Origin of the sequence: uncultured Cedecea sp., from assembly GCF_947498825.1 — a bacterium.
Lineage (GTDB): Bacteria > Pseudomonadota > Gammaproteobacteria > Enterobacterales > Enterobacteriaceae > JGM124.
Genome location: NZ_CANMLV010000009.1, coordinates 57672 through 115342, shown reverse-complemented (window position 1 = coordinate 115342; position 57671 = coordinate 57672). Strand labels below are relative to the sequence as shown.

The 57671-nt window shown below is 45.2% G+C and carries 56 protein-coding genes and 1 pseudogene (2 of these 57 cut by a window edge); 31 read left to right on the top strand and 26 right to left on the bottom strand.

Going from position 1 to position 57671, the window contains the following annotated elements; translation table 11 throughout:
- The 5 genes from mdtN to Q1A40_RS11935 all read right to left on the bottom strand — a co-directional run.
- A protein-coding gene (gene mdtN, locus Q1A40_RS11955; protein WP_300000353.1) for a multidrug transporter subunit MdtN crosses the window boundary here: on the bottom strand, window positions 1-18 show its 5' portion. 1032 nt of this gene lie to the left of the window's left edge; only the first 18 of its 1050 coding nucleotides appear in the window; its start codon is at window positions 16-18; the stop codon falls past the left edge of the window.
- A 3-nt stretch (window positions 19-21) separates the two neighbouring features.
- Complete coding sequence (locus Q1A40_RS11950) at window positions 22-339, bottom strand: YtcA family lipoprotein (protein ID WP_300000351.1); 318 nt, start codon at window positions 337-339, stop codon at window positions 22-24.
- Window positions 340-525: 186 nt separating this feature from the next.
- On the bottom strand, window positions 526-1977 hold the full coding sequence (locus Q1A40_RS11945; protein ID WP_300000349.1) for an amidohydrolase family protein: 1452 nt from the start codon (window positions 1975-1977) through the stop codon (window positions 526-528).
- 281 nt (window positions 1978-2258) lie between these two features.
- Window positions 2259-2747 carry a hypothetical protein gene (locus tag Q1A40_RS11940; RefSeq protein WP_300000347.1) on the bottom strand — a complete coding sequence of 163 codons (489 nt, stop codon included), beginning with the start codon at window positions 2745-2747 and terminating at the stop codon, window positions 2259-2261.
- Window positions 2731-3528 carry a winged helix-turn-helix domain-containing protein gene (locus tag Q1A40_RS11935; RefSeq protein WP_300000346.1) on the bottom strand — a complete coding sequence of 266 codons (798 nt, stop codon included), beginning with the start codon at window positions 3526-3528 and terminating at the stop codon, window positions 2731-2733. The genes Q1A40_RS11940 and Q1A40_RS11935 overlap by 17 nt, the downstream gene beginning before the upstream one ends.
- 456 nt (window positions 3529-3984) lie before the next feature.
- On the opposite strand from Q1A40_RS11935, the gene Q1A40_RS11930 reads away from it, so the two are divergent.
- The 3 genes from Q1A40_RS11930 to Q1A40_RS11920 all read left to right on the top strand — a co-directional run bounded on the left by Q1A40_RS11930 (window position 3985) and on the right by Q1A40_RS11920 (window position 6994).
- Window positions 3985-4467: a helix-turn-helix transcriptional regulator gene (locus Q1A40_RS11930; RefSeq protein ID WP_300000344.1), complete on the top strand. Its 483-nt coding sequence runs from the start codon at window positions 3985-3987 to the stop codon at window positions 4465-4467.
- 645 nt (window positions 4468-5112) lie between these two features.
- On the top strand, window positions 5113-5877 hold the full coding sequence (idnO, locus tag Q1A40_RS11925) for a gluconate 5-dehydrogenase (protein WP_300000342.1): 765 nt from the start codon (window positions 5113-5115) through the stop codon (window positions 5875-5877).
- A gap of 121 nt (window positions 5878-5998) precedes the next feature.
- Window positions 5999-6994: a LacI family DNA-binding transcriptional regulator gene (locus Q1A40_RS11920; RefSeq protein ID WP_300000421.1), complete on the top strand. Its 996-nt coding sequence runs from the start codon at window positions 5999-6001 to the stop codon at window positions 6992-6994.
- Window positions 6995-7068: 74 nt separating this feature from the next.
- On the opposite strand, the gene Q1A40_RS11915 is transcribed toward Q1A40_RS11920, so the two are convergent.
- Both Q1A40_RS11915 and cbpA read right to left on the bottom strand, forming a co-directional pair.
- Complete coding sequence (locus Q1A40_RS11915) at window positions 7069-7383, bottom strand: chaperone modulator CbpM (protein ID WP_300000340.1); 315 nt, start codon at window positions 7381-7383, stop codon at window positions 7069-7071.
- Window positions 7383-8300 carry a curved DNA-binding protein gene (gene cbpA / locus Q1A40_RS11910; protein WP_300000338.1) on the bottom strand — a complete coding sequence of 306 codons (918 nt, stop codon included), beginning with the start codon at window positions 8298-8300 and terminating at the stop codon, window positions 7383-7385. Before cbpA ends, Q1A40_RS11915 begins: the two co-directional genes overlap by 1 nt.
- A 420-nt stretch (window positions 8301-8720) precedes the next feature.
- Between cbpA and gss the strand changes: the two genes are divergently transcribed.
- On the top strand, window positions 8721-10604 hold the full coding sequence (gene gss / locus Q1A40_RS11905) for a bifunctional glutathionylspermidine amidase/synthase (protein WP_300000336.1): 1884 nt from the start codon (window positions 8721-8723) through the stop codon (window positions 10602-10604).
- A gap of 290 nt (window positions 10605-10894) precedes the next feature.
- Here gss and Q1A40_RS11900 read toward each other — a convergent pair whose 3' ends face one another.
- Together Q1A40_RS11900 and Q1A40_RS11895 are read right to left on the bottom strand one after the other, a co-directional pair.
- On the bottom strand, window positions 10895-11842 hold the full coding sequence (locus tag Q1A40_RS11900) for a hypothetical protein (RefSeq protein ID WP_300000334.1): 948 nt from the start codon (window positions 11840-11842) through the stop codon (window positions 10895-10897).
- A gap of 240 nt (window positions 11843-12082) precedes the next feature.
- Window positions 12083-12982: a LysR family transcriptional regulator gene (locus tag Q1A40_RS11895; RefSeq protein WP_300000332.1), complete on the bottom strand. Its 900-nt coding sequence runs from the start codon at window positions 12980-12982 to the stop codon at window positions 12083-12085.
- Window positions 12983-13121: 139 nt separating this feature from the next.
- Between Q1A40_RS11895 and Q1A40_RS11890 the strand changes: the two genes are divergently transcribed.
- The 3 genes from Q1A40_RS11890 (at window position 13122) to Q1A40_RS11880 (ending at window position 15614) form a co-directional block, all read left to right on the top strand.
- Window positions 13122-14276, top strand: a complete 1155-nt coding sequence (locus Q1A40_RS11890; RefSeq protein WP_300000331.1) for an MFS transporter — start codon at window positions 13122-13124, stop codon at window positions 14274-14276.
- A 374-nt stretch (window positions 14277-14650) separates the two neighbouring features.
- Window positions 14651-15313, top strand: coding sequence for a fructose-6-phosphate aldolase (fsa, locus tag Q1A40_RS11885; RefSeq protein ID WP_300000330.1), 663 nt, complete (start codon window positions 14651-14653; stop codon window positions 15311-15313).
- Between the two features lie 148 nt (window positions 15314-15461).
- The gene (locus Q1A40_RS11880; RefSeq protein ID WP_300000329.1) at window positions 15462-15614 is read left to right on the top strand and encodes a LacI family DNA-binding transcriptional regulator; all 153 of its coding nucleotides are present in this window, start codon (window positions 15462-15464) and stop codon (window positions 15612-15614) included.
- Here Q1A40_RS11880 and Q1A40_RS11875 read toward each other — a convergent pair.
- Window positions 15611-16120 carry an ATP-binding protein gene (locus Q1A40_RS11875; RefSeq protein ID WP_300000328.1) on the bottom strand — a complete coding sequence of 170 codons (510 nt, stop codon included), beginning with the start codon at window positions 16118-16120 and terminating at the stop codon, window positions 15611-15613. The two genes, Q1A40_RS11880 and Q1A40_RS11875, sit on opposite strands and share 4 nt — an antisense overlap.
- Window positions 16121-16514: 394 nt before the next feature.
- On the opposite strand from Q1A40_RS11875, the gene Q1A40_RS11870 reads away from it, so the two are divergent.
- The 8 genes from Q1A40_RS11870 to Q1A40_RS11835 all read left to right on the top strand — a co-directional run bounded on the left by Q1A40_RS11870 (window position 16515) and on the right by Q1A40_RS11835 (window position 22108).
- Window positions 16515-17495: a 6-phosphofructokinase gene (locus Q1A40_RS11870; RefSeq protein ID WP_300000326.1), complete on the top strand. Its 981-nt coding sequence runs from the start codon at window positions 16515-16517 to the stop codon at window positions 17493-17495.
- 9 nt (window positions 17496-17504) lie between these two features.
- Window positions 17505-17795 (top strand): PTS sugar transporter subunit IIB, encoded by a 291-nt coding sequence (locus Q1A40_RS11865; RefSeq protein WP_300000325.1) that lies wholly within the window; start codon window positions 17505-17507, stop codon window positions 17793-17795.
- 15 nt (window positions 17796-17810) lie between these two features.
- Entirely contained in the window at window positions 17811-19148 is a 1338-nt protein-coding gene (locus Q1A40_RS11860; RefSeq protein WP_300000324.1) for a PTS sugar transporter subunit IIC, read from the top strand.
- 10 nt (window positions 19149-19158) lie between these two features.
- Window positions 19159-19431 carry a hypothetical protein gene (locus tag Q1A40_RS11855; RefSeq protein ID WP_300000322.1) on the top strand — a complete coding sequence of 91 codons (273 nt, stop codon included), beginning with the start codon at window positions 19159-19161 and terminating at the stop codon, window positions 19429-19431.
- 6 nt (window positions 19432-19437) lie between these two features.
- Window positions 19438-19875 (top strand): PTS sugar transporter subunit IIA, encoded by a 438-nt coding sequence (locus Q1A40_RS11850; RefSeq protein WP_300000320.1) that lies wholly within the window; start codon window positions 19438-19440, stop codon window positions 19873-19875.
- Entirely contained in the window at window positions 19872-20411 is a 540-nt protein-coding gene (locus tag Q1A40_RS11845) for an AAA family ATPase (protein WP_300000318.1), read from the top strand. The genes Q1A40_RS11850 and Q1A40_RS11845 overlap by 4 nt, the downstream gene beginning before the upstream one ends.
- Before the next feature lie 34 nt (window positions 20412-20445).
- The gene (locus Q1A40_RS11840) at window positions 20446-21357 is read left to right on the top strand and encodes a tagatose-bisphosphate aldolase (protein ID WP_300000317.1); all 912 of its coding nucleotides are present in this window, start codon (window positions 20446-20448) and stop codon (window positions 21355-21357) included.
- Between the two features lie 70 nt (window positions 21358-21427).
- Window positions 21428-22108 carry an HAD family phosphatase gene (locus Q1A40_RS11835; protein WP_300000316.1) on the top strand — a complete coding sequence of 227 codons (681 nt, stop codon included), beginning with the start codon at window positions 21428-21430 and terminating at the stop codon, window positions 22106-22108.
- A 27-nt stretch (window positions 22109-22135) separates the two neighbouring features.
- Here the strand turns inward: Q1A40_RS11835 and Q1A40_RS11830 are convergent, their stop codons facing one another.
- Window positions 22136-22918, bottom strand: a complete 783-nt coding sequence (locus tag Q1A40_RS11830; RefSeq protein WP_300000315.1) for an energy transducer TonB — start codon at window positions 22916-22918, stop codon at window positions 22136-22138.
- A gap of 295 nt (window positions 22919-23213) precedes the next feature.
- Between Q1A40_RS11830 and Q1A40_RS11825 the strand changes: the two genes are divergently transcribed.
- The 5 genes from Q1A40_RS11825 to Q1A40_RS11805 all read left to right on the top strand — a co-directional run bounded on the left by Q1A40_RS11825 (window position 23214) and on the right by Q1A40_RS11805 (window position 32227).
- A complete protein-coding gene (locus tag Q1A40_RS11825; protein WP_300000313.1) occupies window positions 23214-23753 on the top strand; it encodes an RNA polymerase sigma factor in 540 nt (179 codons plus the stop codon).
- The gene (locus Q1A40_RS11820; protein WP_300000311.1) at window positions 23750-24736 is read left to right on the top strand and encodes a FecR domain-containing protein; all 987 of its coding nucleotides are present in this window, start codon (window positions 23750-23752) and stop codon (window positions 24734-24736) included. The genes Q1A40_RS11825 and Q1A40_RS11820 overlap by 4 nt, the downstream gene beginning before the upstream one ends.
- A 118-nt stretch (window positions 24737-24854) precedes the next feature.
- Entirely contained in the window at window positions 24855-27614 is a 2760-nt protein-coding gene (locus Q1A40_RS11815) for a TonB-dependent receptor (RefSeq protein WP_300000309.1), read from the top strand.
- A 121-nt stretch (window positions 27615-27735) separates the two neighbouring features.
- Window positions 27736-29442 carry an ABC transporter ATP-binding protein/permease gene (locus Q1A40_RS11810; protein ID WP_300000308.1) on the top strand — a complete coding sequence of 569 codons (1707 nt, stop codon included), beginning with the start codon at window positions 27736-27738 and terminating at the stop codon, window positions 29440-29442.
- Window positions 29432-32227, top strand: coding sequence for a pitrilysin family protein (locus tag Q1A40_RS11805; protein WP_300000307.1), 2796 nt, complete (start codon window positions 29432-29434; stop codon window positions 32225-32227). The genes Q1A40_RS11810 and Q1A40_RS11805 overlap by 11 nt, the downstream gene beginning before the upstream one ends.
- A 230-nt stretch (window positions 32228-32457) precedes the next feature.
- Here Q1A40_RS11805 and Q1A40_RS11800 read toward each other — a convergent pair whose 3' ends face one another.
- Together Q1A40_RS11800 and Q1A40_RS11795 are read right to left on the bottom strand one after the other, a co-directional pair.
- Entirely contained in the window at window positions 32458-32790 is a 333-nt protein-coding gene (locus Q1A40_RS11800; protein ID WP_300000306.1) for an SMR family transporter, read from the bottom strand.
- A gap of 616 nt (window positions 32791-33406) precedes the next feature.
- Entirely contained in the window at window positions 33407-34039 is a 633-nt protein-coding gene (locus Q1A40_RS11795) for an NAD(P)-binding domain-containing protein (RefSeq protein WP_300000419.1), read from the bottom strand.
- A 105-nt stretch (window positions 34040-34144) separates the two neighbouring features.
- On the opposite strand from Q1A40_RS11795, the gene Q1A40_RS11790 reads away from it, so the two are divergent.
- Window positions 34145-35032, top strand: a complete 888-nt coding sequence (locus tag Q1A40_RS11790) for a LysR family transcriptional regulator (protein ID WP_300000305.1) — start codon at window positions 34145-34147, stop codon at window positions 35030-35032.
- 98 nt (window positions 35033-35130) lie between these two features.
- Window positions 35131-35583 (top strand): DUF1198 family protein, encoded by a 453-nt coding sequence (locus tag Q1A40_RS11785; protein ID WP_300000304.1) that lies wholly within the window; start codon window positions 35131-35133, stop codon window positions 35581-35583.
- 11 nt (window positions 35584-35594) lie between these two features.
- Here the strand turns inward: Q1A40_RS11785 and Q1A40_RS11780 are convergent, their stop codons facing one another.
- Window positions 35595-36536, bottom strand: a complete 942-nt coding sequence (locus Q1A40_RS11780) for a LysR substrate-binding domain-containing protein (RefSeq protein WP_300000302.1) — start codon at window positions 36534-36536, stop codon at window positions 35595-35597.
- A 130-nt stretch (window positions 36537-36666) separates the two neighbouring features.
- Here Q1A40_RS11780 and Q1A40_RS11775 point away from each other — a divergent pair, with 130 nt between their 5' ends.
- Window positions 36667-38031 (top strand): MFS transporter, encoded by a 1365-nt coding sequence (locus Q1A40_RS11775; protein WP_300000300.1) that lies wholly within the window; start codon window positions 36667-36669, stop codon window positions 38029-38031.
- A 97-nt stretch (window positions 38032-38128) separates the two neighbouring features.
- On the opposite strand, the gene Q1A40_RS11770 is transcribed toward Q1A40_RS11775, so the two are convergent.
- Together Q1A40_RS11770 and Q1A40_RS11765 are read right to left on the bottom strand one after the other, a co-directional pair.
- The gene (locus tag Q1A40_RS11770) at window positions 38129-39673 is read right to left on the bottom strand and encodes a methyl-accepting chemotaxis protein (protein WP_300000298.1); all 1545 of its coding nucleotides are present in this window, start codon (window positions 39671-39673) and stop codon (window positions 38129-38131) included.
- A gap of 391 nt (window positions 39674-40064) precedes the next feature.
- Window positions 40065-41183 carry a methyl-accepting chemotaxis protein gene (locus Q1A40_RS11765; RefSeq protein WP_300000296.1) on the bottom strand — a complete coding sequence of 373 codons (1119 nt, stop codon included), beginning with the start codon at window positions 41181-41183 and terminating at the stop codon, window positions 40065-40067.
- A gap of 261 nt (window positions 41184-41444) precedes the next feature.
- Between Q1A40_RS11765 and Q1A40_RS11760 the strand changes: the two genes are divergently transcribed.
- Both Q1A40_RS11760 and fabF read left to right on the top strand, forming a co-directional pair.
- On the top strand, window positions 41445-42011 hold the full coding sequence (locus Q1A40_RS11760) for a helix-turn-helix domain-containing protein (protein WP_300000294.1): 567 nt from the start codon (window positions 41445-41447) through the stop codon (window positions 42009-42011).
- Window positions 42008-43285, top strand: a complete 1278-nt coding sequence (gene fabF, locus Q1A40_RS11755; protein ID WP_300000292.1) for a beta-ketoacyl-ACP synthase II — start codon at window positions 42008-42010, stop codon at window positions 43283-43285. Before Q1A40_RS11760 ends, fabF begins: the two co-directional genes overlap by 4 nt.
- 101 nt (window positions 43286-43386) lie before the next feature.
- Here the strand turns inward: fabF and Q1A40_RS11750 are convergent.
- The 6 genes and pseudogenes from Q1A40_RS11750 to Q1A40_RS11725 all read right to left on the bottom strand — a co-directional run.
- Window positions 43387-43566 (bottom strand): annotated as a pseudogene (locus Q1A40_RS11750) (LLM class flavin-dependent oxidoreductase); the annotation flags it as partial.
- A 49-nt stretch (window positions 43567-43615) separates the two neighbouring features.
- Window positions 43616-44515: an ABC transporter substrate-binding protein gene (locus Q1A40_RS11745; protein ID WP_300000417.1), complete on the bottom strand. Its 900-nt coding sequence runs from the start codon at window positions 44513-44515 to the stop codon at window positions 43616-43618.
- A gap of 46 nt (window positions 44516-44561) precedes the next feature.
- Window positions 44562-45230 carry an ABC transporter permease gene (locus Q1A40_RS11740; RefSeq protein WP_300000290.1) on the bottom strand — a complete coding sequence of 223 codons (669 nt, stop codon included), beginning with the start codon at window positions 45228-45230 and terminating at the stop codon, window positions 44562-44564.
- Window positions 45230-45859: an ABC transporter permease gene (locus tag Q1A40_RS11735; RefSeq protein ID WP_300000288.1), complete on the bottom strand. Its 630-nt coding sequence runs from the start codon at window positions 45857-45859 to the stop codon at window positions 45230-45232. Before Q1A40_RS11735 ends, Q1A40_RS11740 begins: the two co-directional genes overlap by 1 nt.
- Window positions 45852-46931: an ABC transporter ATP-binding protein gene (locus Q1A40_RS11730; protein WP_300000415.1), complete on the bottom strand. Its 1080-nt coding sequence runs from the start codon at window positions 46929-46931 to the stop codon at window positions 45852-45854. Before Q1A40_RS11730 ends, Q1A40_RS11735 begins: the two co-directional genes overlap by 8 nt.
- Before the next feature lie 457 nt (window positions 46932-47388).
- On the bottom strand, window positions 47389-48309 hold the full coding sequence (locus Q1A40_RS11725) for a LysR family transcriptional regulator (protein ID WP_300000286.1): 921 nt from the start codon (window positions 48307-48309) through the stop codon (window positions 47389-47391).
- Window positions 48310-48502: 193 nt separating this feature from the next.
- On the opposite strand from Q1A40_RS11725, the gene Q1A40_RS11720 reads away from it, so the two are divergent.
- Both Q1A40_RS11720 and Q1A40_RS11715 read left to right on the top strand, forming a co-directional pair.
- Window positions 48503-49117, top strand: a complete 615-nt coding sequence (locus Q1A40_RS11720; RefSeq protein ID WP_300000284.1) for a LysE family transporter — start codon at window positions 48503-48505, stop codon at window positions 49115-49117.
- Window positions 49118-49205: 88 nt separating this feature from the next.
- The gene (locus tag Q1A40_RS11715) at window positions 49206-49634 is read left to right on the top strand and encodes a hypothetical protein (RefSeq protein WP_300000282.1); all 429 of its coding nucleotides are present in this window, start codon (window positions 49206-49208) and stop codon (window positions 49632-49634) included.
- A gap of 18 nt (window positions 49635-49652) precedes the next feature.
- Here Q1A40_RS11715 and Q1A40_RS11710 read toward each other — a convergent pair whose 3' ends face one another.
- The 4 genes from Q1A40_RS11710 to rhaS (Q1A40_RS11695) all read right to left on the bottom strand — a co-directional run bounded on the left by Q1A40_RS11710 (window position 49653) and on the right by rhaS (Q1A40_RS11695) (window position 52802).
- A complete protein-coding gene (locus Q1A40_RS11710; RefSeq protein WP_300000281.1) occupies window positions 49653-50117 on the bottom strand; it encodes a hypothetical protein in 465 nt (154 codons plus the stop codon).
- Between the two features lie 119 nt (window positions 50118-50236).
- The gene (locus Q1A40_RS11705; protein ID WP_300000280.1) at window positions 50237-50425 is read right to left on the bottom strand and encodes a hypothetical protein; all 189 of its coding nucleotides are present in this window, start codon (window positions 50423-50425) and stop codon (window positions 50237-50239) included.
- Window positions 50426-51033: 608 nt separating this feature from the next.
- Window positions 51034-51894 (bottom strand): HTH-type transcriptional activator RhaR, encoded by an 861-nt coding sequence (rhaR, locus tag Q1A40_RS11700; RefSeq protein WP_300000279.1) that lies wholly within the window; start codon window positions 51892-51894, stop codon window positions 51034-51036.
- An 80-nt stretch (window positions 51895-51974) separates the two neighbouring features.
- Window positions 51975-52802: an HTH-type transcriptional activator RhaS gene (rhaS, locus tag Q1A40_RS11695; RefSeq protein ID WP_300000278.1), complete on the bottom strand. Its 828-nt coding sequence runs from the start codon at window positions 52800-52802 to the stop codon at window positions 51975-51977.
- A gap of 301 nt (window positions 52803-53103) precedes the next feature.
- Between rhaS (Q1A40_RS11695) and rhaB the strand changes: the two genes are divergently transcribed.
- The 4 genes from rhaB to rhaS (Q1A40_RS11675) form a co-directional block, all read left to right on the top strand.
- Complete coding sequence (gene rhaB / locus Q1A40_RS11690; RefSeq protein WP_300000277.1) at window positions 53104-54573, top strand: rhamnulokinase; 1470 nt, start codon at window positions 53104-53106, stop codon at window positions 54571-54573.
- Window positions 54570-55829: an L-rhamnose isomerase gene (locus Q1A40_RS11685; RefSeq protein ID WP_300000276.1), complete on the top strand. Its 1260-nt coding sequence runs from the start codon at window positions 54570-54572 to the stop codon at window positions 55827-55829. Before rhaB ends, Q1A40_RS11685 begins: the two co-directional genes overlap by 4 nt.
- Window positions 55830-55894: 65 nt before the next feature.
- Window positions 55895-56725 carry a rhamnulose-1-phosphate aldolase gene (rhaD, locus tag Q1A40_RS11680; RefSeq protein ID WP_300000275.1) on the top strand — a complete coding sequence of 277 codons (831 nt, stop codon included), beginning with the start codon at window positions 55895-55897 and terminating at the stop codon, window positions 56723-56725.
- Window positions 56726-56806: 81 nt separating this feature from the next.
- Window positions 56807-57671 carry the 5' portion of a rhamnose ABC transporter substrate-binding protein gene (rhaS, locus tag Q1A40_RS11675; protein WP_300000274.1) on the top strand. 122 nt of this gene lie beyond the right edge of the window, so only the first 865 of its 987 coding nucleotides appear in the window; its start codon is at window positions 56807-56809; its stop codon lies beyond the right edge, outside the window.

Sequence of the window (57671 nt, the reverse complement as noted above, 5' to 3'; positions counted from 1 at the left end):
TGAATGAGTATTGTCCATTTTTTAGCCCATAAAGAAGAGCAAAGCCGAGATGAATGACACCGTAAGCATCAGACAAAGATAAACCAGCAAACGCAGAGGCATGACATCGTCAATACCGGTTTTAATAAATATGATCCGTACGATGATAGCAACCACCAAGCCTACTGCCGCACAGACCATCCAGTAAGGAATAAAGGATCCAAGGAGCGTAAAGGCCGGAGCCCCGACCTGCACACATCCTGTCAGCACTAAGGTACTGATAGTCACCAGGATTAACGGGTGATGACGCAGTGAGTTTCTGAGCAGTGCTGAAAAACACGGCCTCAGAAACTCCATCATCTTATGTTCCATTATTTCAACTCCCTGAATAACATCTGTAATTTTTAGCCTGCGACTGAGTATATCCGTCATAGCTCAAGTTGCATTTGTGTTGACGGCATTTGCGCACCCAAATCACTGACTCTCGTGGGTTCGTCAGGCACCCTTCTCTGCCGCCTTACTGCAACTTGAATTATTTTGGCTATATCACAGGGTATATTTAAAAATAGCCCCTTCTTTCATAATCAGTTTGAAAGATTCTTCTGGTTGGGAAATTAAATCTATATTTTCTAAAGGATCGCCTGCGACAATAATCATATCAGCAAATGCGCCCTCCGCAATCACTCCCAGCTGCCCTGGATAAGGATTACGCGGACCCGACATTGCACAAAGTTCAGCGTTCGTACTGGTCGCCATTTTCAGGATTTCCAACGGCGAGTACCAACGTTTAAGTTTCGCTAACTGTGCTCCCTGTCGTGTCGCCAGATGCTCATTGAACAGAGTATCGGTTCCCCAGGCGGTTTTAATTTTATGTTTTTTCGCCAACTGATAAGCATTGTCAGTACCTTCTGACATGACTCGCTGCTTTGCCTGCGAAGCGGGAGTCGCTGTTGGTACCGCATCTTCATCATTCAAAAACGGCTGCAAGCTCCACCACAACGACTTATCAGCAATAATTTTAACCGTTTCTTCATCGAGCATTTGTCCATGCTCAATGCATTTTACACCGCCTTCAATAGCCATTTGTACTGCACGCGGCGTGTAAGCATGAACAGTCACATAAGTGCCAAAATTTTCCGCAGCGCTAACCGCAGCACGGATCTCTGCAACAGACCCCTCGGTCACATCTATTCCATCATACAGCGATGAGACGCCCCCCCCGGCCATATATTTGATTTGCGAGGCCCCTCTCATCAACTGCTCGCGGGCTTTCAGTAAGACATTGTCTGCCCCATCTGCCAGAGCGGTCATGCCAATCTGTTCGATATAGCTGAGTGTCCCCGCAACACGTGGAACTTCATGCAGAAGACGAAAATCGCCATGCCCACCCGTTTGTGAAATAAAAGCGCCTGAAGGATAAATTCTTGGCCCGACGGCTACCTGCTCATCAATCGCACGCTTCAAACCAAATACCGGCCCCCCCATATCCCTGACGGTAGTAAAGCCGCGCAGTAATGTTGCCTGTGCCTCGGCGATAGCCAGTGCCTGAATATAGTTAAAATCGGCGGTCATCGCCGTCATCATTGACGGACGAGCCATAATGGCATGCCAGTGGGCATCAATCAGCCCGGGCATTAATACTCCTCCCTGACCATCAATAACCTCAGCATTTTCAGGTAATGCTGTTTCGGCAGGTAATAGCGCACTGATTTTATTGCCTTCAACAATGACTTGTAAGCCATCTCTGAGTTTGTCAGAAACGCCATCAAATACCCGCACATTGATAAAGACTTTCACGGACCCTGTTGCTTCGGTGTTCTGACCCTTTGCTGATATCGCACCGGGAATAGCCATTTTAACCGCTGCAGAACTGATTGGCGGCGCCTTAATCGCTTCCCTAGTCAGGACGGTATTAATACGCTGAAATGCCTTGCTATGGCACAAACAAGGTTCATCATGCTCGTGGCTGTGGAGGTGATTCGCAGCAGTATTTGACATCAGGCTGAACTCCTTATGGCATTGATTTTAAAATTATCGTTCACTTGATAATAGCCCACTGGTACAACCCATGATTATCTTACTCTGGCACATAATGCCATTACTACTATAGAAGCTGTCGGGATGATGTCTACCAATAGAGAACAGACATTCTGACATATAGAGGGTAGAAAAATTTTAATTTTATGGTGGCAGACCTGGAACAATATTCAGGTAACAGCTAATTTATCCTGGCGTATTGTTACAGAAAAAACCATGTGCAATCCGTCATTTTTCTGAATTCAACTAACGATACAGACAAAGACAGGGGAATGAAGATTATCAATAATATAGCTATTTTCCATTTTAGTCATTCGCAAATAACGTCCCTCTTTCTGCGTGGCACTAAAAAACAAGCTGTTCATTAATGTTTCATCAACACTCTCATAATTACGCCGTGAAGTTTTTATATCTGTGAGATGATAGACTGTTCCCCCTTCCCTTTGATGGATAAAATGATAAGTCCTTGCCACATCGAATGTTTCACCTTGAGAATAGACCTTCCCTGAAATATCAAAAATCCCTCGACCATCTCTCTGCAACTGTAAAAAAATATTTAATTTCGCGATAAATTCGGGTTTGTTATATTTCATTTGAAATGATGTCGCACAGTGAAAATAAACGTCCCCCTCCATTTGTTTTTTAGATGCAGAGAACAAAAAAATCAATAAAGCGATCACTACGAAGCCAACCAATAGAAATATTTTTTTATCATTAATCATTCGTATCATAGTCAGCACCATAAAAATTAATGCAAGATGTTATCAATCCCATTTTTGGGTCTTTCATCGCACAGTCAGCTAAAAAGACACGCCCCCGCTGGTGATAAATGACATCCTCTGAAAAGTAAATATAATACTGAATTTCATTTCCACAAGACCTGCCACGCATAGCTAAAATATGCTTAGTAATTTCTATACTTCTTGCTTTAAGATTATCTGCAACGGGCTTTAGAGATACAACAGGACATGTATCAATCATTCCCACAGGATAGCTTTTTTGAGTAGTGGTATAAATATCCTCATCGCTGTCCTTAGGGTGAAAAATATAAAACAGTAGCCCGGATAAAAATAAAACCACAATAAATAAAAAAACATACTGGTAAGTTCGCAGCCCATCACGGCGCTCTTCCAAAGGCGTTGCTGACACAATAGGAACAATCTCAGATTCCATTCTGCTCACTGTTGAAATGACAATGGCACCTGAGATAGAGAACCCGACTCTAGGAATAGTTGCAATAATTTCATCTTCCAGCCCTAAGGCTCTGAACATCTGACGAAGATCAGAGATATACTTATTTAAGCTATTTGTTGACGCCCGTAGCCCATGCGCTTCCCAGACCTGACTGAGAATATCGTCTTTAGTCACATTTTCCCCATGTTTTTCAACTAAAAACAATAGGAGACGAGACATCGTTACCGTCAAAGTAACGACTGTATGCGGCTCATGAGTTTGCTCAAGAGTATAGTCAGCCGGATCAAACCGGATTGCATTCTGAATAATGTAGTGCACTCTATAATCCTTGTGTGAAGCTGCTGAACAAGCAGCTAGACAGCCTTATTATAGCCAAATATCAACTTAAAATAAAAAATTTTAAAACAAGAAGTCTTGGCATAAAACTCTATAAAAATATTATAAAAACTTATAAATCAGAATTTAAATCCGTATTAATGGTTAAAATCAATACAAATAGCCAAAAAATTATCGAGGCAATATAATTTATACGAAATCAAGAAATGCATATAATCCAGCTATGTTAGTAATGACTCAAGAGCTGATTAACTACATGCAGTCTTTGATTAAAAAGAAAGAGTCAGGCTATCACTCAACAGTCACTTGAGAGTTTATTTAAGTACCGACGATAGTATTTAAATAAACGCTCAAAATAAATTGCCCTTCAATTTATGGGGGATGCGTGAGCTATTGCCTTAAATCCAAGTGTAAAATGAAAAGGATTAAATAATAGATATGAAAAAATCCGTTTGTTCAAATGATAACTTTTTCATTTTTGGATTAAAAAACCTACTAAGCAAAGAGTTCGTAAACGATTACTTCACTATTCTTGATCTCGATCATATCTCTAAAGATGACATGCATGAAATTATAAGCAGAGATAAAGAAATTATTGCCTTTGCCTCTAACGATCTGTCCTCTTTAAGTGCTGATAGTTTTGGTAAAATACCTGTCCTGGATAAAAGATCCAGTCTCAAAGATATTCTTAGTTATTTTATGCTTAAGAATGAAAGTGGTATTTATCGCTCAAGTATGGCGTTGACTAAAAGAGAAAAGGAAATACTGACCCTGTTACATAAGGGATTTAGCCATGAGAGAATATCAAAACAGCTGAACATTAAAAGTAAAACGATGTATACCTATAGACGTAATCTTATGAAGAAATTAGGTTGTGAAAATAGAATTGATTTTCAAAAATTACTTCTGCAAACAAAATAGATAAGAATAATACAGTAACGTCGCTCGACAGGCTGTATACAGATAATTTTTCGAATGACGTTTCTGTAGCTGAGTCAAAACTATCCTGATAAACGACTGGTCCTTTTTGCAGGATTTTTTACTCTTCTTCGCCCTCTGTCATAATGTACTGTTAGCATAATCATCCCCGAAAAATTATCTAACTGAATCTCCGCTTCCTGGCTATTATAAATCAGGACAGACAGTACTGTAATATGAGTCATTCTCCCCTCTGAATTATGTCACATCATCCGGGAAAGCGCTTAACGGCTGAGTTACACTGATATGTCTCCTGTAAAACCTCTCTATGATTAAAATCTGTTGTAGCGATTTTTCAAATGATTTAAAACCGTGTTTAGTATAAAAATGATTCATAAGTACTATTTTTTGATAACTCTTCCATTGCCGCCATTCGCAAATAAAAAAATCTTTCTTATAACAAACAGATAGAAAATTAAAAATCCACACTCCCTCTGCCTCATAAAAAACAATCTTGCTCACGTTATGCGTAACATAAGTTAAGTAACATCATTTTTAGTGATTCAGATCGCATAATTGTTAGTAAATTCCCGCTTTTATACCTCAGGAAAATTTCCGTATATCACTTACCCCTTCTGAGGACTCATAATGACAATGCTTTTTTCTCTCGATAACAAACGAGCGCTGATAACCGGCTCCGCCAGAGGTATTGGCTTTTTGATAGCGCAAGGGTTAGCGCAGGCAGGGGCTGAAGTCATTATTAATGCCACAACCCAGGAAGGTGCTGACCGTGCAGCGATAAAACTGAGAGAACTGGGTTTCAAGGCTCATGCCGTTGCTTTTAATGTTACCCAGTCGGCTGAGGTCAATCAGGCTATTGAGCATATCGAACAGAATATCGGCCCAATTGATATTCTGGTGAATAATGCCGGGATCCAACGCCGCCACCCATTCCTGGAGTTTCCTGAACAAGAGTGGAATGAGGTTATTGCCATTAACCAAACCGGCGTTTTCTTGGTGGCTCAGGCTGTTGCCCGTAAAATGACTGAGCGTAAACAAGGAAAAATTATTAATATTGGCTCAATGCAAAGCGAGCTTGGGCGCGATACTATCACGCCATATGCGGCATCAAAAGGCGCTGTCGCTATGCTCACTAAAGGAATGTGTGTTGAACTGGCTCGTTATAATATTCAGGTGAATGGTATTGCCCCTGGCTACTTTAAAACAGAAATGACCCAAGCATTGGCTGATGATGAAGCCTTCACTGGCTGGCTATGTAAACGAACACCAGCGGCACGCTGGGGAGATCCTGAAGAGTTGATTGGCGCGGCTGTTTTTCTTTCTGCCAAAGCTTCTGACTTTGTTAACGGGCATTTACTCTTTGTCGATGGCGGAATGCGCGTGGCAGTATAAAAGTTTATATTATGCAACGTTAAGAGCCTAATGGGATAGGCTCTTAAGCTGTTCGGTACAACCAGCGCGGCGACTATATGTCCGGAGCAAAAATTAATCGCTTCTTATGCAGAGGGTAATGATGAGATCTCACCGTATATCGTTGCAGGATATCGCCACGCTGGCCGGTGTGACTAAAATGACTGTCAGCCGTTACTTGCGAACGCCTGATCGCGTCGCCCCGGAGACGGGGGAAAAAATCGCAAAAATCATAGAAGAGATTAATTACATCCCTAATCGTGCTCCCGAAATGTTACTTAATTCCAAGAGTTACACTTTGGGTGTGTTAATTCCTTCTTTTAAAAATCAAATTTTTGCCGATCTATTAAGCGGTATTGAAGAAGCAACTAAAATTGGTAATTATCAAATACTTACTGGAAATTTTAACTATGATAAACTGATCGAAGAAGAACAGATTATCAATCTACTTTCTTATAATATTGATGGCATTTTACTGACAGAAAAGAACCATACACTCCGGGCCGAAAAATATCTGCGCGCTGCACGCATTCCCATTGTTGAAGTGATGGATTCCGAAGGAAGTTGTCTGGATATGCAAGTTGGGTTTAGTAATTTTAATGCCGGATACGATATGACCCGTATTCTACTTGATAAGGGACGTACGCGGATTGTCTACTTTGGTTCACGAAATGACAAACGAGATGAAGAGCGTTATCAAGGCTATTGCCGTGCAATGAATGAAAGAGGAGCGGAAGCTCGCCGTGTTAACCCGAAGGTAGTCTCTTCACAGAAATTAGGCGCAGAGATGATGGAAAATGCCTTGGCGCTTTATCCTAACCTCGATGCCGTTTTTTGTACCAATGATGATTTAGCGCTTGGCGCATTGGTTTGGTGTTTACGGAAAAAAATCCCCGTTCCAGAGCGTATTGCCATTGCCGGATTTCATGGACTGGATATCAGCCGTGAAATGTATCCCACAATGGCCAGCGTGATCACTCCTCGCTATGACATTGGTTATACTGCCGCAGAACTATTATTAAAAAAAATAGCGGCTCCCTACTTTTCAGCAAAAACGGTCTCTCTCGATTATCAAATTTTTATGGGTGAAACCATCTAACCTGAACAAGAGACAGGCGAAACAAAGCAGTCTTCATACCAGTAGACTGCCATCACATCGGTACAGAAAAAGGTTTAGCTCAGATCGCTTGAAATAAATTTTGCCAGTCGCTGCTCTAGTTGAATATTTTCATTATGTAAAGAACGGTTGCTTTCAAGCAAACTCAGCACGATAGCAATACCTGACCAATCCAGTGCCAGCTCACGGCACAGACGAGCGGCCTGATGGACAATAACCACATCATTTTCAGCAAAGATCCAATGTTCGTTTTGTGTCAGTTGCGGTTCAATAACGCCCAGTCCGACGATCTCCAACAGATCCTCTTCCGATACTCCGGTATAAGAACAAAGCTCACTGATTGTATGGGTTATTACTGTCATCTCTGCCATTATGCTTTCCCCCATTTTTCACGCGGATCATAGGATGATTGCGCTTCAGCCAGTTTTTTCCAATATTCCGCTGTTTTATCGTCTGGCTTAGGCGGCATAACTATTTTAATCACTACATATAAATCACCCGTTTGCTGCTTGTTCACCAATCCCTTCCCCGGAATACGTAAACGTTGCCCGGCTTGACTACCGGCAGGTATTGTTAACCGAATACTGTCTTTCAGCGTTGGGATGGTAATTTTTTCCCCCAGAGCAGCTTCCCAGGGCGCCAGTGGCAGCACAATTTCCAGATCATGGCCGATTATATTGAACAGCGGATGTGGAGCGATACGGATAATCATCCATAAATCACCGTTAGGTCCTCCATTCGTACCCGCTGTCCCCTGCCCTTTAAGACGTATTTTTTGCCCGTCAACGACCCCTGCCGGGATAGTCACATTCAACGTTTTTGGCGTTTCCTGTACCACTCGCCCAAACATATCATAGACAGGCAATTTAAAACTGATCGGACGTTTATGAGCTTCGAGCGTATCTTCAAGGAAAACAGCCACTTCGATTTCAAAATCATGCCCACGCGTACGTTGCTGCTGTCCACCTCTGCGGTCAAACATCGAGGAAAAAATATCGCCGAAATCATCCTGGCTATAATAGCGCTGGTTTTGCTGCCCCTGACGACTATGCTGGCTAAAGCGCGGATCGTTGCGATATTTCCATTGCTCATCATACTCAGCACGGCGTTGCTCATCACTGAGTACTTCCCAGGCTTCAGCAACTTCTTTGAAATGTTGTTCTGCGTCTACTTCTTTACTGACATCAGGATGATATTTACGTGCCAGACGACGGTAAGCTGTCTTGATTGTCTTCAGACTATCTGTTCGTTCCACACCCAGAATGGCGTAATAATCCTTTAATTCCATAATGTTATCTTGCATACCTCTGATTGAAAGAACAAGTTATCAGTATCGAATTCGTCCTTTAGTGTAGGACAAATGAGACTATGTAATGAGAATAATATCCACTGAAGTATTGTTGCCAGCCATACAAAACACGCAGGCCGAGCAAAGTACATCAGGTGGTAGCATCTCGTTTAACAAAAAAATAATTTCGTAATATCAATATGTTATTTTAATAAGATACCAGATATCGACCCGGTCAAATAGCGATTCAGGCTAACATGCTATTCTCTTAAAGGTCAGGTGCTCAATACAAACACTCGGCCATCCTTCCATTGGCCTTCTCTTGTCAGCCAACAACCAACAGGAAAAGGTGAGTGGTTTTAAGATTGATTTTTATCTCCACGGTTACCGTGACAGCCATCTTTGTGTAAGGCTCCTTCTATGAGTGAGAAAAGTACAGTACAGCATGCTCCCTTCGGTACATTGTTAGGTTATGCTCCAGGCGGTGTAGCCATTTACTCTTCTGATTATGACTCTCTGAAAAATGCAGACCGGCTGGATGACTCTTCATTTCGCCACTATCTGGACAAAGAATATATGGGTTATAAGTGGCAATGTGTTGAGTTCGCACGCCGCTTTCTCTATCTCAATTACGGTACGATTCTGACAGATGTCAGAATGGCTTATGAAATATTTTCCCTGCGCTATTTGCGCCAAGTCGTGAATGATAACCTGTTACCCCTCCAGGCATTTGCCAATGGCAGTAAACGTCCTCCTCAAAAAGGTGCGCTGCTTATCTGGCAGGAAGGCGGTGAATTTATTGAAACCGGGCACGTCGCTATTATCACCCAAGTACTGAGTGACAAAGTGCGTATTGCCGAACAAAATGTCATCCATCATCCTCTCCCGAAAGGGCAGCAATGGACGCGGGAGTTGCCATTACAACAGCTGGATGGAAAATACTTTATTCAGGATACGTTACAGGATACTGAACTCCTGGGCTGGATGATCCAGACTAACGATACCCGCTATAGCCTGCCTCAACCAGAAGTACCTGCGCACTATCTCGCTATCCATGAAATATCGATCCCTCGTCAGGGTCAATTTGACGAGACCTGGCTCAATCCTCAGGATACGCTGGAGCAGACATATATCACAGCGAATGATGGCTGCACGATTAATGAAAATCCTTACCGCTACCTGACGATTTCGCGCAGTGCCGAACAAGAGCTGATCCATGCGACCAATGAAATGCATCTGATGTATCTACACGCAACTGACAAGGTGATGAAAGATGATAATTTACTGGCTCTGTTTGATATTCCAGAAGCATTGTGGCCAAGACTACGCTTGTCATGGCAGCGCCGCCGCCATCATATGATTACCGGGCGTATTGATTTCTGTATGGATGAGCGCGGCCTGAAAGTTTATGAATATAACGCAGATTCTGCCTCATGCCATGCTGAAACAGGGCTAATATTAGGTAAATGGGCAAAACAGGCCGGTCATATTCCTGGTAAAGACCCCGGTAAATATTTATTAGAGCTCTTGGCCAGTACCTGGAAGCATAGCGATGCCAGCTCTTTTGTACATATACTTCAGGATAATGATGCCGAAGAGAGCTACCACGCACAATTTATGCAACGGGCACTGACTAAAGCCGGTTTCGAAAGCAAAATTATTCATGGTCTGGAAGAGCTACACTGGGACACAACTGGGCAGTTAGTCGATGGTGACAGGCGCCCGGTCAATTGTGTCTGGAAAACTTGGGCCTGGGAAACTGCATTTGATCAGTTACGAGAAGAAAGTGAAGCTGAACATGCGGGTGTTCCTATCCGTACCGGGCACCCTGAAGATCGCATACGTCTGATAGATGTGCTGCTCCGCCCGGAAGTGATGGTTTTTGAACCGCTCTGGACAGTTATCCCAAGTAATAAGGCCATCCTGCCCGTACTATGGTCTTTGTTCCCACACCACCGCTATTTACTGGATGCCGATTTTGCCCTGAATGAAGAACTGGAGCAAACAGGTTATGCCGTTAAACCCATCGCGGGGCGCTGCGGCAATAATATCGGCCTGATTAATCATGATGATAAGGTGTTGGATGAAACCTCGGGTAAATTTGATACACAGAAAAATATTTATCAACAGCTTTGGTGTTTGCCTAAAGTAGGCGAACGCTACATTCAACTGTGCGCCTTCACCGTTGGCGGTCATTATGGTGGCGTCTGTGTGCGTTCAGAAAAAGGGTTAGTTATCAAAAAAGAGAGTGATATTGATCCATTGCGGATTATTGAAGATGAAGACGATTTATATAATAAATAATTGATACTGTTTACATATCCTACCAATGAAAAAAGACACTCTGTATTCTTTGGTAGGATCCATTCAAGCCATACCCATGCAATACTAAGCATATGCCCAAAATAATTCGAGTTGCTTGTAGGCTCCCAGTTCAGCCCGTCGATGAGCATAGATAAACTATGTGATTCGGCGGGCTGGACGCAGGCAAAGCCCAAGCAACTTGAAGTATGACGGGTATAGATATCAAAGATGTATTGTAGCGCACCGAGCATATTAGGTTCGAATGTTAAGCTCAATATTTTTCATTGCATTTATAAGGTGCGATGAGGATATGCCAATTTATTATAATTTTTACCAGCACAGGAAATGTTTAGTGTTCCATCATACGCGTTATAGATTTTTTCCAGTACGTTATCCACTTCCAATTTAATACCTCCGCCATAGCTATAAGTATATGTATTATAAATTTCGTTTAGAACTTTCATTTTATCAGAATTAAGTTCAGTACTTGACTCTCCATTATAATAAGATTTTGAATATGCTTTTATTAAATAATCAATCGATGGATGAACCATAGTAAATACAACTCTTGATTCTATTTTCTGATAACCCATAGAAGAAAATTGATGGGTTAACTTCATAGCCGCTTTATGTTTTAAATAATTGAGTGATTTCTCTTCACTGTAACTGAGAAAATCTACGTTTTTCAGTTCGGTGCCAGAGTCTTCGACCATTGTCTGCGGACGGTATAACTCTAATAGTTCAGGATAATGCTCTTCATACATTTCCAGTCTGATGTCACTGGCATAGCTGTCACGATACAGACCGTCATTTCTTCGTAACGTATCAAGCATTTTTAAAAAAAGATGTTGTTCAGATGCAGACATATCGTATAGAGGTGTTTGCTCATGGATATTCATCAGCTTGCACAGGCTACTCTGACCCACTTTTTTATCAGCAATATAAAACAATACCTCTTTTCCAGAGATTTCTTTATGAAAATATTTTTCACATTCTGGTGTCGCGAAACTTATTAGTTTATTGAATGCATCAAGCTTGGTACCATCATCAGTATGGTGCAGAATTTCATACAATTCTTTATAAGCATTCGATTTTTTATCATCTCTAAAAAAATCTTTTATTCTCTCCCATATATTGAGATGAAGAGCTATTTTTTTATCACCATTTATCATTCCGGAAAGGCGTTCTTCGTTGACACGGCAGCTTCTGTTATTATTAAAAATCAGGTTAAAATCCACATTAAAATCCTTATTAATCAATAATCCCTGATAATATATGATGTTTCAATACTCTGGTATATAAAAAAACATTACAGGATTTTAAATCAGAATAAATCAATCATGCTAACGCATGTTCATAAATAAAAAACACCCACACCGAAATATAGGAATTTATTTATAAGAGCCATTAGGAATACTATAAAGATACCGCATACAGAAACGATATCTTTTCTGCATCCACCAAGAGCATTCTGTGCATTAATTCTGGAACGATGGCGTAAACATACGCGCACACAGAAAATCGATCAAAACCCGCACTTTTGGTGATGGATGCTTACTGGCTGGCCATAGTATATAAAAGGTTCCCTCGCGGGTTACATAGTCATCCAACACTGACTGTAATTGACCTGTCGCCAGTAATTCACGAATAGAGAAATCGGGTAAATTGGCCACTCCAAGTCCCTGTAGCGCAAAGCAGACCCGCGTTTCAATGTTATTACACACCATCGATACCGGCAGTTGAAGCTCTGTTTCGTCTGGAGGTAAATTAAAACACCAGGGTTCAAGTTTTCCGCTGTGAGCAAAACGATAGTGCAGACAGCGATGTTGTAATAAGTCATGGGGGACAGAAGGCTTGCCGTGTTGACTCAAATAGGCAGGGGAAGCCACTAATAGCGAGCGATATTTCCCCAGTTTACGCGCGGCCAGACGAGAATCAGTAAGTTCGCCCGTCCTTACCACAGCATCAAATCCCTCCTCAATAACATCGACCATACGATCGGTAAAATCGAGATCCAGCTCTATTTCAGGATACGTTTTCATAAACTCACCTAATACCCGTAGCACCAGAGAGCTGACCAGTGGCAAACTGACACGCAAGCGTCCACGCGGCAATTCACTCGCCAGGGATAGTTCTTGCTGTGCAGCTTCAATTTCCGCCAGAATACGACGGCTGCGCGTCAGGAATAATGCTCCTTCAGCGGTGAGCGTAATGCTGCGAGTGCTTCGGTGAAAAAGACGAACGCCTAATTTTTCTTCCAGCCTGGCAATACTTTTACCAACCGCTGAAGCTGAAATACCTAAGGCACGCCCCACAGCGACAAAACTACGTAACTCCGCAACCTGCACAAAGACCACAAACCCATTCAGACTTTCCATTATGCCTCGCAATTACGGACAAATTTATCCGTTATGAACGGAACTATAGCTTACTTTTTCTCTGAATAACCTCTTTCTATCATAGCGCCATGATTAATAACGACCGAGTCACGCCATGATATCTTCAGCATCGCCCCCTATGCCTGTATTATCTTTGTTAGCCCTTGCTTTGACAGGCTTTATTACCATTCTGACAGAGGCTTTGCCTGCCGGGCTTCTGTCACAAATGTCACAAAGTCTGGCCGTCTCAGAAGCCTGGATAGGTCAGACTATCACCATCTATGCAATTGGTTCTCTGGTCGCAGCCATTCCCTTAACGACCCTTACCCAGAAGAGCCGCCGCCGCCCTTTACTGCTCACCGCCCTGGCAGGTTTTGTTATTGCCAACAGCGTCACCGCCATATCAACCAGCTATTTCCTCACCATGGTAGCCCGTTTTCTGGCAGGGATTTCTGCCGGGTTATTATGGGCGTTGGTTGCAGGCTATGCCGCACGCATGGTTCCCGAACAGCAAAAAGGCCGGGCGATTGCTATCGCGATGATAGGTGCGCCGCTGGCTCTCTCACTCGGCGTACCCGCCGGGGCTTTTCTGAGTCAACTGCTGGACTGGCGCTATTGCTTTGCCATTATGAGCATACTGGCAATACTGCTTATGCTCTGGGTTCACTTAAAACTCCCTGACTTTGCCGGGGTCAGTACCAGTAAGACCTACTCTATTGCGCAGGTCTTTACCCTGCCAGGAATACGGCTAATCCTGTTTGTGGTGCTGACTTTCGTTCTGGCACACAATATTCTCTATACCTATATCGTCCCTTTTCTGGCAAGCGTGGATATGGCGGAAAATACTGACTTGGTACTGCTGTTGTTTGGTCTGTCCTCATTTCCCAGTATCTGGCTGGTTGGTTTACTGATAGACCACCATCTGCGCAAGCTGACGCTAGTGTGTATTCTGTTGTTTTCCCTGGCCGCTTTCTTATTGCCCTTTAGCAGTCAGCTACCGACCGTTGTTTATGCCGCGTCTGCTATTTGGGGTCTGGCTTTTGGCGGTGCGGCAACTTTATTCCAGACTGCACTGGCCAGAGCCGCAGGCGATTGCGCCGATATCGCGCAGTCCATGTTGGTTACCGTATGGAATATTGCAATAGCCGGCGGAGGTGTTGCAGGCGCCCTGGTCATGAATAATCTCGGTGTTGGCGGTTTTTCACCAGCACTTCTGGTACTGCTGATAGTTACCCTGGTGGTGGTGTGGATGGGAAAAACACATGGGTTTCCAGCGATGAGAGAAACTCAGTGACACATTTATGGGGTCAGTTCATAAGGACGGGGTTTTACGACGCATCCGATAATCAGGCCCCCTTCTCCTCCCCATTTTGCGCTCACTTTAAATAATGGACAGGCTCTATATCCACACGTAGTAAAATTTTAATCACAATCTTGAAAATGCAATCAAGGTAGGTGTTTTTTCATAAATTTATAACTACGATAGCCTCAATCGAGATGCAAACGTTGTCATTTAAAAATAACTGGCTACTCATGGAGTGTCAGTTATTTTTTAACTTTAAATGCAAACGTTGTCACTGATGATAAAGCGCTTATTTCAGCTCCGGAAGTTAAAATATGGCGATGTTATTGATAGTAAAAATGACTCTTTAACCCAGGAGAATGAGAATGGAGTTGTATCTGGATACGGCAAATGTCGCCGAGGTTGAACGCCTGGTAAGAATTTTACCTGTCAGTGGGGTTACTACAAATCCCAGTATTATCGCAGCGGGCGGCCAATCAATATGGGAAGTCTTACCCAAACTCGCACAAGCTATCGGCCCGGAAGGAAAGCTGTTTGCCCAGGTTATGAAACCAGATGCACAAGGAATGGTGGAAGAAGCTCAGCGTCTGGTTACGCATATTCCGGGGATCGTAGTGAAAATTCCTGTCACCAGCGAAGGACTGGTCGCCATTAAACAGCTTAAAAAAATGGGGATCACAACTCTCGGCACCGCGGTATACAGTGCGGCTCAAGGGCTTTTAGCCGCAATGGCGGGAGCAGAATACATTGCCCCTTATGTCAATCGGGTGGATGCTCAGGGAGGTGATGGGATCCGCATGGTCGAAGAACTGCAAAGCCTGCTGGAGCAACATGCCCCCAATAGTAAAATCCTGGCAGCCAGTTTCAAAACGCCTCGCCAGGCACTGGATTGCCTGCTTGCCGGATGTGAAGCCATTACTTTACCGTTAGATGTCGCACAACAGTTTTTAGCAGCCCCCGCTGTAACCGCTGCGATAGAAAAGTTTGAACAAGACTGGCGCAGCGCTTTCGGACAAGACGGACTCTAGTCAAGTACTTGAGATAACGTTGATATATCACTCAGTCATTAAAGCCAGTGATAACACAATAATCAAAAGAGTGGACTCTCACACTCTCTAATTGACCTGGTTTGTTAATTTACTACATAAGAATGCAAACGTTATCACTGGGGATCATATGGCAAATATTATTGATATAGCGAAAAAAACCGGCTTATCTGCATCCACGGTATCGCGGGCATTATCAAAACCGGAAAAGGTGGCCCCCCTCACCCAGATGGCAGGTGGGATATCTCTCTGCTGGACCAGGCAGACGTCTGGCAATCTTTAATGACGTACTACGACAAAACCTTCCTCAGGCTGTGGTTCGACAAAATAGGCCGTAATAAAATCGAATTGTGCTTCTGTTGCAGCGAAATCATGTTCGCCCGCGGCATTACGCTTGCGCAGTCGAGCTTTACAAACCTCGTCACTGACTGCCAGATAGTGAAGTTGATGCCGGGCACCTGAGGTTTTAATTATCGACATTATCCATTCGCGACTAGCCAGAGTGTTTGCCGGGAAGTCGAGTACTACAGTGACACCCGCCTGAAGCAGGGCAATAATATGTGGCGTAATCGCCTCTTTTAGTCGTCCGGAGTAATGAATATAGTCCTCAACGCTGTTCATTGACTCTCTGAACAGGGCTGATAGCCAGCGATCCTCACTTAAAATAATATTGCCCGCATGATCGGCCAGTTGTGCGGCAAGGGTTGATTTGCCTGAGGCAATCTTTCCACACAAGATATGCAGTGTTCCCGGAACGGCTTGAGAAGGCGTATCAGAGCATTCGGTCATCACTTTTCTCCAACGGATTCGTTAAAAAACGTTTTACGCTATCTTTATTTTCTTCAACATTTGGTTAGCAGCAATCGCCATCAAATGTGAGAACCCAGATTAATGTGAAATTTATCACAAAATAATCAATCATTTATTTAACCCGTCAACGACAAAAAACACAACTCAGATCACATAATATTTCACTATAGATAACAATGAGTTAATTAAATCATTGATAAAAACACCACTTACAATAGTGATTACCATCACAAATTTAAGTCATTTTTCATCCTGTCAATAACGCTGAATTCTAAAAAACACATCAAAAACGTGATTAAGTTCAAAAAATTAAATTCACGCTTCTCTAACATTCCTTTCACGTTATCCAGTCGATATATGCCTGAGGTCAGCCATGAAAATAGGATTAGTATTAAGTGGGGGTGATGTCAGTGGAATGAATAATTTTTTATTTCAGATAGACCGGATGACGGAAGCTGAAATAGTGGTTTTCGATGGTGGTATTAATGGCTTGATTGAAAATCGCTACAAAGATATATCGCATCGTGATTTAGTTGATTTATCTATTTCCTCAGTACCGATTGTGGCGTCAGGACGTAAAGAAGATAAATGTAAAAAAACTGACTTTCAGCGTATTGTAAAAAATATTCGCCAGAAAAAAATAGACTGCTTAATTATGGCGGGTGGTGATGGTTCATTTCAGTTTTTAAAAGTCCTCAGCAGCTACGGTATTAATTGTTATGGCGTAGGTATGACTATCGACAATGATATTACCGGGAATAGTTATACCATTGGTTTTTCTACCGCCTGTGAACAAGTTATCAGTGAAGTAGAAAAATTACGCAATACCGGCCGTGGATTGCCCGGTCGTATATTTATGATTGAACTACTGGGAGGCTATTGTGGAGAGCTCACCTTACAAGCGGCACTAAAAAGTAATGCCGATATTGCTCTGATCCCTGAAGCGCCCTGGGATATCGATGGTCTGGCAAGTACCATAAAACAAAAAATTGCCAGTCAGAATAGCGTCATTATTCTGTGCTCTGAAGGCTACACCAAAGAATATACCCCTGGTTTTCAGGGGGCTATAGATACCATGATTACTAAGCTCGAACATAAAGTTGGCATCAGAATCAGAAAAACAATTCTTGGTTATGGTTTACGTAATGGTAAACCTACCGGTGAAGAAATTATTCAAGGCGCTATTCTCGCAGAAGAAATGGTGAGATGTATTAAAAGCGGCCTGACGAATAAAATCATTGTTATTAATAACAATAATAAAGCAATACCTATCGATCTCGAAAATTCCGATAAACGTTTAGTGGATGAAGATAGTAACCTCTACAAACTGGCTAAAATAAATAACCTTATCTGAGGTATTAATATGCTTAAAGTACTCTGCGTATGTGGCTGCGGCCTGGGTTCAAGTTTTGCAATTGAAATGAGTGCAAAATCTGTTTTACAAAAACTTTGTATTGAAGCGAATATTGATCACACAACCGTATCAGAAGCGTCTTCATTTAAATATGACATTATTCTTACGCAAAAAATGTTTGCTGATGTCTTAACGGCAGATGCTAACGATGAGCAAAAGAAAAAAGTCATTGTATTAAATAAGCTCACCGACAAAAAAGAAATAGAAGAAAAAATCCTCGCATATATAAACTCGAACTGAAAGATGAGGTGGTAAATGGACGCTATTATTCATTTTATTGTAAAAGATTTTCTCGGCCAGGCTTCAATACTGATTGCCTTAATTGCCATGCTGGGATTGATCTTACAAAAAAAATCTGTCGGTAAAATCGTTGAGGGGACGTTTAAAACCCTGATGGGTTTTTTAATCATGATGGCAGGTATCAATATCATTGTTGTAGCCCTCACCTTTCTCAATGATATTTTTACCAGCGGTTTTGGTATGCAGGGCTACATTACCGATGTGGCGGCAATTGCCGGTGTAGCAAACCGTGAACTGGGCTCTGAAGTCGCACTCACGCTGTTAGTTATCTTTGCCGTTAACATCATTATTGCGCGGATAACGCCCTACAAATACATCTTCCTCACCGGGCAGGCGTTACTGTGGATGGCAACAATCGGCACCGTTATTGGTTATAAATCCGGACTGACAGGTGCAACCTTGATCCTGACCGGAGGTATTTTTGGCGGCATCATGGCGGTCCTGATGCCAGCCATCGCCCAGCCTATCGTACGTAAAATAACTGACTCTGATGATGTCGCACTTGGGCACTTCTGTACTATTGGTTACCTGGTCCAGGCCGCCGTTGCCAGGGCGATTGGTAAAAACTCACGTTCCACTGAAGACTTAGTCCTGCCGGATAATTTCAAATTCCTCCAGGATACTTACCTGTCCATGGCCGTGATTATGGTACCGATGTACATCATTCCGGCTCTTTTCGCAGGGCCAGAATATATCGCCCAGTTCTCTGATGGCACCAACTACATCATGTTTGCCTTTATGCAGTCGATGCAGTTTGTCGCTGGGGTCTTTGTCCTGTACAGCGGTGTACGTTTACTGCTTAACGAACTGGTACCGGCTTTCCGCGGTATTGCTATGCGCCTGGTGCCGAATGCTAAACCTGCTCTTGATTGCCCGGTACTGTTCCCTTATGCCCCTAATGCGGTCATTGTCGGTTTCCTGGCTACCACCGTAGGTTCCATTATCGGCATGATTGTCTTCCCTCTGTTTGGGCTGGCGATGATCCTGCCGGGCCTGCTAACTAACTTCTTTGCAGGCGGTGCTGCTGGCGTCTTTGGTAACGCAATGGGTGGGCGCAAAGGGGCAATTATTGGCGGTGTGGTACATGGTTTATTTATCACCCTGTTACCAGCAATGTTGATTCCCTTACTTGAAACCTTTGGCTTTAAAGGCGTCACCTTCAGCGATTCGGATGTTATCGGTACCGGCTTAGTACTGGGCCATGCCTTCCAGAATGACTGGCCATTTGTTATCGGTTTTATTGCCTTCGTTGTGTTTATTGTCTGGTTTGCTAACAGAAAACTGGCTAAGTAGGAGGGAAGATATGTTTGCAAAATTAAAGCAAATATTTAGCTCAGAACAACCAGAAACAGATGGAGATAATAATGCACAAGCAGAAATTATCAGCGAAGAGTTAACTCAGCTTGAAGCGACCCTTGCGAATAATCCAGCTGATAGCGACGCGCAAAAAAAACTGATGGTGAAATATAACCAGGCGATAAAGATTTATTCATCTAATAAAACATATCGTAATCGGGTAGATGATATTTTTATTAAAATAGATGAACTCAGGAATACTATCCGAAAAAATATATGAGGTAATATGAGCATAAAAGAGTTTCTTGCACAGAACCAATATATTCAAGTCCAGATGGAAGTTGATTCCTGGAATGAGATTATTCACCAGGCAGCCAAACCACTTATCGAAGGCGGCTTTGTGACTGAGAAATATCCACAGGCCGTTATTGATAACACTCTGGAATATGGCGCTTATTATGTTTTTGATGAAGGTATTGCTATTCCACATGCTCGGCCGGAATGTGGAGTCATTAAAGATTGCTTCAGCATGGTGACATTAAGTAAGCCGACATCAATAAATGGCAGTCCACCGGTTGATATTGTCGTAATGTTCGGTGGTATTAATGGTGACTCTCATATTACTGAAGGTATTGCATCAATCGTGGGACTGCTGGAACAGGAAGAAACTTTATTACATATCAGACGCGCGACAACCATTGATGAAATTATCGGGCTATTATGAAAAAACTTATTATCGTCAACGGCATCCCGGCATCAGGTAAAAGTTCAGTAACGAAAGTAATCGCTAATTACTTTTCATTTCCTGTTCTGAGTATCGATGAAATTAAAGAGCCCTTTATGGTTCAGTTCGCAGATGTTATTGACAGACCATTAAACAGAAAATTGGGTTATGCGGCCTATGAAGCGATGTTTAACATTGTCAAATCATCGCCACCGGAAGTGATATTTATTATGGATGCCTGGTTTGGCTTTCGCGATAAATCGGTTCTTAAGGATTATCTAAAAAATACAGGTGATGTACAGGTTATCGAAATTTGGGTTAAAGCCTCTGCCACGCTCGTCGCTGAACGTTATAAAAATCGTTGCGGCGGTCGGATTAAAGGTCATCCTGGCGAAGAATATATTCCAGAGTTGATGTTACTGGCAGAAAGCGCCGAACCAATGAATATCGGAAAAGTTTATACCTTTGATCAGAATAGTCATCTCAGCCATGACGAGCTTATTGTCTGGATCAAAGAAAATATTAATCACAATTAATCTCCACTAATGCTTCCGTGATGAGGAATATATTATGAACAGAATGACAACAGCAGAACGACGTGGCTATCAAATGATTTGTGATGCAACAGGTGCCATGATGGTGGTTGCCTGCGATCAGCGTGGCGGTATGCGTACGTTATTAGCGGCAACTCCTGAAGAACAAGCGTTAATCTCCAATGAAACCTTAGGTAAAACGAAATACGATATTACCCGTTTTCTGGCCTCACAGGCAGGTTGTGTTCTGGTTGACCCTATCTGTGCGGTACCGGGAATTATTGATGAAGGTGTGGTTCCGCGTAACACCGGCCTGCTGATTGGCCTTGATGCTTCCGGCTGGGATACGTCACCTGAAGGATACCGTATTTCAAAAATGGTCGAAGGTATCACTGCCCGTAAAGTCCGTGAACTTGGTGCTACTGGCGGTAAAATCATGATTTATCTGCGTAGCGATACCCCGAAAGCTAACGTAGAAAACCTTCAGACCCTGCGTGATGTCATCGCTGATTTTGCCCGGGAAGACCTGTTCCTGGTGGTGGAGTTTCTGACATATCAACTGGAAAATGAAAGCAAAGAAGAATATCAAAGTAAAATCCCGCAGCTTATCCAGGAAGGCTGTCAGGCCTGTATTGACTGTGGTTCTAAAGTGCTGAAGATCCCGTATCCGGGAACTGAACAGGCCTGTGCCGCGGTAACCGATATTTGTGGCGATGTACCTTGGGCTGTACTGTCTGCGGGTGTGGATCACGCCACCTTCCTTACCCAGGTCGATATTTCACTGCGTAACGGCGCATCAGGGGTCATTGCCGGACGTTCATTGTGGAAAGACTGCATCTCCCTTGACCGTAATATCTCAAAAGAAAAACTTTCGTCTATTGCCGTATCGCGTCTGCGTGATATTCAGGACTTACTGGTGAAATATAAAAAAGAGCGCAATGTCGCCTGAGCGAAATAGTGCGATAAATAATCGGGCGGCATAGTGCCGCCCTTCGCATATTGACAGATAAGGGAAACAGATGGGCAGTACACTCGATTTAATTATATTTGACTGCGATGGCGTGCTGGTTGATTCCGAGATTATTGGTATTAAATTAACGGTCTCACTGTTGAATCAACAAGGAGTAGATATTGATATCGGAACCTTTACCCGTTTATACAGCGGTCTCGCCTGGGAAGCACTGATCGATAAGATTCGCCGCGATACGGGAATCACGGTATCCGCCACTCTCGGTCAGGATTTTTATCCTCAGCTAATGGCTGCTTTTCCGACGCAACTTAAACGTATCGCGGGTAGTCTTGAAGTCATCAGTAATATCAAGACAGCCAAGTGTATTTGCTCTAACTCAAAAAGTGAGCAGCTGGATTATATGCTGACCCTGGTGGGGCTGAAGAGTCTGTTTGCCCCATGGATTTTTTCCGCAAATGATTTGGGGCCGGGGCGTGGAAAACCAGAACCCGATATTTTCTTGTACGGGGCGCAACAATTTAATGCCTGCCCGGAAAATACCCTGGTCATTGAAGATTCCGTTCATGGGGTAATGGCAGCCAAACGCGCCGGTATGTATGTGGTGGGCTTTACCGGTGGTGCGCATACCACTCCCGATCACCAAAGCAGATTAATCACTGCCGGGGCAGATGGCGTTATCCACTCGTTATATCAGTTACCTGATGAAGCAGAACGTTTCAGTCAACGGTAAACTTAAATATCTTATTGATATCATTTACTATAAATGGGTCACATCAAAGGCAATCGGTGCAATAAATTCAACTTTTCCATCAACCAATAGCGTCTCTGGCGGCGCCGGGAAAGGGGCGGCGCGGTTAATGGTAGCGATAGCCTCTTTATCAAGAATTTTAGTGCCGGAGGATGTCTGTAAACTGACACTCAATACTTCACCGTGGCTGTTGAGCACCACTTTTACTTGAGAAATACCGGTAGAGTTGTAGCGTAATGCCGCTCTCGGATAGCGCTTTGCTTTACCTAAACGCTGGTGAACTTCACTATGCCAGCTCTGCTGTCCGCTGACAGCGACCGAGGCATTACTGGTAAACGTCGCGCTATTATTCGCCGTGGTGCCGGAAGCAGGAACCGCCGTTATAGCTTCTTCTTGAGTATTTTTTGGTGTCTCCATCACCCTTTTTTGTACCGGTTCAGTCTTTTTTTTCGGCGGCTGTTTTTTCTCACTGACATGCGCCAGAGTACCGTTTTCAACCAGACGCGTTTTCGGTAAATTCTCAATTTCTTTTATCGGATCGGGCAGCGTTTCTTCCCGAACTGCCATTTGCTGTTTAGGCGCATGATTAATTTCGGCCTCTTTCTGTTGCTCAAGCTGATAATGGCCTATCTGAATAGGAATAGCGGGCGGTAATACACCGGTAACAGGTACTGAGGTCGTCAAATAGCCAATAAAAATAAGCACTAATGTGCCGTGGAACAGGAGACTTAAAAATACGCTGCCCAGTGGACGAACCACTGAATTCCCCGGCATTTCCACGAGACTACTCATACCCTGTTTTCCTCATGACTTTATTTTTTGCGGATTATAGGCATAATACAAAAAAAAATGATATTCCAAGAAATCATTATTAAATCCGCTCGACATCATTCATGTTACCCCCGGCTGACGTACTCCGTGACCCCATATTCATAAACAGTTTTGCTGTTTTAGAGAGTCTGGGACGGGTATTAAAGCGGTAATTTAAAGTGTGGCGAGACGAGAAAAAATTTTAATTATCGATGTAATTTGAGCAGAATATTCACTGGCGTAGACACAGACGCTTTAACGTTTCGATACCCATAAAATGACTATTGATAAATCTTTTGCCCACAAAATCAGTGGTGCATATCAGTCAACTTATAGCCAGCTGGTACGTTTTTTTCGTAATCGGTTAGGTAACAGCAATGATGCTGATGATTTATCACAGGATGTGTTCACCTTATGGCTGCATCGCAAAGCTGACGCTCCCGTAAAAGAGAGCCGGGCCTATTTATTTAAAATTGCCAATAACGTGCTGATCGATCACTGGCGACGCAATCAGCGAAAGAACCATGCTGAAGTCGATGTGGAAGAGAGCTTGCTGGATAACCACGTCAGTATGACTCAAAGCGATCCCAGCGAAATACTTGAACAGCAGCAACGCATACAAAAACTGAGTGAAGCGATAGAACTGCTTCCACCTCGCCGCAGAGAAGCGTTTCTGCTCTACCGATTTGATGGCTTATCGCAAAGCGAGATTGCTGAACGGATGGAAATTTCTGTCAGTATGGTTGAGAAGCATATCGCTGCGGCGTTAGTTCACTGTAAACATCATCTTGATAATACGAGTAATAATCCGTCATGACTGACACGCATTCTCCAGGCGCTGAGTCTGCTGGCACCCTTGATGAACAGGCCGCTTTGTGGTTTACCCGCCGGCATGGACAGCGTATGAGTGAAGCTGACTCTCATCAGTTTGAAAACTGGTTAAAAACCTCCCCGGCACATGCCCAAGCCTATGAATCCATTGCCGGAGTCTGGCGTGAATTTGAGGCTATGCCCAGACCAGCAACAGTGCAACAACCCGCTCGTAAATCGATTTTTTCCCCACTCTGGCGACCACTGGGGCATAGCGTTGCCGCGCTGTTTATTGCCGCTATTTTATTATTACCTTACAGCAAGTTACCCGCTTTACTGCTTGATAACATGACGCTGGTAACCAGTGACAATCCTAAAGAAGTCACTTTACCCGACGGGAGTCAGGTCTTTCTGAATAATCAGACTCGTCTGCGGGTCGCCTATGAAACGAGCGTGCGCCATATCTATCTGGACGAAGGCAGTGTCTATTTCAACGTGAAGTCGAATCCTTATCGCCCGTTTATTATTCAGGCCGACGGACGGGAGATTAAAGTCGTCGGCACCCAGTTTGAAGTCAGCAACCAGCAACATCAGGTCACAGTCCAGGTCAGCCAGGGCGTGGTTAGCTTTAAAACCGGCGAAATGCAAAAAAATCAGTATTTGCTGGCGGGTGACGAGGCAGTCAGTGGATCTGAGAATAGCAACATCATCCTGAGTAAAATCAATGCGCAGGATGTAGCCAGCTGGCGCTTTGGCGAATTAGTCTTTACCGACAAACCTCTGGCGGAAATCCTTACACAACTCAAACCTTATTCAGGTCTCGAGGTTGAGCTCTCCCCCCCATCGCTGGCACAGCAGAAAATCTCCGGGCGTATCGATGTACGGCAGCCAGAGCGTTTTTTCCAGGCGCTTCCTCAGCTTCTTCCCGTTCAGGTAATTTATAAAGACAAAAATAATGTGTTAATTATCAATAACAAAAAAAGCAAATGAAAATTATTTTTATTTGCATGTGAGGATAATTCTCATTTCACCGTCTTCTTAGGCAGTTGTTAATTTTTAGTGGGTTTTAGCACTATTTTGCGCCTCTGATTAAGAAGAAGGGAAAATCATGTCAATTCACTTTGCCCGCCAGCGACTCAAGCCGCTGGCATTTTTGGTAGCTCTCAGCACCACTTCTGCGTTTGCCCAGGATATTACTTTTTCTTTGCCGGAACAGCCTCTGGCTCATTCCGTTGCTCAAATCAGTCGCCAGGGACAGATTCAACTGCTGTATAGCCAGAACCAATTGAATGGCTTGCGTGCCCCTGCCCTGGCGGGTAACTACACGCCACAAACCGCATTACAAAAAATACTTATCGGTAGTGGGCTGGAGTTAGTCAGTGAAAATGGCGTATTTGTCATTCGCCCGCAGAATATTAATCAAGGAAAACTTATCCTGCCAACTACTCAGGTATCAGGCATTACCCTGGCCAATCCCAGTAACGATGTGATTTCTGCCCCGCAATATGTCACTTCCGAAGAGATCCGCCAACGTAATACCGGCGATGGCAATATCACCGACTTAATGAAGACCAACCCTGCAGTGCAGTTTGCTAACAGCGACAGCAACTCTATGAACCAGGGTGAAATTAAGCCTTCACGTATTTCTATTCACGGTTCAAGCAGCTATCAGAATGCCTACCGTCTGGATGGGGTCAGTTTTAACAACGATTTTGACCCGGCGGATAGCGGTTTAGGGGAAACATCGACCCGCCTGAGCACCAGCGATCAGGGGATTTATATTGATAGCCGTCTTATCGATAGTCTGTCGGTGTATGACAATAACATTCCAGTTGAATTCGGTGGTTTTACGGGCGGAACAGTCGATGTTTCCAGCCGCCGCTGGCAGGGTGAAAACAGCGCTCATGCCTATTATCGTGTCACGCAATCTGGCTGGAACAAGCTGTTTAATGATCCGGCACAAAGTATTGATAGCAGCAAAAATGACACCTCTAATCCGGCTCGCTTCCAGAATAAATATAGCAAAGATGACTTTGGCGGCTGGTTTGAAGTGGGCGTAAGTGAAAACTCCGGTCTGGTATTCTCGGCTTCACGGCGTAACTCAACGATTCCGATGACGGTGACAGGGGGAGAGGGGCCGATTTTTGTTGATAATGGCCAAATAGAGATTGTTGAATTTGATGGCGGAACAAAAAAACAGCACCGCACCTCAGATAACTTCTTTCTGAAGTATTCACTTGATGTTTCAGACAGGACTTCCGTCGATTTATCAACAAACTATGCCACTTATACCAGTTATATGTTTTCTTCCAGAGTGATGAACTCCGGATATGACTCTAAACATAACGGACTGGGCATTACCGCGGTACTGAAGCACAGATTTGATATTGGTCAGTTTGAACTCACTGCCAATACTCAGAATTTAAAAGACGATCGCAGTAATGAACAAAAATACGATCTGACACTACGAGCTTTCGGCGATGAGTCTAATGGCTGGCAAATGATCGAACGCAACAGTGGTGGTTTAGGTGATTTAACCTCAAAACAAAAAAATAATAATTTAAAAACTGTGATGCGTTTTGACGCTACAGAAGATGGTTTAGGGCTGATTCACAGCCCTACCCTGGGTGGTGAACTGGCCTATACCAAGGGAACTTACCAACGTGATCAAGACTATTTCCGTTATACCTATCAGGGATCACTTAATGGAGATATCTATACTGGAACCCTGAATAATATTACCCGCTTCCAGGCCGGTTCCTATTCAGCAGATTACACCAGCTACGCCCTGTTTCTCGACGATAATATTGAGTATGGCAAACTGACTCTGCGTCCAGGCGTGCGCATGGACAGAGATGATTTTGTTAAGCAAACCAATATCGCACCACGCCTGTCCGGGGTTTATGACCTGTTTGGCGATGGCAGCACCCAGATTATTGGCGGGGCCAATCGCTACTATGGCCGTTCAATGCTGACCTACGCCCTGTACGGTGCGCAAAATGGCGGCATGCAAAACTGCCAAGGTTACTGGGAACCTTGCTCATTAGATCCAAACCAAAACGAGTGGGATAACCAGAAAGATTACGAGGGTATGGATTCGCTGAAAACCCCGTATAACGATGAGTTAACCGCAGCATTGCAGCAGGAGATCCTCTCCACCACCTGGCGTTTGCAGTACGTTCACCGTGAAGGCTATGACGAAGTCAGAACCCGTACCAAATATAATAGCCGTGACCAGGATAAACGCAGTATTCGTGTCTATGACAATGACGGTCGCAGCTCACACGACACCGTCACCCTGTCAGTCAGAAACAGCCAGCCTTGGGAATGGGCGCAGGCCTCCCACGTAATGAATGCCGCCCTGACCTGGCAAGAATCAAAAAGTAATACGCCAAAAGATGCGGGCTATAGCTCCTTCGATCCTTCTAACCAGGTGAATTTAAATAAAGTCTGGTATGACGGAAAGGTAATTGATGCCTCTAAGCTGCCCTCCACCAGCTTTAACTCACCGTTTAAGTTCAACCTGGAACTGACCAGCGTCTGGGATAACTATGACCTGACCTGGTATAACCGCCTGCAATGGTTTGGTGCGCGTAATCAGGCTGTGCGTTATGACAACTCGTACTACTTCGATAATGAACATGGTCAGATGCGCAAATACACCAAGCAGCACTTCGGTAGTCGATACACCTGGGATACCCGTCTGGGCTGGAAACCTGATTTTGCCTATGGCTTTGGTTTCTCGGTTGAAGTGAATAACGTTCTGAATAATAAGAATGTGGCTGACCGCTTTGTATTCGAAGACCGCATTATCCGATCTTACGATCCTGGCCGTCAGTTCTGGCTACAAGTGAATTACGACCTGTAAGTCCGGCGTTATAAATAGCCGCCTGCTTCAAGTCCCCCCAGCGTCTGAAGTATGGCGGCTATACCCTATGGGTACATATATAAGCAATGTGAGCCATTAAAATAAGATATCCACTAATGTCATGAAGACACTGAAACAATTTTACTTTTTAGTTAAACCTTTTTTAGGGCAGCGTGCTGCCCTTTACTGTTGGACTTTGCTTATTGCCTCCCTGACCCTGACACTGTCATCGGTCTGGTTCAATGTGCAAATGAACAGGTGGAACGGTGATTTCTATAATGCTCTACAAAAATTAGACGGTCAGGCGTTATACGGTTTATTACAACACTTTGTGGTGCTGGTTAGCGGGCTGATTTTTGTCGTGGTGATGGGCAACTATCTTAAACAGATGCTGATCATTCGCTGGCGTAAAGGCATGACGGAGCAAGTACTCACACGCTGGCTCTCGCCATATAGCAAACATTATATGCTGCGCCTAACCTCCCAGGAGCCTGATAATCCGGACCAGCGTATTGCCGAAGATGTGCGACTGCTAATTGAGTCAACGTTAAACCTGCTGGTGACATTCCTGCACTCAGCCCTGACACTCATTTCATTTGCCGCCATTCTCTGGACGCTTTCTGGCAGCCTGAGTTTTACGTTCGCTGGCAACACCTGGACGATTGCCGGTTATATGTTTTGGGCCTGTCTTATTTACACCCTTATCGGGATTGCTCTTACCCAGTGGATTGGTTTTCCACTGCGTCGCCTGCATATGGACAAGCAACGCCGTGAAGCTGACTACCGTAGTATGCTGATTAACTGCCGTCAGCATGGGGATGCGATTGCCGGACAACGGGGTGAATCGCAGGATACCCGGGAGTTGATGACCCGCTTTGGCGAGATAGTCAAAAACTGGAATCAGCTCATTCGCAATGAACGTAACCTGTCATTTTATACCGTTGGCTATCAGCAAGTCACCGCGCTGGCTCCGGTGCTGTTAGCCTTGCCAAAATTTCTTACCGGGGAAATTATGTTAGGTGGACTGATGCAGCTTCGTCAGGCCTTTAGCAATGTAGCCACATCACTTGGCTGGTTTATTTTCGCCTATAAAGAAATTGCCGCCTGGCAGGCTACGGTATCTCGTCTGTACAATTTTGTCGTGTTATTAGAAAACGATAACCCGACTAAAGCAGAAATTACTGACAATAAAACACCACTTTGCGCCTCAATCAACGTCACAGCCGCTGATAACAGTCGCCTTATCGATAATGTCAGTCTGCACGTGAAACCCGGTGAATTACTGTTGATATCCGGTCGTTCTGGTATCGGTAAATCAACGTTATTGCGCACCCTGAGCGGTCACTGGCCTTACTTTAGCGGCGATATTATACGCACCGATAGTCTGATGTGGGTGCCGCAGCGCCTTTACTTACCCATTAACCGTCTCGATAACTTACTGGCTTATCCGCAAGATGCCGCACAATTTAGTGAGAGTGATTTGTGCCGGGTACTCAAGCAAGTGGGGCTGGAAAAGCTTCAATACCAGCTCCGTTTAGAAACTGACTGGAGTCATCGCTTATCCGGAGGGGAACAACAGCGTGTGATGTTTGCCCGTCTGCTGCTTAACCGTCCCGAATTACTATTATTGGATGAAACCACCTCAGCACTGGATGAGGCCAGCGCCCTGGAACTGGTACAGAAACTCAAAACAGAATTACGCGACAGCGCGATTGTTTTAGTCAGCCATCAGCGTTTCCTGTCGTCATTAGCTGAAAACACGCTACACCTCGATGACAAGCCTGATTCTCCTCTCTTAATCTCAGGAACACCTGAATATGTTTCGTAAACTTATAGTACTCACGATGAGTGGGTTTATGCTGGTCAGTTGTGTCACCCACCCGACCACCTCTTCTGACGCCAGCCTGAATACGTTGCTGCCAGTACGCAGTAATTTGCAACATTTCACTCTGGATAATGGATTACACGTTTATCTGTTACAGCGCAGTCAACCCGGTGTAGAACTGCGTTTACTGGTAAAAAGCGGCTCCGTTCAGGAAAATGAACAACAGCTCGGCTTGGCGCACTTTACTGAACATATGGCGTTTAAAGGAACGCGGCATTTTCCAGGCACTACAGGTTTCCGTCAGTTAGAACAGCAGGGCTTTAAACTGGGCAGTCATGTTAATGCCGTCACCAGCCTGAACGCGACGCTGTATCAATTATCACTGCCTGAAGCCACCTCAGCGCAAGTTGCTACCGGCCTGCAAGTGATGTCTGACTGGGCATCGCATATTAGCTTTGATAAAGACGCTTTTGAGAAAGAGCGACCGGTGATTGTTGAAGAGTGGCGTCTGCGTCAGGGAATGGGCTACCGTATTAACGACAGTCTGGAAAAACTCCGCTATCACGGCAGCCGCTATGCCGAACGTAATCCGATCGGTTCTTTGGATATTGTACGTGAGGCGCCTATTGAGCGGGCGATTGAATACTATCAAACATGGTATCAGCCACAGCGTATGTCGCTGGTTGTCATCGGTGATTTTAATCCTACAGCGGTGCGTAAAGATATCGACTCCCTGTTCACTTCACCACCCGCGAAAAATCCGGCGCAAGATGACCCCCAGTGGAAAAAATTCAACCACTCAACGCAGCTGTTAGTTCAACCTGTATTTGACAAAGAACAGGGGCAACGTTTTGTACAGTTCGCCCTGCAAAAAGATGTCGCCGCGCCATTAAATACCCGTCAGGGACAATACGATGATTTAATGGACAGCCTGTGGTTAGCCATCTTAAATCAGCGGTTCTCTGTACTGGTAGATAACGGTGTTCTGCCATCAATCAGTATCAATGAACAAGGCTCAATGCTCGATAGTCGCCGCCTGCAACAATTAATGATTATTCATCCGAAAAGCGATGATTATCTCGGCGCAACACAGGTTCTGTTTACTGAACTCCAGCGTCTGGCGACAGAGCCGGTGACACAACAAGAACTGGATGATGTCAGACAAGCCCTGCTGAAGAAACTGAGTCAGCAAGCGGCAACTGAACAGCGTTACGGTAATGACTACCTGGCAGGTCAGCTGACTACCGCTCTCGAATTTGATATGCCGCTGTGGAATAAACGTCAGCAGTTAGATACCACCTGGCAATTGCTTAAAAATGTGAAGCCCCGGGACTTACAGCAGCATGTCGCCACATTCTTAACTATCGCCTCCCCACGCCTGGCACTGATTGGCCCGGATAGCGATGCGGCGAAATCAGACCCCGAGGCTTTTAATCATCAGTGGCAACAAATCCGCCAAAGTTCGCCAGGGCCTTTCACCAGCCGTTCTAAAACAATTAGCCTGCAACTCCCCCATCCGACAAAAGGGAGCATTACCGCTGAAAGCAGATTACCGGTGGAGAAAACTGAACTCTGGCAGTTAAGTAATGGCATAAAAGTCATTGTTAAAGCGGATAAAAACTTAAAAGAGGATGTGCAGCTTAAACTACAGCTTCCGGGCGGACGTTCATTAGAAACCGAGCAAACCGCGGGTTTAACCGACTGGGCGCTCAAGCTGCCAGAAAGTAGCGGCTATGGTGAATATAGCGCGCGAGAACTGGCTTTACTGGCCAGGCAGAATCAGATATTGCTGCGTCCTTATAGTGAGTTGCTTACCCACGGTTTCCGGATAAAAACGCCGGCGGATAATCTGGAAACAGCACTGCAACTGTTGTATCTCAAACTGACCGCGCCGCAATTTAGCGGTGAAAAACTGGAACAGCAAAAAGAGGCCTTTGCTCTGAGTCAGTCTAAAGTTCCGGTAGAGCGTATCTTCCTCGATAATATCAACAAAGAGGGCTATAACCATGGCGAACTGCTGGTCATTAATCCCGAAGGTGGCTGGCGTAACTTTACGGCTCAGCAATTGCAGCAGGCTAACCGTCAGTTACTGACGTCTACTGCGGATATGACTTTGGTTATCAGTGGTGCAGTCAATAGCCGTGATTTAAAACCGCTGCTGGAACAATGGGTGGCATCACTACCGGTTGCAAACGGTGGACTGGTCTGGCGTGACCAGGGGATTACACCAAAAATGACAACGATGGCTCATCGTTATCCGATCAGTAGTAGCGACAAGAGTATGGTTAGCCTGCAATACTCTGCCCCGGCCCAGTGGTCACAGAAAGATCAGTTAGCCTTGCAGCTATTGGATACGATTGTGAGTCAGCGCTTACGTTCTGAGTTACGTGAAAAAGCCAGCGGGATCTATGCCCTGGGCTTCTCACAGATGCTGGTGAAAAAACCACGTCCTTACTACCTGGCGCGGCTAAATTTCACTACCTCACCTGAGCGTAGTGAAGAGTTAACGCAAATTGCCCAGAAAACGCTGCAACAAATCGGCCTGGCGGGCGTTAATCAAAAAGAGTTGAGCGAAGCCAAAAATATGTGGCTGACAGAAAACGCACAGGGAACGGATAGCTCAGGTTACTGGACTGAAGCCCTGGCGCAAATTGCCTCTGACGATGGCCAGTATCAGCGCCTTAATCAAGAAAATACGCTAATCAATCAGTTAACGACTCAAGATATCAGTGCCCTGGCTAAACGATATTTGGGTAAGAATCAGAAAGTATTTATGATGACGCCTTGAGTTTCATGAATGTAAGCGCCTGCAAACATCAATAATAAAAGCCCAAAAGGCTCCCTTCGGAGCCTTTCAGATTGCTGACAAAGAAGGAAAAAACGTGGTTTTTCCTTCTTTGTGTTATCAGCTGAAAATCAATGAATTGATTTTCCTGTTTATTTTCGTAAATAAGCGCTGAGAATTAGATATCACTTTAGCTTTGTCATCAGTCTCAAAGGCTCCCTTCGGAGCCTTTCTTAATGAACAGAACTTTTTGACAACAAATTGATAATCAACACGCCGATACAAATAAAAGTGATACCAATAATGGCTGGCAGATCAAGCTTCTGGCCGCTGATTATCCAGCCCGCCAGGCTAATCAGAACAATGCCAATGCCAGACCAGATGGCGTAAGCAATACCTGTAGGGATATGACTCAGCACTTGCGACAGCATATAAAATGACACGCCATAGAGCGCTAAAGAGCCTAGCGTGTAGCCGAGTTTTGTGAAACCTTCAGAAAATCTGAGCAAGGTCGTCGCAATCACTTCGGTGATAATCGCTACGCCTAAAAAAATATATGGATTCATTGACCTGCCTCTGAATGGTACGTTATCTGTTGATGATGAAGGCATTTTACTCGATTCTTTGTCAATTTAAATGACAGAGGTGCATTACGACTTCTAACCAGATACCGTTATATTGCGTGTTGAATAAACTGGTCATTAGCGGAATTAATAAATTAAGATAGTGAAGGAATAAAAATTATTTTTACTGAGTGAAACTGTATTCATGTTATCAGTTGACGCATCAGCGCCAAATAACAACAATACAATTCATTTAAAATAAAACCATCCTATTCCCACCACCTTCACCAGTCCAAAAATATACATTAAACTCAGTAGTATAAGAACAAGAGATTATATCTGTAATTAACAGTGACCAGAAAAATCAATCGTTAACTTTTAATTTTCATGATTCTTTTTATACAAATCATCAATTCAGCGGGGTCCTCGCACTTGCCACCTGCACGCAACTCGAATTATTTTGGAGGAAGGAGTATTTCACTTACGGCTTTACAATGTAAAACGCTCCCTCTCTCTATACTTAGAATAATTCGAGCCACCTGTTACATGATAGGCATATAACATATATCGCAGAAACTCATAATTGAAACGAACACTGTATTCTCAATATTTGAGTCATTCACTCAAACTTTTTAGCGCCTTCCACTACCACTGTTAGTTCACTTTTCGTCATCCGAACACAATAGGATGGCATGCCTCGCTCGAAGCGCCAGCCTTCTGAAAGAGAACCGGCATCCAGCGAATCAAAACCAAATTCGTCATATAACCGGCGAACCCTCTCTTTCGTTTCCAAATCATCACCTGCCAGTGGCAGCGCACGGCGCTGTGGATCTCCTGCTGGCAAGCCATCGTTTTCAAGGTCTGGCATTCGAATGGCATTGAATGCTTTGGTTATCTTTGACTCAGGAAGGAAACGGGCAAGATATTCACTGGTTGTCGTACTCCGATTATCCAGTTCTGCCACCTGCCCGTCGCGCTCAGGATAATAATTCACTGCATCAATCAGCGCTTTTCCAGCGAGTTCAGTGACCGGTAGCTGCCCGAGAGCCGTCAACGGTACAGCAATCACCACAATATCGCCATAGATAGCCGCCTCTGCCGCAGTGCCAATTTCACAACCAATCATCGGTTTGAGGCTGAACAAGCTTTGCGGTCCGCGCGAGTTACTCAGCATAACCTGATGTCCTGCTTGTATTGCCAGTTTAGCTATCGTTCTGCCAACAAATCCTGCCCCAATAATGCCTATTTTCATCATCTTTACCTTTCATTTTGTCGTTGGAAAGTTAAGAATAATTGCATACTCATTGTTGATAAATGCTCTTAATTGACATAAATAAACAACAAAAAAGAGGGAATCATGGATCGCTTAACCAGTATGAATGTCTTTGTCAAAACAGCCGATCTGGGTTCCTTCGCCGCAGCGGCGCAGACATTGCGCATTTCACCGCAAATGGTGGCAAAGCATATTGCCCGCCTTGAGTCGAGGCTGGGTACACCATTGATTAATCGCACCACGCGTCGCCAGCATCTCACCGATATCGGACGCAGCTACTATGAACGCTGTAAAATTGTGCTGTCAGAGGCAGAGGCCGCAGATGCCATCGCTCTTGAAATGAAAACCTCACCTTCCGGTACATTACGGATTAATGCCCCGGTAACCTTCGGCAGTTCATCACTGGCCCCATTTATTACGCATTATCTGGCAGAATTCCCGGAAACACAGATTGAACTGACACTGAACGACAGGAGAGTCGATCCGATTGAAGAAGGCTATGAAGTGATCCTGCGTATCGGTGAACTCAGTGACAGTCAGATGATCGCCTATCCGCTGCGTCCCTATCGCCTGATTGCCTGTGCCTCGCCCGATTATCTTGCCAGAAATGGGATCCCCAAAACGCCTGCCGATCTGACTACCCATTCTTGTCTGGTTTACGGCATTTGGTCGCCTCACTCCCCGTGTCGCTGGCAATTTCACCAGAACGGCAAAGTGCAGGAAGTCCATCCCGAGGGCCGACTGCGTTCAAATGACTGGCGGGCACTGCTGCATGCCGCGGTGAGTGGATATGGCGTAACACTTGGACCGGAAGATGTACTGAGTGAAGAGATCAAGGCCGGACGTTTGATTCAGGTATTACCTGACTATGAAGGTCCCTCGCGACCCATGCATATGCTGACGCCCGCGGGATTACGACAAACGGTAAAAATTCGTAGTTTTATTCAGGCAGTGAGACAGGCATTTGGCTGACTCGCTGCGATTACTGATTATTTTAACCTCTAAGCTAAACAGGCTAAGATTACCAGTAATAAACAGATAAGCAGGTAAAAGAGCGGGAACCAGAGTCTATGATTTGGATAATGCTGGCCACACTGATAGTGGTATTTATTGTTGGTTTCAGGGTATTAACATCAGGGACCCGGCGAGCGATTCGTCGTCTGAGTGAACGTTCTGGCGTAGATCTTATCACCGTAGAGTCCATGATCGACGGGATGGGTAAGCAGCCCGGTAACGAGTTTTTACAGTATTTGCATCGCCCGGATGAATCCCATATCCAAAACGCAGTACAAGTCCTGCTTATCTGGCAGGGTGTGATGATCGATGGCAGTCAGCAAAACCTACAACTCTGGCATCGCATCTTGAAGAAAAACCGTCTTGCGGCACCGATAACTGAAGCTCAGTTACGTCTGGCGCTCGGTTTTCTGCGCGAAATGGAAATTGAAATGCAGGAGTTGCGTGACTTTCAGGTTCGTTACAATAGTTTGTTTTTACCTGAAGAGGGCGTGGTCTGGCTGCACTGATACCAGCCTCCTCAAACGATTAAAGGGTGCAAGTTCATCTCTGTACCCTTCACTGCTGCCTGATTAATCATATTAAATTCCTGTTGCAGCCAGCGTTTAATCTGCCGGATATCTTCTCTGTCTGCTTTCTGCTGGCTGGTGACAAAATAGTAATTCCCCCCCGGCAGGCTTCCAGGAAGGGCAATTCGCAGCAATCCTTGCTCCAGCGCATCCTGAATCAGTAACTCACTGGCCAACAGTACCCCCTGCCCGGCTATCGCGGCATGTATAGCGTGGGTCTCATCATCAAAACGAATACCTGACTGCAGCGCCAGATGCGCCGGACCAAAGGCCATCTTCCAGTGTTCCCAGCTCGGCTCAGATGTCGGGATATGACGATTTTCAATATGAAACAAGGTCAGCCCCGCGAGATCGTCAGGTACGTTCAGACGAAGTTGTGGACTGGCTACCAGCACAAAACGGTCCTGATACAGCAAAGTACTGTCGAGACCTTTATCAGCTTGCATACTGTAACGGATAGCACAATCCGCCACAGTGCCACGCACATCCGCTAAATCGGTACTACTATGCAAACGGAGTTCCAGATTGGCATATTGCTGATGTAACGACGATAAACGGGGCACCAGCCAGTGAGTTAAAAAATTCGAGGTCGTACTCAACGTAAGCGTCGAGGACGATTTGGGTGCCTGTATTACGTCTATCGCTTCGCGCAAGGTGGTAAAGATATTGCCCGATGCCCTAAAGAGAACTTCCCCCGCACGAGTCAGCGTGACGCCACGCGCTGAACGAATAAATAACCGCTGATTCAGTGACTCCTCCAGCACCCGAATTTGATGACTGATAGCCGTTGCCGTGACGCCAATTTCTTCGGCAGCCAGTTTAAAACTGGCGTGTCGGGCTACCGCATCAAAAGCACGGATCGCCGTCAATGGGGGTAATCGCTGCTGTTTCATAGCTGAATTAATCTCATCTATTGCTGAATTATATGACTTTGATTTGCAGTATTAATAAGACGTAGTCTGTTTTACATCATCAAAACAAGATGAATAAATCTCATCATATATTATTAACAGGAAGTGCTCTGTGACACAAACCGATACCTTAACATCGACCTCTTCTGTTCGTTATTTGGCACTGCTGGCTCCTTGTATTGCCCAGGCGCTTATCGCACTGGATTACGCGATTGTTTATATTGCACTTCCTACGATCGCACACCAGCTAACCCTCTCCGTCAGCGAAATGCAGTGGGTGATCTCTCTTTATGGATTGAGTTTTGCAGCATTATTGTTAATGGGTGGTAGCCTGTGTGACAAATTCGGAGCACGGCGCGTATTCAGTCTCGGTATGGCGGGTTTTTTACTGGCATCAGCGCTCGGAGGCCTGGCATCTGGCGGTTCATTATTACTCATTGCCCGAGGAGGCCAGGGGCTGGCTGCAGCCATGCTACAACCCGCTGTGATGGCCTTGCTGGCACAACGTTTTCACGGTAAGTCACATAACCGGGCACTGGCAATTTGGAGTGCTATCGGAACCCTGGGACTGATATCCGGAGTTATGCTCGGTGGATTGCTGACAGCTATCAGCTGGCGCACAATTTTCTTTATCAATCTTCCCCCGGGTCTGATTGCGCTCTGGTTAGTACGTAAACATTACCTGCAACAGCGCCCGGACAGGGCTTCACCGTCCGCGGGTATTGCTGCCCTGGTGGGTTGCGGCGCTGCCGGGGCGCTGGTCTGGGCAATGATGCGCTATGCCGAAACAGGTACCATGGATTTTCTCGCAAACCAAATTGCCGCAGCAATGCTGATACTGTTTATTTTACATGAGCGTTTTACAGCGCAGCCTCTGCTGCCGCAGGCTATTCGTGAGATACCCGGTTTGCGAATCGGCTGGCTCAGCAGCGCTTTTTATATGGCAAGTGTTGGCAGTCAGTTTTATGCCATGACCTTGTTGTGGCAGCAAACATTACAATGGGATGCAGTAACGACCGGTCTGTTGTTTACACCACTGGCCCTGCTTATTGTGACTGGCAACCTTATCTATACCCAACTGAGTAAATATTTTTCCAGCGGTCAGTTACTGATGTGCGGATTTGCCGCTGCCGGTCTGGGACTAAAATTACTGTCGGTGACGCCGGACGACCCACTATCAGTCGGTTTTATTACCGGAATCATATTGAGTGGCATCGGGCACGGCGTTATTTTCCCAGCCATGTTTGCAGTCGGTCTGAAGAACGTTCCTTTACCACAGCAAGGACGTGCCAGCGCACTGATCATTACCAGTCAGTATATTGCAGGGGCAATGGCTCTGGCGGTTATCTCTCTGTTTCTCGGGGAGGAGCCTGATATCACTGACTGGAGCGACACATTTTCGCTATTAAGCGCTTTGGCATTTGGCGGTATGCTGGTTGCACTATGTGCCGATAAAAAATATGCCGACAAGAAATAATCAACGGGGCATTGTTATGCCCCCTCAGATTGCTGACTAAAGAAGGAAAAAACGTTTTTCCTTCTTTGTGGTTAGCAGCCAAAAGCAATAATTAGTCTCACTTCAGGGTGAATACCCGAACGCTTTCCAGCAGCAGGCTGGATTGCTCTTTCAGAGAACCACTGGCAGCAGAAGACTCTTCAACTAATGAAGCATTCTGTTGGGTGGTGGTATCAATCTGTCCCATTGCGGCATTAATTTGTTCAATACCATCGCTTTGTTCATGGCTGGCACGCGCAATTTCATCCACCAGTTCTTGTACCCGGGCGACATTTACCACGATTTCCTGCATACCGCTATCTGCCTGGCTAACCAGGCCACGGCCTTGAGTAATTTTACCCACAGAAGCACCAATAATCTCGCGGATCTCTTTCGCAGCACCTGAGCTTCTCTGGGCCAGGGTTCTGACCTCTCCAGCAACAACTGCAAAACCACGGCCTTGTTCACCAGCACGGGCAGCCTCAACCGCAGCGTTCAGCGCCAGTATATTGGTCTGGAAAGCAATACCTTCAATAGCGGTAATAATATCCGTCATCTTTTGTGCACCGCTGTGGATTTCTCCCATCGCAGAGGCCACACTGTGCATTCGCTCACTGTTGGCTTTGACCATTTTGCCTGATTCAGTAAACAGTTCGTTGACCAGGCGTGCATTACTTGCAGTACTTTGAATCGTTGAAGTTAACTGCTCAAGGGTGGCTGCAGTTTGCTCCACGCTGGCGGCCTGTTCTTCGGTACGTGAAGCTAAATCCTGGTTCCCCGCATCTATCTCGTCAGCAGCCATCGCAATATTTTCGGCACCTGAGCTAACATTTTTTACCGTGCTCGCCAGAGCGTTTACCATCTCTTTCAGGGAGAGCATCAGCTGACCCAGCTCATCACGAGAATGAACAATGACTTCAGTCGTGAGATCGCCATGAGCAACCCGACTGGCAACCGTTACCGCTTCTTTTAATGGTCGGGTAATACTGCGAGTAATAACCCAGGAGATAATTAATCCCCCTCCCACACCAAGTACAATCAAAAATAACATCGCTAATTCGTTGTTATGTGATGTATTTTTAATTTCATCATGCGTCTTATTCATCAGTGACTCTTGAAAACTGAGCAAGTTACGTAATGCCTGACGATACTCATCGCTCACAGGAATCATTTTATTCCAGATAAAATCTTCAATAACGTCATGCTCACCACTACCCGCTAATACCACCCCCTCGTTACGGGTCATCAGGTATTTTTCACGTATAGAGGCAATAGCGCTGAGCAGTTTTTTCCCTTCTTCATGTTCAACCAGTGCAACCATTTGTTCCTGAATTTGCGCAGTATCCATACTATTTTTTGCAATTTGCAACATCAGTTTTTGGCGTAATGGCGCTCCTTCTGTCGCCATTGCGGCGATGGTTATGCCATTATTTTTATCAATCTGTGCCAGCCACTGTGCGGTTAAGCGTTCTTTAACTAAATGCTTCTCTACGAGTTCATTGACGTCACTGACATTTTCCCGGCTAAACCAAACAGCGCTAACGCCCATCAGAATCATCAAGGCTAATATCAGCAAAAAACCTGTATTAAGTCTTACACCTACCCGCATATTACTGAATTTCATTCATTTTCCTTATTGTGACATCAACCAAACCAGAAAAACCGGTTATTATGGGTGATATATACCCTAAATAATTCGAGTTGCCTGTAAGTGCCCAGTTCAGCCCGTCGATGAGCATAGACAAACTATGTGATTCGGCGGGGGACGCAAGCAACACCCAGACAACTTGAACTGTGGCGGATATATTGATGGGCCTGCTTATACGGGTATCGGATATGAGTTCATTTTCTGTAGGTATAAATAAAAATAAATATTTTTTATTTCGGATAATGAATTTAAAGCGCGATTTACGTGATAAATGTCTCACTGTCATTGCAAAAACAAAAACAAAACACGACTCATTAAATCATTCGGATGTTGTCCGAACACAGAGCAGTAATAAGTTAAACTGATATTATGGTTTTATCACTTCCAGGTGAATGTTGTACTCATCATGCCCTTCCAGTCGCAAGTTGCTGGTTCTTTTTTGTAACCCAAGAACCTGATTATTCAGTACATCGGCAGAGCTGGCTAATTCTTCAGCCACGGAGATATTGCTTTGAGTCACTTTTTCCAATTCCGATAAGGCAATCGCTATTTGATGAATACCTTTCTCCTGTTCTGCAGTAGAGAGGAAAATATGTTCCATAAGTTCTTCAATATTTGTCGATCCAGAAACAATATCCTGCATATTTTTCTCAGCCTCGGTTACCAGACTGACTCCCTGCATGACATTCTGGCTGGTCGTTTCAATTAACGATTTGATGTTTTTTGCGGATGCCGCACTTTGGTGAGCCAAGTTACGGACTTCACCAGCAACAACGGCAAAACCCTTACCCTGTTCACCGGCTCTGGCGGCTTCCACGGCGGCATTTAGTGCCAGGATATTGGTTTGAAAAGCAATGTTATCAATAACAGTAATAATTTCCTTCATCTTATTAGCGCATCCGGTAATCGAAGCCATATTACTGGTTAATTTCTGCATTAAATGGCTACCATGATCTGCCCAATGATGAGCGCTAACGGTTATTTCACTCAGTATCCGGGTATTTTCAGCATTATTTTTGGTACTCACAGAAATCTGTTCCATGCTGGCAGCCGTCTCGATGAGCATCGCTGATTGCTGCTCTGTTTTTACCGACAAACTGGCACTTTGGGTCACCAAATTATTCGACAAATGCTTTGCAGAGAGTGAGGACTGGCGGATATCCAGAACCAGATTGGTTATTTCAGATGAAAGTTTATTGATGCCGGGAATGAGACGCCCTGCACAATTATTACCAAATTCAGCGATATGAATCGATAAGTTCCCTGAACCAATCTCATCGATATTTTTTTTAACTTCATTAATGGGCCTAACAAGATACAGGGTCATATATGTCCAGAGACTGATAGTCAAAATGCCCCAGGAGATATTAAGCACTAATAAGACTGAAGTACTTACCCCCATAAAAAAAACCAATACATCAATGAGTAAAAAAGAACACACCATAAATAAAATAATGACGTTTCTAATGCTGGCATTTTTAAGCATAACTCATCCTTGGCCTTATTTAACATTTATATAGTTATGGTCAATTTTTCACATAAAATCCAACACTGAATAAAAATTAACATAATATGTTTCCATAACAAGGTTAAATGGGATTTTTGCACGCTTTGATGAAATAAAAAATCAACGGTGCTTCCATCCGCATCCGCTTAGCGCGGAAAAATATCTGACGTCTATTTACTTGCATTTTGATAGTCACTATGTCAATGTCAGTCTGGATCTCCCTTTAATCTTCAACTAACCATGAAAAATGAACCCCTGTACCATGCACCTTGTCCTATCGCGCGCAGTCTTGGGCGCATCGGTGATAGCTGGAGCATTATTATTCTGCGTGATGCCTTTGCCGGTTTTACGCGTTTCGATGAATTTCAAAAAAACAGTACCATCGCACCTAATATCCTTTCTCGTCGGCTAAAAGATCTTGTGGATGACGGCCTGTTAGAAAAACAGTGTTACAGCACAACGCCGCCGCGCTATGAATATCACCTCACTCCTCTGGGACGCGATTTTCGCCCGGTTCTGATGGCCCTACTACAATGGGGCAATCAGCACTTTTCGCCAGAAGGTGCGCAAATGCAGTTAGTGGAAACCGCCACCCAACGTCCGGTGGAAACGGTTATGGTCGATAAACAGACCGGAGAAGCCATTACCTCAACCAAATACAGTCTGATCCCAGGTCCAGCAGCGGCCCCGATAATTCACTATCGCCATGAATACTTAGTCCGTAAGCGTAATGGCGAAAGTAATGAAAAATTTATGCCAGGCTCCCAAGAGCCTGTTACACCACAAACATCAGGAAATAAACGATGAATCATTCAGCTAAACGTATCGTTATCACCGGAATGGGAATCGTCAGTCCATTAGGTTGCGGTATATCCCACGTCTGGCAGTCACTGCTCGCAGGTAAGTCTGGTATTTCACGCCTTGATGAAGAGGTTGTTGCAGGCATTGGCTGTAAAGTTGCCGGACAAGTGCCGGATATTGAACAAGATCCAGAACATGGTTTTGACCCGCTGGTGGCTATCCCTGCGAAGGAACGTAAAAAGATGGATCGTTTTATTGAGTTTGCTTTAGTCGCAGCTAAAGAGGCCCTTGCTCATGCAGGCTGGGAGCCGAAAACTCAAGAACAAAAAGAACGAACCGCAACCGTAATTGCCACAGGTATTGGGGGATTTAATGAGATAGCCAATGCGGTACATACTACTGATGAGCGCGGACCGCGCCGCTTATCCCCCTTTACCATCCCTTCTTTCCTCGCTAATTTAGCCGCCGGTCATGTCTCTATTGCCCATGGTTTTCGTGGTCCGATTGGCGCTCCGGTTACCGCTTGTGCCGCTGGAGCGCAGGCTATTGGTGATGCCGCTCGTATTATCCGCAGTGGTGAAGCTGATATCGCCGTATGTGGGGGAGCAGAAGCCGCTATCCACCGGGTTAGCCTGGCTGGATTTGCCGCAGCCAGAGCCCTTTCTTCAGAGTTTAATGATAATCCTGAAACCGCGTCACGCCCTTTCGATAGCAGCCGTGATGGCTTTGTGATGGGAGAAGGAGCAGGATTACTGGTCATTGAGTCGCTGGAGCACGCCCAGGCTCGGGGGGCAACGCCTCTGGCTGAATTGGTTGGCTATGGCACTAGCGCAGATGCTTATCATCTGACCGCGGGCCCGGAAGATGGTAATGGCGCAAGACGAGCAATGGAAACCGCAATCCTCCAGGCGGGGATCGCGGTGACAGAGATCCAGCATATCAATGCCCATGCCACATCCACTCAAGTGGGTGATAAAGGCGAATTGGCTGCAATCAGAGCGCTTTTTGGTCAGCACCCGGTCGCTATATCATCAACAAAATCAGCAACAGGCCACTTGTTAGGAGCAGCCGGAGGAGTCGAAGCTATTTTTACTGTTCAGGCGCTACGTGAGCAGATTGTGCCCCCGACGCTCAACCTGCATAACCCGGACCCCGATGCCGCAGGGTTAAATTTAATCGCCCTGCAACCACAGCCGCTGGCCATGCGTTATGCCCTGTCGAATGGTTTCGGGTTTGGTGGCGTCAATGCCAGCCTGTTACTGAAACGCTGGGAGGAGTAATGATTCGCAGACCGTATCGGATAAAGATGCGGTCTGTAACTATGATTAGTACTTTTAATGCGTTTGCTGTCGGTTCGTGAGGTTTGGTCTTTCAAAGATTGAAAAATATTATTGCGCGTTACAGCTTCTGCTCTGCGTGCCGGGTCAGCGTAGTATTTAAGGGTAAAAATCGCTTTCCCCGGCGCCACAGGGTAACGCCAGGAGAAACGATAATCCCCTTGGGGATTAAAGAAGAACAGATTAAAGAAGAACAGATTAAAAATGGCAGTATGTTGAGTCATATCGGAATACTCATAAGAGAAATAACAGCACTCCTGACATGACATATGACTATTTTGCTGCCAGTTTCTCTTTTACCCACTGCTCCGCCACTTTAGCCGGATCTTTTCTGTCGACATCAACCTCTTTATTAAGATTAATAATATCCTGGGTGGTAATTTTGGACGAAATATTATTCAGAACCTGCTCTGCTTTAGGAGAAATAGCGCCCTTGTGAATCAGTGGCACGACATTTTGCGCCGGCTGTTCATTCTTATCGTCTTCCAGAACGACCCACTTCTCTTTCACTAAATTCCCCTGGGTTGAGACTATCGTCGCGACATCAATTTTACCTGAATTCAGCGCCAAACGGCTCAAGGGCCCACCAATATCCAGCGACTTAAAGGCTTTAAATTTAATGCCGTAGACACGCTCAAGGCCAGGTAATCCCAGAGCACGAACAGCCACTTCAGGCGGACCACCAACTGTCAGTTCAGGCGCGACTTTAGCCAAGTCTGACAGCGTTTTCAGATTGTATTTTTTTGCTGTCTCTTCACGAACAGCCCAGGCAGTAATCGAACCACCAGGAGAGGTTTCCAGCAATACTAAATCTTCCGGTAATACGCCGACCAGTTCATCAGTAACTTGTTTCTGTGTGGTCGACTCACTGCCACCCTGGTAATAATTCAGCAACGCACCGATATATTCAGGCACGACATCCAGTTCACCTGACTGAAGCGCCGGAATAATGATTTCACGATTTCCAAGGTTCAGACGTGTTTTTACATCAATCCCTTCCTGACGCAAAGCACTGGCATAGATATTAGCCAGAACCGTTTGTTCAGAGTAGTTAGCGCCTCCAATAGTGACCGTTTCAGCCTGTGCAGCAAAACTGGCGCTCGCTAAACTGAGTGCCAGCAGCGTCATTCGAATGCCTTGGTATTTCGTGAATAACCCATTTTTTATTGTCATCATCTGCTTCTCTTTTGATTATGATTACATTATGTAGTTGCAGCCATTAGCCTGCAGTCGGGGTTGAAATAGCCAGCCAGCGCTTTGCCAGTCCGGCCATTAGAAGCTCACAACCTATCGCCAGGAGTGAGATAACAATGGATCCTGCTATAACCTGGGGATAATCACGCTGACCCAAGCCATCAATAAGAAAACGCCCCAATCCATCTAAACCAGCATAGGCCGCGACGACCGCAGTCGCAATCAGCTGTAAGAGTGCGGTACGCACACCGGCAAAAATTAGTGGCATTGCCAGAGGAATTCGCACTTTTATCAAACTTTGCAAAGGCGTCATGCCCATAGCCTTGGCGGCATCACATAAGGTTTGATCCGCATGGCTAATGCCGACATAGGTATTGGTTAACATGGGGGGGATAGAGAGAGCAACCAGCGCAATAAATACCGGGGCATCGTTAAAGCCAAAAAGCATGATGCACAATAAAATAATGCCCAGTGAAGGAAAAGCCTGACCAATATTAAACAAATTAATGACGATAAAACCGCCGCGCTTTAAATAACCAAATAAAATTCCCACTGGTTGAGCAATCAGAAAAGCGATAATCAGGCTCACCAGCACATAATAGAGATGCTGGAAAACACGCACGATCAGACCGAGATCACCTGTCCAGTGACTGCCGTCCAAGAACCAGAGCCAAGTATCATTGAGTATTCCCATCAGTGTGTCCACCCTGTCAAGTGATAACCCACTCGGGTTATCACCAGGTCAAACAGCAGTGATAACAGCAGACTTAACCCCAGGCTAATAAAAATAGGGGTAAGGAAATTCTGATTAAATCCGAGGATCATCAGCTGGCCTAATCCTCCTTGTCCGATTAACGCCGTGACAATCACCAGCCCTACCAGGGTAACAGAGGCAATGCGTAGCCCGGCAAATAGCGCCGGGAGAATAAGAAAAATTTCAATATCGATAAAACGGCCAAATCGGGTGTAGCCCAGCGCGCGCGCTGATTCCAGCACCTCAACAGGCAGTTTTTGCAAACCTGCCAGTACGTTACGCAGTAAAATAAGCAACGAGTAAAGCGTCAGGCCAATCACCGAAGTGGTCATCGACAGGCCGGTCCATGGCAGTAGCAGAATAAACAGCGCCAGCGAGGGAACGGTGAATAACACACTGCTTAAGGTCATTAATGGATTAGATAACGCAGGCCAAATAATAGCCAGCAATAGCATCAACGCAGTGAATACTGTGCCTAATGCCAGTGAGAGTACCACCATCTGCAAGTGTTGAAGTGTAAGCTCGATTATCATCGAGGCGTTATCGAGACTCCATGCCCAGTCAATCATGATGAGATGACTCCTGATGATGGTTAAGTGCATCACTTAGCAAGCGACTATCGATAGTTCCGGCATACTGTCCTTGCATAGTGACCCGTACCAACACCCCCAGTGGCACATCCAGTAAATCACTGTACACCTGACGTAGTGACTGATGTTCTTCGGCAATACGTACCGGGACTAAATGCCCATTGTCGAGCCAGTACAGGGGACGACTTTCTTCGTCCAATACCAATGCGTAGGGTTGTGAGAGCAATGAATACTCCCCTGCCAGAGGCTTCTCATCCTGGTCTAACAGCAACACATCATGGCGCGGCAGATCGCTGACTCGCATCATACCAAGTCGCTTCAAATTAGGTTCAGGTCCGATAAAATCACGGACAAAGTCACTGGCGGGATGGGCTAAAATATTATCCGGCGTATCAAACTGGGCCAGCCGTCCACCTTGCTGAAAAATAGCTATTCTGTCACCGAGACGAATAGCTTCATTGATATCATGGGTAACCAGAATAATGGTTTTATGTAACCGACTCTGCAGCTCTAACATGTCACCTTGTAGCTTATCGCGTACCACAGGATCGATAGCGGCAAAGGGTTCATCCATTAATAAAATAGGAGGATCAGCAGCCAGCGCTCGGGCAATAGATACCCGGCTTTGTTGCCCACCGGATAACTGATGTGGGTAGCGTTTCAGTACCATTGGATCCAGTGACATCAACGCCACTAACTCATCAATCCGTGCGCTAATAGCATGCTTATCCCAGCCCAGCAGCCGTGGTACGGTGGCAATATTTTCCGCGACCGTGCGATGAGGAAATAACGCCGGGCTTTGCATCACAAAGCCAATTTTTCGCCGCACCTGGATAATATCTGCGCCGGACAGGGCTTGTCCCTGGATGTAGACTTCACCACTGTCAGGTACATCCAGCTGATTAATCATACGTAATGTGGTGGTTTTACCGCAGCCACTAGGACCAACAAAGGTACAAAACTCTCCCTCATTGACGCTCATACTGAGAGCATTAATGGCATGTTGTGCATTGCCCGGGTAGGTCTTTTTAATGTTTTCCAGTCTAATCATAATCAACTTACACTTCCTGATGCTGCACAACTGATACTTATTCCAGCCAATATGGCAAAGGCCATTGTGCCAGCAAATTCATCATAGTGGTAAGCATAGATGGAAAATTGCTATCAACCTTGGTACATAATTCTGAATGTCAGAGAGAAATGTAACTAATATTAAACAGAATATATGAAGGTGAGATGAGATAAAAAAAGAGAGGTATTTAACAAATAAAAATAGCTTTCTGAAAAGATAATCATTTTTACTACAGCTAAAACAATTCAAATTACAGAACATTTTGAACAACGCCAAGCCTTGCCCCGCAAGGGTGAGACGCATTGATGAGACTCGTTACACAGCAAGAGAACGAATATCGATAAGCGAAGAAAATCATGGATTCGGGTGAGCGATCGCAGCCAACTCACCTGTCACTTGAAGTATGAGGGGGATATTAAAACATCGCCGGATTGATTCAATAATCAAACGTTAACATCCCAGAGCGCCAGACGCCTGTCGTACGGATCAGCGCTTTATCCCGTAGAAAATTAGTGAAGATTGAAATGATACGATCATGGCGATTATCCATACGGGTAATAATAAATAAATGACGCCGTAAGGGTTGAGGCAACTCCAAAACACGGATATTTTCAGGTACCGGTAACACAGATAACCAAGGAATAATTGAAAACCCAATCCCCTGATTAACCCACCCGACAATACCACTGTCACTGGCAAGTTTATGCCTGACTTCATGACGTAATCCCATCTCCCGGCAACGTTCAATAATCTCGGTCTGTGTATTCGCATTCGGCTGGATAAAAGACAAATTTTCCAGTTGCCGCCAGCTAAAAGGTGATGTCAGGCGAAATGTTTTCGGCACCAGTAAGACATAGGCATCGCTCACATAGGGAACACTATGAATATCAGGGAGCTGGCCATGAATAGTCAGGCCTATATCTGCTCTTCCCGAGGCAACGGCCTCATCAATATGGTGATATTCTGTTGCCGTATCATCAATATCCAGATGGATATCCGGCCAGGATTTGGCTAGCGCTTCCAGACAAGGAGGAAGAATATAAGCCGTGGCACTCCGGAAACAGGCGACTCTGATACGCCCGGTAATTTGTGGGGTTTCTGCCGCTATTTGTTCGATATTGTCAATAAAATGCATCACTTTGTGTGCATCTTTTACTATTCGAGCCCCAGCAGGAGTTGGCTCACAACCTGTACGGGAACGATGCAATAAGCGCGTATTAAGATGCTGTTCCAGTTCGACAATAGCATGACTGATACGTGACTGAGTACAGCCTAATACCGCAGCGGCTGCACTGAACCCCTTGTTTTCAACGACTGCAATCAACATCTCCAGTTGATTGAGTTTAATTTTTGACATGTTTTTAAGTCAGTTAGTGAATGTTAACCAGTATGACAAATCGAAATCCTTCATAGATGAATCAAATATATCACTCTTTTCGGTTGTCAGATATAAGGCGAATTTTCATGATAGGCCACGGAAATCGAGCGCTATTTTTCCCATTCCATTATCACCTCACATCAGAACAATAAGTTTAAGGAAACAGTTAAGTATGCTGGGCATCATTAACTATGAAACATTTGTACTGTCATTTATTATTTTCTTAATGATCCCAGGGCCTGGCAATCTGATACTGATTACCAGTACCAGTAAAGGCGGTTTTCATAGTGGCCTTGCCTGTATGATGGGTATCGTGGTCGGCGATCAGGTTTTGCTGTGGCTGGCGATTGCCGGCGTTGCGACACTCCTTGAGTCGTCACCTAATCTGTTTCTGGCGATGAAATGGTTGGGGGCCGCCTATTTATTATGGATTGGTGGGCAACTCCTGTTTAAATCAGCAAATCACAGCGCACCGCCGCCGGTAAGCCGTAAAAGAACACCTTTTTTACAGGGTATGGCTATCACACTGACTAATCCTAAACCAATTTTGTTCTATATGATGTTTCTGCCGCTGTTTATCGACCCGATATATAGCCGTGGAGTGCTGACATTTGCCAGCCTGGCCGGAACCGCGGCGCTATTAACCGTTATCTACGCCGTTATGATGATGACCATTACCCTGTCGATTGCTGATAGCGTTCGCACCCGACCCGCAATGATGTTTCTGCTGGAAAAGATTGCCGGCCTTTTTCTGGCCGTTTTTGCCATTAAGCTGGCCTTTTTTTAGCCCAATGGCAGGTGAGGATTGTATAACCTGGCCATTTTCACGTGGTAACATGAAGCAGGCATAACAATCAGAATAATGATGAGATCATATGAGTAAGGCATCTTTTTCTATCGGTGAACAAACAGTACAGTTTAGTGAGCCCGCTATCTCGCTACCGACCGGCTATCTGAGTATTGCACAGACGTTTTTTCACCGTGATATCCCTTCATCTTATGAAGTCGAAATGGCTATAGCTACATTTGAAGACCATCTTCAGGCCACTCCGCAGCTACACCATATTGCCCCGGAATTTACCTGTCACGATGATTATCTGAAACAGATTATGAAGATAACTGGAGTGGAGAATGAGATAAGTCAGACAGAGATTGAGCGAGTGTTTAACCGTGTCGCAGATGTTGTTTCCGGCAGCCCAAAACGTGACGGAGAATTCCCTGAAGATAAGAACTTCATCAGCTATTTACTGATAATAAGGGAACTCTCACATCATCTTAATATTGAGACAATCAGCAGTCGCTAAGGTTTTTGAGTGAACCATTCAGTAGCTATTGCACACTGTATTATTACCCGATTTATGGCAATAAGTGGTTCTCGGACGCGCATTTTCCATCGCCATCATTGACTGACTCATGGCTTGCTGTTGCTGTGCTGCTAATAGTTGTTGCTGATAGGCCTGTTGATTACTTAACTGACGCTGTGTGGTAGCAATATTTAAGCGATCGCAATCGGCCTTTTTCAATGGCTGGACACTGATTTGCTTAACTGACTCAGCATGAGCAGTCTGATAAAGGCTGGGATCATAGCTCCAGTTATTTAGGTCTTGAGCATTGAAATTCTTGGCTGCCGCAGCCATCTGATAATCCGTAAAGCCCAATGCAACACACTGATCAACAGAAGCATCACGATAACTGATATCATGATAAGTTGCTAAAGGCATAGGCTGCTTCTGGATAGCGCACCCGGAAAGGACTAAAACACATACTGCGATGATAAATTTTTTCACTGTAGCACCAGACCAGAATTCGATTATCTACTGTCATCAGGATCAGACATATTCTATAAAAAGTAAATAGGTCACATCAATACTCAAGCGCAGATCCAGATTAATACCCAGGATTACGCTTATTGTCCGAGTTGCACCAGTTCTTCAATGCTCAGACCGGTTAACTTCATGACGACATCATAATCAATACCATGTTGTAACATAGAATAAGCCACCTGACATTTTTCCTGGCGATCGTCTAACTGAATATCCTTCTTCATATCTCGCTGCCCGCTAATCTGTGTGCTTTGCTCTATATCTTGTTGCATACCTTTTATTATTCCTTTCAGTTCCAATTGTTGTGCAATTGTTATCAATTCGCCCCCATTATCTGGTACCCGTAATACCAGCCCACGAACAAAAACTGCAGCATCGGTGAATCGTCGACGTGAATAATATGGTTAATCAGTGGGGCTACTTGGGAATAAACTAAATATCCCGTCTTTAATAGTCGCACGAGTTTATCCAGCAATTCTGTCAAATTACGATGATGGAGATGTTTTTGTAGTAACGACAGAAAGTCATACTGTGTTGTTTTATTACCTGTTCATCAGGAATGACTGCGATATCTACTATTAGGATACAGTTCAGTTGGATGAGGTTGTACACGGAAGTTTATAAAAAACAACAACAAACATCACTAATAAATATATTTAATCAATTAAGAACAGATATATACCCGTCATACTTCAAGTTGCTTGGGTGTTGCCTGCGTCCAGCCCGCCGAATCACATAGTGTATCTATGCTCATCGACGGGCTGAACTGGGCGCCTACAAGCAACTCGAATTATTTTGGGTATAGAATATTATTTCCCCCAATTTTAATATTTATTAATCATTCTTATTAATTCAGTCACCAAATGGGACTGGCGACATTTTATCGCTCGTCCTTTTTCACATTGTTCCTGAGAGTACGCCATTGCACAGGGGTCATACCCACTTCACGACTAAATACCACAGAAAAGTAGTTACTGTCCTCAAATCCACACTGCATGGCAATATCACTGACCATTTGCCGGGTATGTTGTAGCAGATATTGTGCATAACAAATACGCAACTGCCGTAAATACTGGTTTATTGTCATGCCCGTCTGTTCGCGAAACTGCTGGCGTAGCACGCGTTCACTGCACTGCTGCTGTATGCAAAATTCTTCCAGCACAAAGCTTGTAGCCAGACTACTCGCAAGCGTAGTAATCAGTTTATCCAGCAGCATTTCCTGCTCATTAATATCGGGGTTATCAATAAGATAACGACTTCTGTTGAAAGTAATAACCAACTGAGCGAAAAGCAATTCTGTCATTCTGTTGCTAACAGGATCGTCTTTAAGTCCCTCATGCTCAAGCTGAGTAATCACCTGTCTGGCACTTGTCATGCCACTGCTACTTAACCGCCAATGTGGGATCGGACGGGAATCACTAAAGCCTGGAATATAAGTAGCCCAATCAATATTGAGTTTCAGTCGCTCAGGGCAATAAATAATATTTTGCAACACCAGAGAGTTAACCGAAGCATAAGAGTGTTTGTCTTCAGCACGAATATAGAACAGATCGCCCCGGGTAATGCGATAGGGACGATCGTTAAGGATATGCAGACCGTTACCTCGCCACACTAGCACCAGTTCGCAAAATTCATGGGTATGTTCAGCGAATGCATGTTGTGGATAACGATCCAGCACAGCAACCGCCTGACTTTCACTGGTAAAAAATGCATTCTTGCGAAGAATCAAGGGTTCTGACACAGCACAGCCTCAGCATCGAACAATTTGTTATTATTAACTTTTTTATATCAAAAATGGTGACTATCTTCACGTTACTGATGCTAAATATCTCGGCATTGACGAATATCGCGTGGTGACCAGTTAAATTCCCGGCGAAACAACGTTGAAAAATGATTACTGTCACCAAACCCACACTGATAAGCGATATCGGTGACGGTCTCTTCCGTGTGTCGTAACAAGTGCCGGGCTTTAATCAGACGTAAACGGTTAAGATAGCGCTGCGGCGTAAGTCCGCTGTGCTGTTTTAACTGTCGGTGCAAGGTACGCAATGACAAGGAGAATTTATCCGCCAGCGTTTCCCAACAGACGTCTTCGGCAAAGTTATCTTCCAGCCACAAGACTAATTGATTCAGCCGGGTCGTATTATTACTCGCCCTCTCAACAAAGCTACTCTGACGCAGGGAGACTAATAACTGCATAAATAACAGTTCTCTACTGGCAATCGTGTGGGTTTCCGGACCATCCTCTGCCTGTTCCATCTGCTCGGTTAACTTCAGAACTTGCTGCATTGTTGATTTATTTACCCGCCAGTGCGAAGGGTAACTTCCGTCCTGTTCCTGAGGAAGTAGCTGATTTAATCCTGTCAGAAATCGAAATCTGTCAGGTGAACGATAAAGCACATTAGTCAGACACAAATTATCAGTATGTTCATATAGATGACGATCGTGCTCGCGTATAAAGCAGACCGTTCCGCCGCTGATAGTATAAGGCTGACCATTAAAAACATGGGTTCCTGTGCCATGTTCCACAATCACTATCTCATTAAAATCATGACTATGTTCAGGAAATGCCGCCTGAGGAAGTCGAGGCTCAATAGCAACAGGTGAGTGTCCAGACGGAAAAAAATCCACACTATGTAATACAGTCATCACAGCCCCTCCTAATGAGAATTGTTCTCACGATAGTAGTAGGGATAATAAAAACCCACCTTAAATTTCCGTCCTGAAATGATGCTAAATTGGTTTTTTTGTTAAGAAATAACGGTGAATGTTGATAACTGTGGTCATCATCACACCACTTATAACAATCGTTATAGTGAGAAATTGTGACCTCTCTCATGTTCATCTTGGTTTTCTTGCCAGTCCCTCTTTTTTCCTGTCAGTAGTAAAAAGGCAGCCTTCTCCCCCCTTTCTTAGACTTATGCTCAACAAATCTAACAGAGGTCCGTCCATGACCATTATTCATTGTGTGGCTGTCGATTTAGGCGCATCAAGCGGCCGTATAATGCTTGGCCACTTCGAGCCCAGGCACGCTACGCTCTCGCTTCGCGAAATTCATCGCTTTGCCAATAATCTGGTCAAACAACAGGGCTTTGATAGTTGGGATATTGATGCACTGGAAGCGGAAATACGTATCGGTCTGAATAAAATCTGTGAAGAAGGTATTCAGCCAGACAGTATCGGCATTGATACCTGGGGTGTTGATTACGTTTTGCTGAATAGCGAAGGTCAGCGTGTCGGTCCGCCCGTTTCCTATCGGGATAATCGTACTCAGGGAGTCATGGCACAAGCCCTGGAACAACTCGGTAAAACCGAGATCTATCGGTATAGCGGTATTCAGTTTCTGTCGTTTAATACACTCTATCAATTCCGGGCGCTGCTTAAACAACAGCCAAACCTGGTCGGCGATGTCGCCCATGCCCTGATGATCCCGGATTATCTCTGTTATCGTCTGACCGGTAATCTCAACTGGGAATACACCAACGCCACCACCACTCAGATGGTCAATATTGAAACCCACGACTGGGATAACAGATTGCTGGACTGGGCCGGTATCCCTCGCTCCTGGCTCGCAACCCCCAGCCAACCCGGAAACGTCATTGGTCACTGGAACAGTCCTCAGGGTCTGTCGATTCCCGTGGTCGCCGTCGCCAGCCACGATACGGCCAGTGCGGTTATTGCCGCTCCATTAACGGATAAAGATGCCGCCTATCTTTCATCGGGGACTTGGTCACTCATCGGCTTTGAAAGTCAGACACCTTACACCTGCGAGCAAGCTCTGCGTTCGAATATCACTAATGAAGGTGGCGCGGAAGGACGTTTCCGGGTACTGAAGAATATTATGGGGTTGTGGTTATTACAGCGGGTACTGAAAGAACAGAACATAACCGATCTCCCGGCACTCATTACCGAGGCAGAAAAACTGACTGCCTGCCATTTTCTGATTAATCCAAATGATGAGCGCTTTATCAATCCTCTCAGCATGAGTGATGAAATTGTCACTGCCTGTCGTGAAACAGGGCAACCTATACCCTTAAGCCCGGCCGCACTGGCCCGCTGTATTTTCGATAGCCTCGCCCTACTCTACGCCGATTCCCTGAATGAACTGGCCTTGCTCCGTGGAGCGCCTTTTAGCCAGCTTCATATCGTCGGTGGTGGTTGTCAGAACCCTCTGCTTAACCAGCTTTGCGCTGATGCCTGCGGCATCAAGGTGGTTGCAGGACCGGTAGAGGCCTCAACTCTCGGCAATATTGGTATGCAATTAATGGCTCTTGGAGAGTTTTCTGACGTCAATCAGTTCCGTCAGCAAACCACCAGCAACAGCAAACTGGTCACTTTTACCCCCAACCCGAATCATGAAATTGCGCGCTATGTTCGCGATTTCAACAGAACAAGCAGATTCAAGGAGATTTGCGCATGACCACCCAATTAGAACAAGCCTTTGAACTGGCTAAACACCGTTTTGCTGCCGTTGGTGTCGATATCGAACAGGCCCTGCACCAGCTCGATAAACTCCCCGTGTCGATGCACTGCTGGCAGGGCGATGATGTCGCTGGTTTTGAAAATCAGAACGCGGCGTTAACTGGCGGTATTCAGGTCACCGGTAATTATCCCGGTAAAGCACGTAACCCCGCTGAACTGCGTACCGATCTCGAACTGGCACTCAGTCTGATCCCTGGCCCAAAACGCCTCAACTTACATGCCATTTATCTTGAGTCTGATGAACCGGTTGCGCGTAATAAAATTAAACCGGAGCATTTTAAGAATTGGGTAGAATGGGCTAAAGCAAATCAGTTGGGGCTGGATTTTAACCCATCATGTTTCTCACATCCCCTAAGTGCTGATGGCTTTACCCTCTCACATATCGATGATGAAATCCGCCAGTTCTGGATTGAACATTGCCAGGCTTGCCGCCGCATCTCGGCCTACTTCGGTGAACAGCTCAATACTCCCTCAGTAATGAATATCTGGATACCGGATGGAATGAAAGATATTGCTGTCGATCGCTTAGCTCCACGTCAGCGTTTGATCAATGCACTGGATGAAGTGATTAGCGAAAAGCTGAATCCGGCACACCATATTGATGCCGTCGAGAGCAAGTTATTCGGTATTGGCGCTGAGAGCTATACCGTGGGTTCCAATGAGTTTTATATGGGATATGCCACCAGCCGTCAGACCGCATTGTGTCTGGATGCAGGTCATTTTCATCCAACTGAAATTGTTTCTGACAAGATTTCCGCCGCCATGCTGTATGTCCCGCGTTTACTGCTCCACGTTAGCCGCCCTGTACGCTGGGATAGCGATCATGTGGTGTTGCTGGATGATGAAACTCAGGCGATCGCCAGCGAGATTATTCGTCATAACCTGTTTGACCGCGTCCATATTGGTCTCGACTTCTTTGATGGTTCTATCAACCGTATCGCAGCCTGGGTGATTGGTACGCGCAATATGAAAAAAGCCTTATTACGCGCGCTGCTTGAACCTACAGCTCAGTTCCGCCAGCTCGAAGCTGAAGGTGATTACACCGCGCGTTTAGCCTTAATGGAAGAGCAGAAATCCCTGCCATGGCAAGCGGTCTGGGAAATGTACTGCCACCGTCATAACACACCAACAGGCAGCCAGTGGTTAGACACAGTACGCACTTATGAGAATGACGTACTGCGTCACCGTCGATAACGACTGGCCAGAAATATCCTCTCGCTAAGAGAGATCTATTACTGAATTAACAGGACCCACAGACTATGCAAACTATCATTAATTCTTGGTTCGTCCAGGGCATGATTAAAGCGACTTCCGATGCCTGGCTGAAAGGATGGGATGAACGCAATGGCGGTAACCTGACTCTGCGCCTGGACGAGGCAGACCTGGCACCTTTTGAAGCCGATTTTCATGCCGAGCCACGCTATATTGCTCTTAGCCAGCCAATGCCTGTCTTAGCAAATCATTCATTTATCGTCACCGGATCCGGTAAATTTTTCCGTAATGTCCAACTCGACCCGGTAGCCAGTCTTGGTGTCGTCAAGGTCGACAGTGATGGAGCGGGATACCATATTCTCTGGGGATTAACTAATGATGCAGTACCTACCTCTGAATTGCCCGCGCATTTTCTTTCCCACAGTGAGCGTATCCGCGTCACTGGCGGTAAAGATCGGGTCATCATGCACTGCCATGCCACAAATCTTATTGCCCTGACCTATGTACTGGAAAACAACAGCGACTTTATCACCCGTAAACTATGGGAAGGCAGTACTGAATGTTTGGTGGTTTTTCCGGACGGTGTCGGTACCCTGCCGTGGATGGTTCCCGGCACAGACGAAATTGGTCAGGCAACCGCACAGCAGATGCGCAAACATTCTCTGGTGCTCTGGCCGTTCCACGGCGTGTTCGGCAGTGCACCGACTCTGGATGAAACCTTTGGCCTTATCGATACCGCAGAGAAGTCAGCTGAAGTATTGGTAAAAGTCTACTCAATGGGCGGAATGAAACAAACGATTACGCAAGAAGAGTTAATCGCTTTGGGTAAACGCTTCGGCGTGACGCCACTGCAATCCGCATTAGATCTCTATAAATAATCTTTATCGCCCTGTATTTAATGCGGGGCAAAATTTTACCTGTAATCCCTACAAATCACTTAAATATGTGGAGTAAAAGCAATGAAAACAAAATTAAGCTTGATCCTCACCGCAATCACCGTCGCATTATCGACATCAGCTTATGCTGAGGTCAAAATTGCTCTGGTCGCTAAATCCCTGGGAAATGGTTTCTTTGAAGCCGCTAACGTCGGTGCTCAGGAAGCGGCTAAAGAGTTAGGCGATGTCAAAGTCATTTATACCGGGCCAACGACCACCACAGCTGAAGCACAAATAGAAGTTCTGAACGGCCTGATTGCTCAGGGGGTGGATGCGATTGCTATCTCCGCTAATGACCCTGACGCTCTGGTTCCAGTACTCAAAAAAGCCATGCAACGCGGCATCAAAGTCGTTTCCTGGGATTCCGGTGTCGCGCCTGCCGGACGTCAGATCCATCTGACTCCCTCTAATAATGAGCTGATCGGCGAGATCAACGTCAAGCTGGCTGACGACGCGCTCAAAACACTGAATACAGAAAAAGGTGATGTCGCTATTCTGAGCGCCACCCCCACCTCAACCAACCAAAATATCTGGATTGGTGAGATGAAAAAGGTGTTACCAAAGTATCCTGGAATCAATCTCGTCACTGTCGCCTATGGTGATGATCTGTCAGATAAAAGTTACCGCGAAACCGTGGGTTTACTGAAAACTTACCCGGATTTAAAAGTTATTGTCTCCCCTTCATCTGTCGGCATCGTTGCTGCAGCTCAGGCAGTGAAAGATCAGGGAAAAATCGGCAAGGTGTATGTCACTGGTTTAGGTTTGCCTTCTGAAATGGCGGGGGCTGTCAAATCCGGCGCAAGCAAAAGCTTCGCCATCTGGAATCCTATCGATTTAGGCTATGCCGCAACTTATTTAGCCAATGATCTGGTGAAAGGGACTGCGACAA

What these genes read in the sequence shown, in the direction of transcription:
- Q1A40_RS11950 (WP_300000351.1), bottom strand. Translation starts at nt 339, where the DNA reads ATGATGGAGTTTCTGAGGCCGTGTTTTTCAGCACTGCTCAGAAACTCA.
- Q1A40_RS11945 (WP_300000349.1), bottom strand. Translation starts at nt 1,977, where the DNA reads ATGTCAAATACTGCTGCGAATCACCTCCACAGCCACGAGCATGATGAA.
- Q1A40_RS11940 (WP_300000347.1), bottom strand. Translation starts at nt 2,747, where the DNA reads ATGATACGAATGATTAATGATAAAAAAATATTTCTATTGGTTGGCTTC.
- Q1A40_RS11930 (WP_300000344.1), top strand. Translation starts at nt 3,985, where the DNA reads ATGAAAAAATCCGTTTGTTCAAATGATAACTTTTTCATTTTTGGATTA.
- idnO (WP_300000342.1), top strand. Translation starts at nt 5,113, where the DNA reads ATGACAATGCTTTTTTCTCTCGATAACAAACGAGCGCTGATAACCGGC.
- Q1A40_RS11920 (WP_300000421.1), top strand. Translation starts at nt 5,999, where the DNA reads ATGAGATCTCACCGTATATCGTTGCAGGATATCGCCACGCTGGCCGGT.
- Q1A40_RS11915 (WP_300000340.1), bottom strand. Translation starts at nt 7,383, where the DNA reads ATGGCAGAGATGACAGTAATAACCCATACAATCAGTGAGCTTTGTTCT.
- cbpA (WP_300000338.1), bottom strand. Translation starts at nt 8,300, where the DNA reads ATGGAATTAAAGGATTATTACGCCATTCTGGGTGTGGAACGAACAGAT.
- gss (WP_300000336.1), top strand. Translation starts at nt 8,721, where the DNA reads ATGAGTGAGAAAAGTACAGTACAGCATGCTCCCTTCGGTACATTGTTA.
- Q1A40_RS11895 (WP_300000332.1), bottom strand. Translation starts at nt 12,982, where the DNA reads ATGGAAAGTCTGAATGGGTTTGTGGTCTTTGTGCAGGTTGCGGAGTTA.
- Q1A40_RS11890 (WP_300000331.1), top strand. Translation starts at nt 13,122, where the DNA reads ATGCCTGTATTATCTTTGTTAGCCCTTGCTTTGACAGGCTTTATTACC.
- fsa (WP_300000330.1), top strand. Translation starts at nt 14,651, where the DNA reads ATGGAGTTGTATCTGGATACGGCAAATGTCGCCGAGGTTGAACGCCTG.
- Q1A40_RS11880 (WP_300000329.1), top strand. Translation starts at nt 15,462, where the DNA reads ATGGCAAATATTATTGATATAGCGAAAAAAACCGGCTTATCTGCATCC.
- Q1A40_RS11875 (WP_300000328.1), bottom strand. Translation starts at nt 16,120, where the DNA reads ATGACCGAATGCTCTGATACGCCTTCTCAAGCCGTTCCGGGAACACTG.
- Q1A40_RS11870 (WP_300000326.1), top strand. Translation starts at nt 16,515, where the DNA reads ATGAAAATAGGATTAGTATTAAGTGGGGGTGATGTCAGTGGAATGAAT.
- Q1A40_RS11865 (WP_300000325.1), top strand. Translation starts at nt 17,505, where the DNA reads ATGCTTAAAGTACTCTGCGTATGTGGCTGCGGCCTGGGTTCAAGTTTT.
- Q1A40_RS11860 (WP_300000324.1), top strand. Translation starts at nt 17,811, where the DNA reads ATGGACGCTATTATTCATTTTATTGTAAAAGATTTTCTCGGCCAGGCT.
- Q1A40_RS11855 (WP_300000322.1), top strand. Translation starts at nt 19,159, where the DNA reads ATGTTTGCAAAATTAAAGCAAATATTTAGCTCAGAACAACCAGAAACA.
- Q1A40_RS11850 (WP_300000320.1), top strand. Translation starts at nt 19,438, where the DNA reads ATGAGCATAAAAGAGTTTCTTGCACAGAACCAATATATTCAAGTCCAG.
- Q1A40_RS11845 (WP_300000318.1), top strand. Translation starts at nt 19,872, where the DNA reads ATGAAAAAACTTATTATCGTCAACGGCATCCCGGCATCAGGTAAAAGT.
- Q1A40_RS11840 (WP_300000317.1), top strand. Translation starts at nt 20,446, where the DNA reads ATGAACAGAATGACAACAGCAGAACGACGTGGCTATCAAATGATTTGT.
- Q1A40_RS11835 (WP_300000316.1), top strand. Translation starts at nt 21,428, where the DNA reads ATGGGCAGTACACTCGATTTAATTATATTTGACTGCGATGGCGTGCTG.
- Q1A40_RS11830 (WP_300000315.1), bottom strand. Translation starts at nt 22,918, where the DNA reads ATGAGTAGTCTCGTGGAAATGCCGGGGAATTCAGTGGTTCGTCCACTG.
- Q1A40_RS11825 (WP_300000313.1), top strand. Translation starts at nt 23,214, where the DNA reads ATGACTATTGATAAATCTTTTGCCCACAAAATCAGTGGTGCATATCAG.
- Q1A40_RS11820 (WP_300000311.1), top strand. Translation starts at nt 23,750, where the DNA reads ATGACTGACACGCATTCTCCAGGCGCTGAGTCTGCTGGCACCCTTGAT.
- Q1A40_RS11815 (WP_300000309.1), top strand. Translation starts at nt 24,855, where the DNA reads ATGTCAATTCACTTTGCCCGCCAGCGACTCAAGCCGCTGGCATTTTTG.
- Q1A40_RS11810 (WP_300000308.1), top strand. Translation starts at nt 27,736, where the DNA reads ATGAAGACACTGAAACAATTTTACTTTTTAGTTAAACCTTTTTTAGGG.
- Q1A40_RS11805 (WP_300000307.1), top strand. Translation starts at nt 29,432, where the DNA reads ATGTTTCGTAAACTTATAGTACTCACGATGAGTGGGTTTATGCTGGTC.
- Q1A40_RS11800 (WP_300000306.1), bottom strand. Translation starts at nt 32,790, where the DNA reads ATGAATCCATATATTTTTTTAGGCGTAGCGATTATCACCGAAGTGATT.
- Q1A40_RS11795 (WP_300000419.1), bottom strand. Translation starts at nt 34,039, where the DNA reads ATGAAAATAGGCATTATTGGGGCAGGATTTGTTGGCAGAACGATAGCT.
- Q1A40_RS11790 (WP_300000305.1), top strand. Translation starts at nt 34,145, where the DNA reads ATGGATCGCTTAACCAGTATGAATGTCTTTGTCAAAACAGCCGATCTG.
- Q1A40_RS11785 (WP_300000304.1), top strand. Translation starts at nt 35,131, where the DNA reads ATGATTTGGATAATGCTGGCCACACTGATAGTGGTATTTATTGTTGGT.
- Q1A40_RS11780 (WP_300000302.1), bottom strand. Translation starts at nt 36,536, where the DNA reads ATGAAACAGCAGCGATTACCCCCATTGACGGCGATCCGTGCTTTTGAT.
- Q1A40_RS11770 (WP_300000298.1), bottom strand. Translation starts at nt 39,673, where the DNA reads ATGAAATTCAGTAATATGCGGGTAGGTGTAAGACTTAATACAGGTTTT.
- Q1A40_RS11765 (WP_300000296.1), bottom strand. Translation starts at nt 41,183, where the DNA reads ATGCTTAAAAATGCCAGCATTAGAAACGTCATTATTTTATTTATGGTG.
- Q1A40_RS11760 (WP_300000294.1), top strand. Translation starts at nt 41,445, where the DNA reads ATGAAAAATGAACCCCTGTACCATGCACCTTGTCCTATCGCGCGCAGT.
- fabF (WP_300000292.1), top strand. Translation starts at nt 42,008, where the DNA reads ATGAATCATTCAGCTAAACGTATCGTTATCACCGGAATGGGAATCGTC.
- Q1A40_RS11745 (WP_300000417.1), bottom strand. Translation starts at nt 44,515, where the DNA reads ATGACAATAAAAAATGGGTTATTCACGAAATACCAAGGCATTCGAATG.
- Q1A40_RS11740 (WP_300000290.1), bottom strand. Translation starts at nt 45,230, where the DNA reads ATGGGAATACTCAATGATACTTGGCTCTGGTTCTTGGACGGCAGTCAC.
- Q1A40_RS11735 (WP_300000288.1), bottom strand. Translation starts at nt 45,859, where the DNA reads ATGATTGACTGGGCATGGAGTCTCGATAACGCCTCGATGATAATCGAG.
- Q1A40_RS11730 (WP_300000415.1), bottom strand. Translation starts at nt 46,931, where the DNA reads ATGATTAGACTGGAAAACATTAAAAAGACCTACCCGGGCAATGCACAA.
- Q1A40_RS11725 (WP_300000286.1), bottom strand. Translation starts at nt 48,309, where the DNA reads ATGTCAAAAATTAAACTCAATCAACTGGAGATGTTGATTGCAGTCGTT.
- Q1A40_RS11720 (WP_300000284.1), top strand. Translation starts at nt 48,503, where the DNA reads ATGCTGGGCATCATTAACTATGAAACATTTGTACTGTCATTTATTATT.
- Q1A40_RS11715 (WP_300000282.1), top strand. Translation starts at nt 49,206, where the DNA reads ATGAGTAAGGCATCTTTTTCTATCGGTGAACAAACAGTACAGTTTAGT.
- Q1A40_RS11705 (WP_300000280.1), bottom strand. Translation starts at nt 50,425, where the DNA reads ATGCAACAAGATATAGAGCAAAGCACACAGATTAGCGGGCAGCGAGAT.
- rhaS (WP_300000278.1), bottom strand. Translation starts at nt 52,802, where the DNA reads ATGACTGTATTACATAGTGTGGATTTTTTTCCGTCTGGACACTCACCT.
- rhaB (WP_300000277.1), top strand. Translation starts at nt 53,104, where the DNA reads ATGACCATTATTCATTGTGTGGCTGTCGATTTAGGCGCATCAAGCGGC.
- Q1A40_RS11685 (WP_300000276.1), top strand. Translation starts at nt 54,570, where the DNA reads ATGACCACCCAATTAGAACAAGCCTTTGAACTGGCTAAACACCGTTTT.
- rhaD (WP_300000275.1), top strand. Translation starts at nt 55,895, where the DNA reads ATGCAAACTATCATTAATTCTTGGTTCGTCCAGGGCATGATTAAAGCG.